53 protein-coding genes (2 of these 53 running past the window's edge) are annotated in these 57,671 nt (G+C 73.3%); 10 read left to right on the top strand and 43 right to left on the bottom strand.

Translation table 11 applies throughout. From position 1 onward, the window contains the following. The 6 genes from H7A69_RS00840 to H7A69_RS00815 all read right to left on the bottom strand — a co-directional run. Window positions 1-202 carry the beginning of a hypothetical protein gene (locus tag H7A69_RS00840; RefSeq protein WP_182045335.1) on the bottom strand. Its footprint begins 677 nt before the window's first position, so the window shows 202 of its 879 coding nt (coding positions 1-202); it begins with the start codon at window positions 200-202; the stop codon falls past the left edge of the window. Between the two features lie 20 nt (window positions 203-222). Beyond that, entirely contained in the window at window positions 223-666 is a 444-nt protein-coding gene (locus tag H7A69_RS00835; RefSeq protein WP_182045334.1) for a hypothetical protein, read from the bottom strand. 74 nt (window positions 667-740) lie between these two features. Then, window positions 741-2,747, bottom strand: coding sequence for a glycosyl hydrolase (locus H7A69_RS00830; RefSeq protein WP_182045333.1), 2,007 nt, complete (start codon window positions 2,745-2,747; stop codon window positions 741-743). 78 nt (window positions 2,748-2,825) lie between these two features. After that, window positions 2,826-3,566: an HlyD family efflux transporter periplasmic adaptor subunit gene (locus H7A69_RS00825; protein ID WP_069712756.1), complete on the bottom strand. Its 741-nt coding sequence runs from the start codon at window positions 3,564-3,566 to the stop codon at window positions 2,826-2,828. Next, window positions 3,563-5,572 carry a cellulose synthase catalytic subunit gene (locus H7A69_RS00820; RefSeq protein WP_259346012.1) on the bottom strand — a complete coding sequence of 670 codons (2,010 nt, stop codon included), beginning with the start codon at window positions 5,570-5,572 and terminating at the stop codon, window positions 3,563-3,565. The genes H7A69_RS00825 and H7A69_RS00820 overlap by 4 nt, the downstream gene beginning before the upstream one ends. A 388-nt stretch (window positions 5,573-5,960) precedes the next feature. After that, on the bottom strand, window positions 5,961-6,998 hold the full coding sequence (locus H7A69_RS00815) for an aldo/keto reductase (RefSeq protein ID WP_182045332.1): 1,038 nt from the start codon (window positions 6,996-6,998) through the stop codon (window positions 5,961-5,963). A 120-nt stretch (window positions 6,999-7,118) separates the two neighbouring features. On the opposite strand from H7A69_RS00815, the gene H7A69_RS00810 reads away from it, so the two are divergent. Then, a complete protein-coding gene (locus tag H7A69_RS00810) occupies window positions 7,119-7,664 on the top strand; it encodes a TetR/AcrR family transcriptional regulator (protein ID WP_182045331.1) in 546 nt (181 codons plus the stop codon). 6 nt (window positions 7,665-7,670) lie between these two features. Here H7A69_RS00810 and H7A69_RS00805 read toward each other — a convergent pair whose 3' ends face one another. Further along, window positions 7,671-8,591 (bottom strand): LysR family transcriptional regulator ArgP, encoded by a 921-nt coding sequence (locus H7A69_RS00805; protein WP_182045330.1) that lies wholly within the window; start codon window positions 8,589-8,591, stop codon window positions 7,671-7,673. A 70-nt stretch (window positions 8,592-8,661) separates the two neighbouring features. Between H7A69_RS00805 and H7A69_RS00800 the strand changes: the two genes are divergently transcribed. After that, window positions 8,662-9,411, top strand: coding sequence for a LysE/ArgO family amino acid transporter (locus H7A69_RS00800; RefSeq protein ID WP_259346011.1), 750 nt, complete (start codon window positions 8,662-8,664; stop codon window positions 9,409-9,411). Window positions 9,412-9,494: 83 nt separating this feature from the next. Here H7A69_RS00800 and H7A69_RS00795 read toward each other — a convergent pair whose 3' ends face one another. The 5 genes from H7A69_RS00795 to H7A69_RS00775 all read right to left on the bottom strand — a co-directional run bounded on the left by H7A69_RS00795 (window position 9,495) and on the right by H7A69_RS00775 (window position 15,207). Further along, window positions 9,495-10,970: an APC family permease gene (locus tag H7A69_RS00795; protein WP_182045328.1), complete on the bottom strand. Its 1,476-nt coding sequence runs from the start codon at window positions 10,968-10,970 to the stop codon at window positions 9,495-9,497. Between the two features lie 144 nt (window positions 10,971-11,114). Then, window positions 11,115-11,987, bottom strand: coding sequence for a hypothetical protein (locus H7A69_RS00790; protein WP_182045327.1), 873 nt, complete (start codon window positions 11,985-11,987; stop codon window positions 11,115-11,117). Window positions 11,988-12,021: 34 nt separating this feature from the next. Beyond that, entirely contained in the window at window positions 12,022-12,882 is an 861-nt protein-coding gene (locus tag H7A69_RS00785) for an alpha/beta fold hydrolase (protein ID WP_182045326.1), read from the bottom strand. Between the two features lie 160 nt (window positions 12,883-13,042). Beyond that, window positions 13,043-13,624, bottom strand: a complete 582-nt coding sequence (locus tag H7A69_RS00780; RefSeq protein ID WP_182045325.1) for a methylated-DNA--[protein]-cysteine S-methyltransferase — start codon at window positions 13,622-13,624, stop codon at window positions 13,043-13,045. Beyond that, window positions 13,621-15,207 carry a DNA-3-methyladenine glycosylase 2 family protein gene (locus H7A69_RS00775; protein WP_182045324.1) on the bottom strand — a complete coding sequence of 529 codons (1,587 nt, stop codon included), beginning with the start codon at window positions 15,205-15,207 and terminating at the stop codon, window positions 13,621-13,623. Before H7A69_RS00775 ends, H7A69_RS00780 begins: the two co-directional genes overlap by 4 nt. A gap of 226 nt (window positions 15,208-15,433) precedes the next feature. On the opposite strand from H7A69_RS00775, the gene H7A69_RS00770 reads away from it, so the two are divergent. Then, window positions 15,434-15,994, top strand: a complete 561-nt coding sequence (locus tag H7A69_RS00770; protein WP_259346010.1) for a molybdenum cofactor biosysynthesis protein — start codon at window positions 15,434-15,436, stop codon at window positions 15,992-15,994. 113 nt (window positions 15,995-16,107) lie between these two features. Here the strand turns inward: H7A69_RS00770 and H7A69_RS00765 are convergent, their stop codons facing one another. The 5 genes from H7A69_RS00765 to folE form a co-directional block, all read right to left on the bottom strand. Continuing rightward, window positions 16,108-16,653: a type 1 glutamine amidotransferase domain-containing protein gene (locus H7A69_RS00765; RefSeq protein ID WP_182045323.1), complete on the bottom strand. Its 546-nt coding sequence runs from the start codon at window positions 16,651-16,653 to the stop codon at window positions 16,108-16,110. A gap of 115 nt (window positions 16,654-16,768) precedes the next feature. After that, window positions 16,769-17,422 carry an HAD-IA family hydrolase gene (locus H7A69_RS00760; protein WP_182045322.1) on the bottom strand — a complete coding sequence of 218 codons (654 nt, stop codon included), beginning with the start codon at window positions 17,420-17,422 and terminating at the stop codon, window positions 16,769-16,771. Between the two features lie 122 nt (window positions 17,423-17,544). Continuing rightward, window positions 17,545-18,285 (bottom strand): pyrimidine reductase family protein, encoded by a 741-nt coding sequence (locus H7A69_RS00755; protein ID WP_182045321.1) that lies wholly within the window; start codon window positions 18,283-18,285, stop codon window positions 17,545-17,547. Then, window positions 18,282-19,214: a dihydropteroate synthase gene (gene folP / locus H7A69_RS00750; protein WP_182045320.1), complete on the bottom strand. Its 933-nt coding sequence runs from the start codon at window positions 19,212-19,214 to the stop codon at window positions 18,282-18,284. Before folP ends, H7A69_RS00755 begins: the two co-directional genes overlap by 4 nt. Continuing rightward, window positions 19,211-19,846 (bottom strand): GTP cyclohydrolase I, encoded by a 636-nt coding sequence (gene folE, locus H7A69_RS00745; protein ID WP_259346009.1) that lies wholly within the window; start codon window positions 19,844-19,846, stop codon window positions 19,211-19,213. Before folE ends, folP begins: the two co-directional genes overlap by 4 nt. A 152-nt stretch (window positions 19,847-19,998) precedes the next feature. On the opposite strand from folE, the gene H7A69_RS00740 reads away from it, so the two are divergent. Continuing rightward, window positions 19,999-21,471: an NCS2 family permease gene (locus tag H7A69_RS00740; protein ID WP_182045319.1), complete on the top strand. Its 1,473-nt coding sequence runs from the start codon at window positions 19,999-20,001 to the stop codon at window positions 21,469-21,471. 123 nt (window positions 21,472-21,594) lie between these two features. Here the strand turns inward: H7A69_RS00740 and H7A69_RS00735 are convergent, their stop codons facing one another. Genes H7A69_RS00735 through H7A69_RS00725 form a run of 3 tightly spaced genes read right to left on the bottom strand, consistent with a single transcriptional unit; the run spans window position 21,595 to window position 23,925 of the window. Then, window positions 21,595-22,059 (bottom strand): hypothetical protein, encoded by a 465-nt coding sequence (locus H7A69_RS00735; RefSeq protein ID WP_182045318.1) that lies wholly within the window; start codon window positions 22,057-22,059, stop codon window positions 21,595-21,597. Continuing rightward, entirely contained in the window at window positions 22,052-23,356 is a 1,305-nt protein-coding gene (locus H7A69_RS00730; RefSeq protein WP_182045317.1) for an MFS transporter, read from the bottom strand. Before H7A69_RS00730 ends, H7A69_RS00735 begins: the two co-directional genes overlap by 8 nt. After that, on the bottom strand, window positions 23,353-23,925 hold the full coding sequence (locus H7A69_RS00725; RefSeq protein ID WP_182045316.1) for an ArsR/SmtB family transcription factor: 573 nt from the start codon (window positions 23,923-23,925) through the stop codon (window positions 23,353-23,355). Before H7A69_RS00725 ends, H7A69_RS00730 begins: the two co-directional genes overlap by 4 nt. Before the next feature lie 97 nt (window positions 23,926-24,022). On the opposite strand from H7A69_RS00725, the gene H7A69_RS00720 reads away from it, so the two are divergent. Further along, complete coding sequence (locus H7A69_RS00720) at window positions 24,023-24,538, top strand: DUF1697 domain-containing protein (protein WP_182045315.1); 516 nt, start codon at window positions 24,023-24,025, stop codon at window positions 24,536-24,538. 16 nt (window positions 24,539-24,554) lie between these two features. Here H7A69_RS00720 and H7A69_RS00715 read toward each other — a convergent pair whose 3' ends face one another. From H7A69_RS00715 to H7A69_RS00705, 3 genes are all read right to left on the bottom strand, one after another. Further along, window positions 24,555-25,343 carry an SDR family NAD(P)-dependent oxidoreductase gene (locus H7A69_RS00715; protein WP_182045314.1) on the bottom strand — a complete coding sequence of 263 codons (789 nt, stop codon included), beginning with the start codon at window positions 25,341-25,343 and terminating at the stop codon, window positions 24,555-24,557. A 181-nt stretch (window positions 25,344-25,524) separates the two neighbouring features. Continuing rightward, complete coding sequence (locus H7A69_RS00710) at window positions 25,525-28,035, bottom strand: glycoside hydrolase family 65 protein (protein WP_182045313.1); 2,511 nt, start codon at window positions 28,033-28,035, stop codon at window positions 25,525-25,527. Window positions 28,036-28,075: 40 nt separating this feature from the next. Continuing rightward, a complete protein-coding gene (locus tag H7A69_RS00705) occupies window positions 28,076-28,825 on the bottom strand; it encodes an HAD family hydrolase (RefSeq protein ID WP_182045312.1) in 750 nt (249 codons plus the stop codon). 188 nt (window positions 28,826-29,013) lie between these two features. Between H7A69_RS00705 and H7A69_RS00700 the strand changes: the two genes are divergently transcribed. Next, on the top strand, window positions 29,014-30,360 hold the full coding sequence (locus tag H7A69_RS00700) for an APC family permease (RefSeq protein WP_182045311.1): 1,347 nt from the start codon (window positions 29,014-29,016) through the stop codon (window positions 30,358-30,360). Window positions 30,361-30,437: 77 nt separating this feature from the next. Here H7A69_RS00700 and H7A69_RS00695 read toward each other — a convergent pair whose 3' ends face one another. The 12 genes from H7A69_RS00695 to H7A69_RS00640 all read right to left on the bottom strand — a co-directional run bounded on the left by H7A69_RS00695 (window position 30,438) and on the right by H7A69_RS00640 (window position 43,920). After that, a complete protein-coding gene (locus H7A69_RS00695; RefSeq protein WP_182045310.1) occupies window positions 30,438-31,160 on the bottom strand; it encodes an alpha/beta hydrolase in 723 nt (240 codons plus the stop codon). Next, window positions 31,157-31,678 (bottom strand): GNAT family N-acetyltransferase, encoded by a 522-nt coding sequence (locus H7A69_RS00690; protein ID WP_182045309.1) that lies wholly within the window; start codon window positions 31,676-31,678, stop codon window positions 31,157-31,159. Before H7A69_RS00690 ends, H7A69_RS00695 begins: the two co-directional genes overlap by 4 nt. Before the next feature lie 18 nt (window positions 31,679-31,696). Then, entirely contained in the window at window positions 31,697-33,766 is a 2,070-nt protein-coding gene (locus H7A69_RS17590) for a glycosyltransferase family 39 protein (RefSeq protein WP_182045308.1), read from the bottom strand. A 55-nt stretch (window positions 33,767-33,821) separates the two neighbouring features. Then, window positions 33,822-34,292 carry a GNAT family N-acetyltransferase gene (locus H7A69_RS00680; protein ID WP_182045307.1) on the bottom strand — a complete coding sequence of 157 codons (471 nt, stop codon included), beginning with the start codon at window positions 34,290-34,292 and terminating at the stop codon, window positions 33,822-33,824. Then, the gene (locus tag H7A69_RS00675; RefSeq protein WP_182045306.1) at window positions 34,279-34,800 is read right to left on the bottom strand and encodes a helix-turn-helix domain-containing protein; all 522 of its coding nucleotides are present in this window, start codon (window positions 34,798-34,800) and stop codon (window positions 34,279-34,281) included. Before H7A69_RS00675 ends, H7A69_RS00680 begins: the two co-directional genes overlap by 14 nt. Before the next feature lie 81 nt (window positions 34,801-34,881). Further along, window positions 34,882-35,583, bottom strand: coding sequence for a response regulator (locus tag H7A69_RS00670; protein ID WP_182045305.1), 702 nt, complete (start codon window positions 35,581-35,583; stop codon window positions 34,882-34,884). Next, window positions 35,580-38,072, bottom strand: a complete 2,493-nt coding sequence (locus H7A69_RS00665; protein WP_182045304.1) for an ATP-binding protein — start codon at window positions 38,070-38,072, stop codon at window positions 35,580-35,582. The genes H7A69_RS00670 and H7A69_RS00665 overlap by 4 nt, the downstream gene beginning before the upstream one ends. A 156-nt stretch (window positions 38,073-38,228) precedes the next feature. Next, the gene (gene kdpC, locus H7A69_RS00660) at window positions 38,229-38,834 is read right to left on the bottom strand and encodes a potassium-transporting ATPase subunit KdpC (protein ID WP_182045303.1); all 606 of its coding nucleotides are present in this window, start codon (window positions 38,832-38,834) and stop codon (window positions 38,229-38,231) included. A gap of 3 nt (window positions 38,835-38,837) precedes the next feature. Beyond that, the gene (kdpB, locus tag H7A69_RS00655) at window positions 38,838-40,967 is read right to left on the bottom strand and encodes a potassium-transporting ATPase subunit KdpB (protein WP_182045302.1); all 2,130 of its coding nucleotides are present in this window, start codon (window positions 40,965-40,967) and stop codon (window positions 38,838-38,840) included. Beyond that, window positions 40,967-42,655 carry a potassium-transporting ATPase subunit KdpA gene (kdpA, locus tag H7A69_RS00650; protein ID WP_182045301.1) on the bottom strand — a complete coding sequence of 563 codons (1,689 nt, stop codon included), beginning with the start codon at window positions 42,653-42,655 and terminating at the stop codon, window positions 40,967-40,969. The genes kdpB and kdpA overlap by 1 nt, the downstream gene beginning before the upstream one ends. Beyond that, window positions 42,655-42,744: a potassium-transporting ATPase subunit F gene (locus H7A69_RS00645; protein WP_058729515.1), complete on the bottom strand. Its 90-nt coding sequence runs from the start codon at window positions 42,742-42,744 to the stop codon at window positions 42,655-42,657. Before H7A69_RS00645 ends, kdpA begins: the two co-directional genes overlap by 1 nt. Before the next feature lie 207 nt (window positions 42,745-42,951). Beyond that, a complete protein-coding gene (locus tag H7A69_RS00640) occupies window positions 42,952-43,920 on the bottom strand; it encodes a helix-turn-helix transcriptional regulator (protein ID WP_182045300.1) in 969 nt (322 codons plus the stop codon). A 62-nt stretch (window positions 43,921-43,982) separates the two neighbouring features. Between H7A69_RS00640 and H7A69_RS00635 the strand changes: the two genes are divergently transcribed. Beyond that, entirely contained in the window at window positions 43,983-44,402 is a 420-nt protein-coding gene (locus H7A69_RS00635) for a VOC family protein (protein ID WP_182045299.1), read from the top strand. Between the two features lie 9 nt (window positions 44,403-44,411). Here H7A69_RS00635 and H7A69_RS00630 read toward each other — a convergent pair whose 3' ends face one another. Then, entirely contained in the window at window positions 44,412-44,846 is a 435-nt protein-coding gene (locus H7A69_RS00630) for a hypothetical protein (RefSeq protein WP_182045298.1), read from the bottom strand. Window positions 44,847-44,863: 17 nt separating this feature from the next. Next, entirely contained in the window at window positions 44,864-45,727 is an 864-nt protein-coding gene (locus H7A69_RS00625) for a putative RNA methyltransferase (protein ID WP_182045297.1), read from the bottom strand. Window positions 45,728-45,810: 83 nt separating this feature from the next. On the opposite strand from H7A69_RS00625, the gene H7A69_RS00620 reads away from it, so the two are divergent. From H7A69_RS00620 to H7A69_RS00610, 3 genes are all read left to right on the top strand, one after another. Then, complete coding sequence (locus tag H7A69_RS00620; protein ID WP_259346008.1) at window positions 45,811-46,470, top strand: 4'-phosphopantetheinyl transferase; 660 nt, start codon at window positions 45,811-45,813, stop codon at window positions 46,468-46,470. Window positions 46,471-46,516: 46 nt separating this feature from the next. After that, complete coding sequence (car, locus tag H7A69_RS00615; protein WP_182045295.1) at window positions 46,517-49,876, top strand: carboxylic acid reductase; 3,360 nt, start codon at window positions 46,517-46,519, stop codon at window positions 49,874-49,876. Between the two features lie 126 nt (window positions 49,877-50,002). Beyond that, the gene (locus tag H7A69_RS00610) at window positions 50,003-50,941 is read left to right on the top strand and encodes an aldo/keto reductase family oxidoreductase (RefSeq protein WP_182045294.1); all 939 of its coding nucleotides are present in this window, start codon (window positions 50,003-50,005) and stop codon (window positions 50,939-50,941) included. A 162-nt stretch (window positions 50,942-51,103) separates the two neighbouring features. On the opposite strand, the gene H7A69_RS00605 is transcribed toward H7A69_RS00610, so the two are convergent. The 6 genes from H7A69_RS00605 to H7A69_RS00580 all read right to left on the bottom strand — a co-directional run. Then, on the bottom strand, window positions 51,104-51,304 hold the full coding sequence (locus H7A69_RS00605) for a hypothetical protein (protein ID WP_182045293.1): 201 nt from the start codon (window positions 51,302-51,304) through the stop codon (window positions 51,104-51,106). A 71-nt stretch (window positions 51,305-51,375) separates the two neighbouring features. Then, complete coding sequence (locus H7A69_RS00600) at window positions 51,376-51,618, bottom strand: hypothetical protein (protein WP_182045292.1); 243 nt, start codon at window positions 51,616-51,618, stop codon at window positions 51,376-51,378. Window positions 51,619-51,658: 40 nt separating this feature from the next. Further along, entirely contained in the window at window positions 51,659-54,787 is a 3,129-nt protein-coding gene (locus H7A69_RS00595) for a GH92 family glycosyl hydrolase (protein WP_259346007.1), read from the bottom strand. A 51-nt stretch (window positions 54,788-54,838) separates the two neighbouring features. Further along, window positions 54,839-56,536: a serine/threonine-protein kinase gene (locus H7A69_RS00590; protein ID WP_182045291.1), complete on the bottom strand. Its 1,698-nt coding sequence runs from the start codon at window positions 56,534-56,536 to the stop codon at window positions 54,839-54,841. Between the two features lie 93 nt (window positions 56,537-56,629). Continuing rightward, window positions 56,630-57,529 carry a phosphatase PAP2 family protein gene (locus tag H7A69_RS00585; RefSeq protein ID WP_182045290.1) on the bottom strand — a complete coding sequence of 300 codons (900 nt, stop codon included), beginning with the start codon at window positions 57,527-57,529 and terminating at the stop codon, window positions 56,630-56,632. 45 nt (window positions 57,530-57,574) lie between these two features. Beyond that, window positions 57,575-57,671, bottom strand: partial view of a bifunctional 3'-5' exonuclease/DNA polymerase gene (locus H7A69_RS00580; protein WP_182045289.1) — the 3' portion only. It continues 1,589 nt past the right edge of the window; only the last 97 of its 1,686 coding nucleotides appear in the window; the start codon falls outside the window, past its right edge; it ends in the stop codon at window positions 57,575-57,577.

The raw sequence follows: 57,671 nt of genomic DNA, 5'->3' as shown, positions 1-57,671 counted from the left end.
TGTCGGGATCGATCTCCTTGAAGACCCGCGTCCCCGTCGCGAACCGGTCGGCGTGCGCGAGGATGTCCTGCAGTCGTGCGTCGACGAGGATGCTCTCCGACGTCGCGAGGTCGGCTCCCTCGGCGACCAGCACGTCCTTGCGTGCCGAGAACACCGAGAGCAGGGCGACGAGCACCATCGCGATGCTGACGAGCGCTGCCACCAGGCAGGCCTGACTCCTGCTCACCGGCCGTAGTAGGTCCGCGCCTGACCGTTGCCGTTGCTCGGGGCGTTCGGGTTGAACGCCTTCCAGGGCGAGACCGCCTCGGTCCCGCCGGTGCCGTACTTCCGCCCGGACGTCGCGATCACACCGCTCGCCGGCCAGTAGTGTTCGAGCTGCGCCGTGGTGTAGTGGCGTACACCCGCCCAGGTCGTCCAGCCGTGCGCGCGCTTGTGCGACGTCCCGCCGATCGTGGTCGACTCGGCCGTCCCCCGGTGGTTCGGGCCCGCGCGCAGGTCCTCCCCGCCCAGCGATCGGCCCTCACCGGTGGTGCCGTCACGCTCGCTCCAGCCGCCGAGGATCCCCCGCTCTGCCGCGTCCGCCGGCGCGACCCCGATGACGACTCCCGCGACGATGCCGATGCCGCCGATGGCGGCGGAGATCTTCCGTGCAGTGTGCTTCCTCATGACCCCTCCAGTCCTGCCGGTGAAATGTGGAAGATCACCGGCAGGACCACTCTCGCAGAGGTGGGACGGGGTGTCTACCCCCGGGTCATGATCCAGGCCAGCAGGTACGACCGGGTGTTCGCCGAGTCGATCACCGCGTCCGGCAGCCGCTCCGCCGCCGTCAGCGCCGCCGCCGCCTCGGCCTTCCCGCCGAGCGCCCGGTACATGAGCAGGTAGTCCCCGAACTGCACGTCGTAGCGACCGTCCGGCACGGCCTCGTCGAGCACCCGCTGGATCTGCCGCTCCCCGCCGGCGCCGACGTACTCGCCGGCCATCGCGGGCATCGGGATCAGCTCGATGCCCGCCGGGGCCGCCGCCGCCGCGCTGAACCAGGTGGCGTGGTCGCGCTTGCCACCCCAGGTCAGCGAGACCACGCGGTGCGTGAACCCGGGGAACGCCGACAGGTCCGGGTCGAGCACGTCGCGCTGCGCGGAGGCCGCCTCGTTCGACAGCAGCCAGGTGCCGGTCGACTCGAGCGACGACGAGCCGGACACCGCACCCCAGCGGGCGACACCGTTCCAGGCCGAGACCGCCTCGGAGGACGACTCCTGGTTGTTGCCGTCGGCGAAGGGCGAGTACCCGGACGCCCACGAGTGCTGCGCGTACGGGTCGTAGACGCGGAGCGCCGGGAACGACTCGGTCGCGGTGGGCGAGGCGATGTCCGCGGCCACGAGGTCGGCGACGGTCCGCCACCGGGACACGAGCCCCTCGTCGCCGTCCGCCACCATCGCGGCCGCCGACAGCAGGTACCCGTAGTGGAAGTGGTGGTCGTTGAACTCGTCGGAGCCGAACGACGCCTGCTGCCCGACGAGACCGTGGACGGTCGGGTCGGCGAGGAAGCACCGCGCGGTGCGGTCCCCGCAGCCGGACGGGTCGAACCACTGGTCGAGCTCGCCGACGATCGAGGTCCGGAGTGCCGAGGCCTGGTCGTCGAGGCCGAGGGACACCGCCAGGCGGTACAGGGTCGCGACGCGGTACAGGTCCTTGCCGCCGCCGTAGGTGTCCGCGGCGTACGACGACGCATCGACCTCCGCGGCGTCCTCCCGGACCTGTGCCGCCAGGGTCTCGCGTTCGCCGGACGACAGCCCGGACAGGTCCAGCCGGTCCGAGGGCGTCACGGTGTCGACGGCGAAGCGGAGTGCCGTCCCCGTGCACACCGGCGCCGGGCCCATGAGCGTCGCGACCCGGAGTCCGGTGCACCGGAGGCCCGTCGTGCCCTGCCCCGGCTGCGGGACGAGCACGCCGGCGCCGCCGTCGAAGTCGTACGACAGCGTCGTGCGCTGCGACCCACCCGACGCGCGGCGTTCGAGGTTGGACCCGCCGAGCGGCCGGGCGGCGTCACGGAGCGTGGCGACCTGCGCAGCCGACGCGCCGTCGGGCGTCGGCAGCAGCACCACCGAGCCGCCCCGCCGCAGTGTGACGCCGGTGGTGTCGAGCGACCCGTCGCGGACGACGACCTGCCAGGTCCGGCCGCCGCCGGACAGCGTCGCCGTGGCGTCGCCCGTCGGGGTCATCGGCGAGGTGGCCGTGATCGTCTCGCCGCGGGCGGCCGTGTAGGTGACGAGGGGCGAGCCCTCGGCGACCACCGAGTGTCCGAGGACCGTGTCGCCGTCGCGGTGCTCGACGGTCACCGAGACCGCGTCGTACGCCGACACGAGCGTGCTCGTCGCACCGAGGTCGAACCCGACCTGCGGCACCGCGCCGGCGGCGATCGTCTTCTCGGTGGCCGTGACGTCCGGCAGCCCCGCGGCGAAGCCGCCGCCGGTGACCTGCCACGAGATCGGCGTGGGGAACACCGGCTGCGGGGCGTCGCCGAAGACGAGTCCCGAGAACCAGCGGTTGGTGGGCGGGGTCAGCCCGTCCGCCAGGCGCATCGCGCCGACCGTCGACGTCGCGACGTCGCCCAGGGCGGCGACCGCGCGCGCCTGGGCGACCCCGTCGGTCGCGGCGGCCGCGTCGGAGGCGGCGGCCGACGAGGTCGGGTGATCCGCGCCTCCCGGCCCGGTGCACGCACTGGCGAGCAGGGCGACGGCGGTCAGCACGGGGACGAGCAGGAGCGGACGGGAGGCGCGGCGAGCGCCCGCAGGGCGGCCTGCGGTCCGGTGGGGGCGACGCACCGGCTACAGCCCGATCTGCCGGGAGAAGTCGCGGACCATGTCCGAGACGCCGGCGAGCGCACCGTCGTCACGCAGGTGCAGCGTGGCGTCGACGGGGGTGCCGGGGCTCGTGATGCCGGAGGACGGCGAGGCGGACAGCTCGGGGCTCTGCACGTCGACGGTGGTCTTCGCCCGGCCGTCGTCGCTCGTCTCGACGCTGACGCTCTGCACCGTGCCGCGGACGGTGCGGTCGTCGGGCAGGCGCAGGTCGACCTGGGCACCGTTGCGGATGCGGCCGTAGTCGCGCGCGGTGACGGTGAAGGTCGAGGTGACGAAGAGGCTGTCCTCCTTGTGGATGGTGCCCAGCTCCGAGCCGGCCTGCACGTAGCCGCCGGTCTTCACGTCGACCTTCGCGACCGTGCCGGAGACCTCGGCCTTGAAGGTGATGAGGCCGTCCTCGCCGATGTCGTAGGCGCTCGTCTGCGTGTCCGCGCCGACGACGCCCTTCCGGATGTCCTGCGCGAGCTGCAGGCTCTGCACCTGCAGGAGCTTCGCGCCCTTCGTGACCGAGTCGCCCTCCTCGACGTACTCCTCGGTGACCGTTCCGCCGTAGTCGGTGCCCACGGCGTACTCCTGGGCGGCGATCGCGGCGGAGGTGCTCGCGACGGCGCTCTGGCGCTGGTTGAAGACGAGCGTGCAGGCGGCGACGATCACGAGCACGACCACGAGGCCGCCGAACAGTCGGAGTCGGTTGGTCCAGGTCATGCGCGGTGTCCGTCCTGCATCGCGACGCCGGCGATCGCGGCGCGCTGGGGTTCGAGGGTGTCGGGCCGGACGACGGTCGTCCGGACGGGGCTGGCCGGGGCCTGCGCCAGCGGGGTCGCCGGGCGGACCGCCTCGCCGGGGGTCTGCGCGCGGTCGGCGACGCGGTTCCGGGCCTGCTCGCGGAACGCCGCGACGATGAAGGCGGCGAAGACGAGCGTGTTCGTGATGTTCCAGGCGGTGGCGAGCGTCAGCTGCCCGTTGCCGAGGTCACGCCAGACGGCGACCACGCTCGTCAGCGTGAGGAAGACGAAGACGAGGACCTGCGGCACGATGAAGTTGAAGGGCGACGGGGTCCTGCCACGGCCGGCGCCGGTCACGTGCCACGCCTGCTCCTTGCCGCACAGCACGTTCCAGAGCGCGCTCGCGTAGATCGGGAACGACACCGCGGCGAGCAGGAGCGTCTCGTACCGGAAGGACCCGAGGGCGTAGAACGCGAGCAGGACCTGCGTGAAGTAGAAGCCGAGGTAGAACAGGACCCACTCGCCGGCGCCGATCGACAGGTTCATCGGGCGGAGGTCGAAGTAGATCTCGAGCGGCGGCACGAGGAGCAGCAGCCCGGGGACGATGCCCGTCAGGTAGAAGCTCGCGGTGACGAGGTACTGCAGGCGCTGGTCCATCGTCAGCCGGTGCTTCGGGTTGAACGGGAAGTGCGTGAGCAGGATCTCGAAGCCACCGGTCGCCCAGCGCAACTGCTGCTTGGTGAAGCCCTCGATCGTCTCCGGCGCGTCGCCGACGGCCAGGGTCATCGGGATGAAGACCGACTTCCAGCCGCGCTCGTGGAGCATCAGGCTGGTCCAGACGTCCTCGGACTTCGAGTCGGTGTGCATCCCGCCGATGTCGTCGATCGCACTGCGGCGGAAGATGACGTTCGTGCCGACGCAGAACGCGGCGTTGAAGCGGTTCCGGCCGGGCTGGATGAACTTGTAGAACACCGTCTGCATGTAGCCGGCGCCGCGGGAGACGAGGTTGTGCAGGTTGCCGTAGGTCTGCGGCGTCTGCACGAACGCGATCGAGTCGTCGGCGAAGAACGGGACGGTCTCGAACAGGAAGTCCGGTGCCGGCACGAAGTCGGCGTCGAACACCGCGTAGTAGTCGCCCTTCGCCAGCGTCAGGGCGTGGTTGATGTTGCCGGCCTTGGCCCCGTGCGAGGACAGGCGGCGGACGTACCGGGCGCCGAGCTCGGCGGCGAGCGCCTGCACCTCGTCGCTCCGGCCGTCGTCGAGCACCCACGTGCGGTGCTCGCCGCGCATCGCCACGGCGGCCTGCACGGTCGCGGCGATCTTCGACAGCTCCTCGCCGTACACCGTGATGAAGACGTCGACCTCGACCTGCTGCCCGCGGACGTGCATCGGCCAGCGGTGCGGCTGGTCGGCGAGCCCGTCGTGGCTGATCGCGTCGCGGTCGAACAGGGTGTCCTGCGTCTGGTGGAAGGCGAAGTCGCGGGGGTCGGCACCACCGGACAGGATCGTCCACATCGACAGCAGGGCCTGGCCGACGAGCACGCTCTCCGCCACGATCACGAGCCCGTAGGGCAGGAAGTCGCCGCGGTTCGCGGGGTCGAGCAGGAACACGGCGTACGCCATCACGCCGAGCGTGGCGACGAGCACGATGAGCACCATGACGGGGCTGTGCGCGCGGCTCTCGGAGCGCGGGCGCACGTTCGGCACCTGCACGGAGGCGCGGCGACGACGTGCTCGGTCGCGGTCGCGGGTGACGAGCTGCTGCGGGAGCGCCGTGCCGACGTCGCTGCCGGGCAGCAGGGCCGGGACGTCGGGTGACTGCGGCGGGACGCTGCGGCGGGCCGGCACCGGGGTCGGCGGCGCAACGGTGGCGGCGTGCTGGTCGGCGGCGTGCGTGCTGACGGCGTGCTTGCTGACGTCGTGCTTGCTGACGTCGTGCTTGCTGGCGTCCGCGCGCGAGCGACGGACGTCCGTGGGTGCGGACATGCGGGTCTCCAGTCGGGTCGGGAGAGACTCGCGGGCCGCGGGCAGGGACGCCGGTGGAACGCGAGACGGGCGTCGGCGGCTGTGGCGACATGGGTCGGACCCCGGAGGGTCGCATCCGGCGGGGCTTCGGGGCCCACGCCGGGGTCCGCGACCGAGGGTGCGGTCGCGGTGTTCGGTGTGTCGGAGCGGTCGTGCGTCGACGGCCCGTCGCCGTCGGTCGTCCCGAACACTACGAGCCGACCGACCGGCTCCGCGCCTGCCCCCGGAGAAGTCGGCACGGTCCCGCCGCTTCTTGCGGGATCCCGCAAGACGCAACGTCGGCGGCGCCTCGCAGCGGGATGGCGCTGCGAGGAACCGCCGACGTTGCGTTCTGCGGAGGGGGACGGGGTCAGACGGCGGCCGGGCGCTCGGCCAGCGGGCGACGGCGGAGCTCGGGGCGGAGGAGCGCCGGCGGCTCGTACTGCTGGTCGAGGCGGGAGACGTCGGCCCCGGGCGGGACGATCGCGTCGATCCGGTCGAGGACCTCGTCCGTCAGCGTGACGTCGGCGGCGGCGAGCAGGTCCTCGAGCTGGTCCATCGACCGCGGCCCGATGAGCGCGCTCGTCACGCCGGGGTGCGCGATCGCGAAGGACAGCGCGAGGTGCGTCATCGGGATGCCCGTGTCCGCGGACAGCGCGGCGACCTGCTCGACGGCCTCGATCCGCCGCTCGTCGCGGTTGTGCCGGAACATGCCGACCCGGGCCAGGTCGCTCTCCTGCCCGCGCCGGAAGCGCCCGGTCAGCATGCCGCCGGCGAGCGGGCTCCACACGAGGGTGCCCATGCCGTACCGCTGCGCGACCGGCAGGACCTCGCGCTCGATGCCGCGGTTGAGGATCGAGTAGGTCGGCTGTTCGGACCGGAAGCGCTCGAGTCCCCGACGCTCCGAGGTCCACTGCGCCTCGACCTGCATCGAGGCCGGGAAGTCCGACGAGCCGATCGCCCGCACCTTGCCGCTCCGGACCAGGTCCGTGAGCGCCGAGAGCGTCTCCTCGAGGTCGACCGTGTCGTCCGGCCGGTGTGCCTGGTAGAGGTCGATGTGGTCGGTCTGCAGCCGGCGGAGCGACTCCTCGACCGCGGTGGTGATCCACCGCCGGGAGTTCCCGCGCCGGTTCGGGTCGGTGCCCATCGGGCCGTTGAACTTCGTGGCGAGGACGACCTGGTCGCGGCGGCCCTTGATCGCCTTGCCGACCAGGACCTCGGAGCCGCCCTGCGAGTAGCGGTCGGCGGTGTCGATGAGGTTGATGCCGGCGTCGAGCGCGCGGTGGACGATGCGGACGGAGTCCTGCTCGTCGCCGTTGCCGATGCTCCCGTCGGTGCCGAGCATCATGGCGCCGAGCGCGAGGGGACTGACCTGGATGCCGGTCCGGCCGAGGGTGCGGTACTGCATGTGGTGCCTCCTGTCGGTGGCGTCCCGGGGCCCGTCGCGGTATCGTGGTCCGAAGCGGAACGCTCTTCCGGAAGGATACGGAACGGCTTTCCGTTTCCGCAACCCCCGATCGGAGGACCCGTGCGCGCCGACGCCCGCCGCAACCTGGACGCCCTGGTCGACGCCGCCCGCGAGGTCTTCGCCGACCAGGGGGTGGACGCCCCGGCGAAGGTCGTCGCCGATCGTGCCGGCGTCGGCGTCGGCACGCTGTACCGGCACTTCCCCCAGCGCTCGGACCTCGTCGTCGCGGTCTTCCGCCAGGCCGTCGAGGAGTGCGCGGACGCCGCCGACGAGCTCCGTGCCGCCCACGCGCCGGACGAGGCGCTCGCGCTCTGGCTCCGGCGCTTCACCGGGTTCGTCGCCACGAAGCGCGGGCTCGCCGCCGCGCTGCAGTCCGGCGACCCGGCCTTCGAGGGGCTGCACCCGTGGTTCATCGACCGACTCGGGGGCGCGCTCACCGAGCTGCTCGACGCCGCGTCGGCGGCGGGGAGCATCCGGAACGACCTCGATGCGGGGCAGCTGCTGCGTGCCGTCGCCGACCTCTGCCACGGGGCGCCGACGACCGAGCAGAGCCAGCACCTGGTCGGCCTGCTCGTCGACGGGCTCCGCTGGCGCGCGACCGCCTGATCCGCCTCAGGCCGGCGGGTGGAGCCGCTCGCGGGCGGTGGTGCGGACTGCGTCGGTGACCCGCTCGAGCAGGGGCGACGCCAGGTTCCACCGCTGCCACCACAGCGCCACGTCCGCACGACGGCCCGGCGTGAGCTCGACGAGCTCCCCGCTGCGCAGGCCCGCGAGGCACTGGGCCTCGGGCAGCATCCCCCAGCCGAAGCCGAGCGACACCGCGCGGGCGAAGTCGGCCGAGGTCGGGACGAAGTGCCGCGGACCGCGAGGAGCGTGGCCGAGCACCCGGCGGAGGTACCCCTGCTGCAGGTCGTCGTCGCGGTCGTAGTCGACGAGCGGGACCCGGTCGAGCCGGTCGGTCATCCGACGCTCGGTGTCGGCGCCGGCGAGGTAGCGGTCCACGAACGCCGGTGATGCGACGGCCCGGTACCGGTCGACGCCGAGCGGGACCGAGGAGCACCCCTGCACCGGGTCCGCCTCCGCCGTGACCGCGGCCATCACGGTGCCCGCCCGGAGGAGCTCCGCCGTGCGGTCCTGGTCCTCCCGGTGCAGGTCGAACACGACCTCGGTGTCGGCCCGCACGAGGGCGAGGGCGTCGAGGAACCACGTGCCGAGCGAGTCGGCGTTGACCGCGAGCGGGATCGACGGCACCGCCGGGCCGTCCGCGCCCCCGAAGGCTCCGAGCGCCCGGGCGGTCTCGTCGTCGAGCAGACGTGCCTGCCGTGCGTGCCGCAGGACGACCTCGCCGTCGGCGGTCGGCGCCACCGGGGTGGTGCGCTGGAGGAGGACCCGTCCGAGCTGCTGCTCCATCGCCTTGATGCGCTGCGAGACCGCCGAGGGGGTGATCGCGAGCGCCCGCGCCGCGGCGTCGAGGGTCCCGTGGTCAACCGCGGCCAGCAGGGTCTCGAGGTGGTCGCGCTGCAGACGGAGCATGCAGCGCAGCTTACGACGCTGCAGCGACGTGAGCTGGACTGCAGGTCGGGCCGTGCCTAGCGTCGAGTCCGTGACCGCACTGCTCCCCCTGCTCGCCGGACTCGGCACCGGCCTCGCCCTGATCGTCGCGATCGGCGTGCAGAACACGTACCTGCTCCGGCTGGCCGTGAGCGCGTCCGTCCGGGTCGTCACCGCCGCGGTCGTCGTGTGCGCGGTGTCGGACGCGGTCCTCATCGTCGCCGGGGTGCTCGGCGTCGGGGTCGTGGTCGAACGGTTCCCGGCGGCGCTCGTGGTGGTCCGGTTCGTCGGGGCGGCGTTCCTCGTGGTCTACGGCGTGCTCGCGGCCCGGCGGGCGCTGCGGCCGTCGGGCGACGTCATGCGGGTCGAGGAGGACGCCACGGACGACGGTGTGGTGGTGCCGGCCGGCGCCGCGTCGGCGGTGGGCGCACCCGGGCACGCGACCGACGGACCGGAGCCGGCGGGGCGGACGCGCGCCGTGCCTCCCGTCCGGTCGGCCGTACCGGTGCCGTCGCTGCGGACGGCCGTCCTGACCATGCTCGTGTTCACGTGGGCGAACCCGCACGTGTACCTCGACACCCTCGTGTTCCTCGGGTCGGTGGCGAACCAGCAGGGCCCCGAGGACCGCTGGTGGTGGACCGTCGGCGCGGTCGCGGCGAGCTGCGTGTGGTTCGGCGCGCTCGGGTACGGCGGCCGGCTGCTCCGACCGCTGTTCGCGCGGCCGACGACCTGGCGGGTCTTCGACGGCCTGGTCGCCGTCGTGATGCTCGGCTTCGGCGTCGCGCTCGCCGTCGGCGCGTAGCCGACGAACCACGGAACCGACGTGGAACCAGCCCCGGGAGCTGGTTCGACGTCGGTTCCGTGGTTCGGAGCAGCGAGCGGCCGCTACTGCAGGCCCTTGCCCACCCGGCTGTGCCGACGGCTGTAGCCGAAGTAGATCGCGAAGCCGATCGCCAGCCAGACGATGAACCGCAGCCAGGTCTCGACCTCGAGGTTGAGCATGAGCCAGAAGCAGAGCACGGCCGACAGGATCGGCAGCACCGGCACCCACGGCACCCGGAAGGCACGCGGAGCGTCGGGGCGGGTCCTCCGGAGGACGACGATGCCGATCGACACGAGCACGAACGCCGACAGCGTGCCGATGTTGATCATGCCCTCGAGCTTGTCGACCGCGGTGAACCCGGCGATGAACGCGACGACGACGCCCGCGACGACCTGCACCCGGACCGGGGTCTGCGTCTTCGGGTTCGTCTTCGAGAACCAGCGCGGCAGCAGGCCGTCGCGGCTCATCGAGAACACGATGCGGGACAGGCCGAGCAGCAGCACCATGACGACGGTGGTCAGGCCGATGAGCGAACCGATGGCGATGATGCCCGCGGCCCACGGCAGTCCGACGATGTCGAACGCCGAGGCGAGGGACGGCGCGTCCTCCTGGGCCAGGCGCTGGTAGGACACCATGCCGGTGATGACGATGCTGACACCGACGTAGAGCAGGGTCACGATGCCGAGGCCGATGAAGATGCCCCGCGGGAGCGTCTTCTGCGGGTTCTCGGTCTCCTCGGCGCTGGTCGCCACGACGTCGAAGCCGATGAACGCGAAGAACACGAGCGACGCTGCGGCGAGCAGACCGAAGACGCCGTACTGCGCGGGCGCCTGACCGGTGACGAAGGACACGAGCGACTGCGTCAGCACACCGCCCTCGGCGCCCTTGGACGGCTCGGCCGGCGGGACGAACGGGCTGAAGTTCGCGGCCTTGACGAAGAACGCGCCGGCGACGATCACGAAGACGACGATCGCGACCTTGATGACCGTGATGACGGCGGAGACGCGGGACGACAGGCGCGTCCCGAAGGCGAGCAGCACCGTGAAGACGCCGACGATGAGGACCGGCCCCCAGGTGAAGCCGATCGGGCCGAGCTGGATCGTCGACGGCAGGTCGATGCCGAACACCCCGAACGCGGTGCTCAGGTAGATGCCCCAGTACTTCGCGATGACGGCGCTCGCGGTGAGGGTCTCGAGGATGAGGTCCCAGCCGACGATCCAGGCGAGCAGCTCGCCCATGGTCGCGTACGTGAACGTGTACGCGGAGCCCGCGACCGGGATGGTCGAGGCGAACTCGGCGTAGCACATGATCGCCAGGCCGCACGTGACGGCCGCGAGCAGGAACGACAGGATGACGCTCGGCCCGGCGAAGTTCGCGGCGGCGTTCGCCCCGACCGAGAAGATGCCGGCGCCGACGGCGACCGCGATGCCCATCGCGGCGATGTCGAAGGTCTTCAGGGACCGCTTGAGGGAGCGGCCCTGCTCCTCGGAGTCGGCGAGGGAGGCCTCGATCGACTTGATGCGCAGGGGTGGTGCCATGGGGGATCCCGTCGTCGGCTGGCGGTGGACCCCGTGAGGGTACTGGTGTACCCCCCCGGCTCGCAAAGTGTGTGACCGGCGGCTCGACGGCCGGGAGGCCCGGTGCCGGCCCGGTAGGACGGCGCACCCGGACCGCGGTGCGGGTCAGACCCCGCGGCGCCAGTCCGCCAGGAAGCGTGCGCCCGCCTCGTCGTGGATCACGCCGTCGGGCGCCGTCAGCACCGGGTACGGCGTCGCGGGCACCCCGTCGGCAGGACGCACGTCGACGTGCGCGACGTCGTGCCCGTTCGCGTGCAGCCAGTCCGCCATCGCGTAGTCGCTCCGCGAGTCGCCGACGGTCCGCCAGGTCACGGGCAGCTCGCCGTCCTGCGCGAGCAGCTCGAGCGCGCGCTCGGCACCCATGTCCTTGCCCGACCGGTCCGACTCCACGTCGGTCGAGATGATCGTCGGGTCGACGCGCCACTGCACGGCGCCGTCGGCATCGGGCCGGACGTCGTCGAGCCGGCGGACGCCGAGGCCCCGTCGCTCGAGCGCCGCCATCGCCTTCGCGTCGAACTCGGCCTGGCGGGCGAGGTAGGCGGCGTTCGGGACCTCGACCAGCTGCTCGATCGACACCATCGCGTGCTTCGTCTCGTCGAAGAACACCAGGTCGGCGTACTCGGCACGGACGAGCTCGCGCATCTCGTCGGCGAAGTCCCGCGGCAGGGCGAGGTCCTCGGCGATCGCGAGGTCGCTCATCCCGCCCTCGTACTGCGGCCCGATCGAGCACCACACCGCGCCCTTCTCGCACACGGCGTGCACCCGACCGCCGGCAGCCAGACCGCCGTCGAGGAGCGGACCGACGACCTCCTGCCGGATGAACGCGTCGCTCCGGCCCGTGTTGAAGACGATCGGGACGCCCTCGGCGGCGAGCGCGACGAGGTCCGCCACGATCGAGGGGATCGCGATCGTCCGGGTCACCGGGCTCGCGATGGGTCCGTCGACGTCGAGCAGCAGGCCGAGGCGGGGAGCAGTCACGTCCTCATCCTCTCGCACGGACGACCGCCGGACCTCACTCGGCGGCGGGGACCTCGGCGAAGCGGTCCACGAGGTCGCGGAGCACACGCGCGTCGGGCACGTGCGCCTGCCCGGCGACGACGAGGTGGTGCGACCCCGGCAGCGCCTCGGCCAGGGCAGCGGCCGCACCGCGCATCCACTCGGGGTCGCCGTCGCCGGACGCGACGAGCACCGGCACCCCGATCGAGGCGACCACGCGCTCGGGCACGGACAGGCCGTTGAGCACGCGGACGTCGCGGGCCAGGACGTGCGCGTCGGCGAGGAGCGCCCGCCACAGCCCCGGCTTCAGCCGTGCGGCGGCGATGAACGGGATCGGGACGCCGAGCACGCGGGACAGGAACGCGCGGACCGCCTGTGGCCGACGTCCGGCGGCGACGTGTCCGTCGAGGAAGTCGGCGAACAGGACGTCGTCGCCGTGCGGGTCGACCGTGGCGCGGTACGGCGGCTCCCAGAGCACGGCCCGACCGAACGGCACGCCGGCCGCGAGACCGCGGAGCACCACGCCGGCGCCGACGCAGGAGCCGACGGCGTCGACCGGCCCGTCCACCGAGGCCACGACGGCCGCGAGGTCCTCGACCTCACGGTCGATCGACCAGGGCGCGGTGTCGCCGCTCGCACCACGACCGCGGCGGTCGTAGGTGACGACCCGGTACCCGTCCCGCAGTGCCGCGACGATCTTGTCGACCGCCGGGGTGCCGTGGTGGTCCCACGCGCCGCCGACCACCACGAGCGCCGGACCGGAACCGGTCTCGGAGACCGCGATGGGGGTCCCGTCGGCGGACACCACCGTGCGGTCGACGTGGTCGGGTGCCCCGCCGGAAGGGGGGTGCTGGTCGGGGTGCGTCGATCGGGGCATGGGTCCTCACGAGGTGGTGCGACGGCGCTGCGTCGGGTCCTCGGGACGGACCGTGCGGGTCGGTACCCCGAGCATGGCAGCCCGGGTCTCCCCCGTCACCACCCGCAATGAGGGGGAGCGCTCCAGCCCCGGACGGCCGGGTCGGGCCGCACGCACGGGGTCACACGAGTGCGGTGACGCCGACCGACTCCCGCTCGAGGAGCGAGCGCTTCACGTCGAGCCCCCAGGCGAAGCCGCCGAGGGTGCCGTCCGAGCGGAGCACGCGGTGGCACGGCACGAAGAGTGCGGGGGCGTTCCGTGCGCAGACGCTCGCCGCCGCCCGCACGGCGTCCGGCCGGGCCATCGCGGCCGCGAGTTCGGTGTACGTCAGGACGGTGCCCGCCGGGACCGCGCGGAGCTGCCGCCAGCCCTCCGTGAAGAGCTCCGTACCGTGCTGCCGGACCGGCACCTGCATCGCGTGCTCGACCTCGCCCGCGTAGTAGGCGTCGACCGCCTCGGCCGCGGCCACCCGCCCCTCGGTGACCCGCTCCGGCCGGTGCCGCACGGCCAACCGCCCGAGCAGCCGCGCGGGGTCGTCCGTCCACCCGGAGGCGAGCACGCGCCCCTCGCCGTCCTCGAGCACCGAGAACGGCCCGTCGGGGGTGTCCAGCGTCTGCAGGGTCGCCGTGTCGGTCCCGGCCGGCCGTGCCGTCGCGCGCTGCGTCGTCGTCCTCGTCGTCGTCGTCGTCCTCGTTGCGGTCATCGTTCGTCCTCCTGGTGGTTCGTCGTGGCTGCCGCCGCCTCGGCCGTCGCGCTCGCGCGGTCGACGATCGGACGCCAGCAGTGCATCGTCAGGTAGCTCCGCCACGGCGCCACCTGCTCCGACCGTAGGGAGAGCTCGCGCACGCCATCGGGCAGCCCGAGTTCCTGTGCACCGTTCCGTACCGCGAGGTCGCTGTGCAGGAAGACGTCGGGGTGGTGCCGCACCCGCAGGGCCACGTAGTCGGCGGTCCAGGGTCCGATGCCCTTCACCGCGAGGAGCCCGGCGCGCAGGTCCGCGAGCGACTGTCCGCCGTCGACGACGAGCGACCCGTCGGCGAGCGCTCCCGCGACGCGCAGGATCGTGTCGACGCGGGCGGCCGGGCCGCGGAGGACCTCGTGCCCGCGGTCCGCGATCACCGTGGCGGTCGGGAAGAGCAGGCCGCCCTCGGCCATGCCCGGGTCCACCGCGTCGCCCAGCGCCGCCACGAGCCGGGTCTGCGCGGTCCGGGCGGCGGCGACGGAGACCTGTTGGCCGATGAGGGTGCGGACGACGACCTCGTGCGCGTCGACCGCGCCCGGCAGCCGGATGCCCGGGACGCGGGCGACGGCCGGGGCGAGGACGGGATCGGTGCCGAGGACGGCGTCCACCGCGACGGGATCGGCGTCGAGGTCGAACAGGGCCCGCACCCGCGCCACCAGCGTCGGGAGGTCGGAGAGCGTGGTGAGCCGGACGCGGAGGGCGAGTCCGGGGCGCCCCGCGCCCGAGCCGGCCGTGCCGGGGACGGGGGCCGAGGCGGTGAAGCGGGCCGGGCCTCCCGGCAGGGCGAGCAGGCGACCGTACGCGGTGACCCGCCCCGTCGCGTCGCGGTCGACGTGCTCGAGCCCGGGCAGGGCGTGGAGCGCGTGCCAGTCGAGCAGGCCCTGCAGGTCGAACGGCGGACGGGCGGGCAGGTGGACGTGCAGCCAGCCGTCGTCGGCGGCTGTCGGCGCTGCCGTCCGTCGGGCACGGAGCTCGGTGGGGGTGAGGGCGAAGACCTCGCGCACCGTGTCGTTGAACTGGCGGACGCTGGTGAACCCCGCGGCGAAGGCGACGTCGGCGACGGGCAGGTCGGACGAGGTCAGGAGCGTGCGCGCCGTCTGGGCGCGGTGGGCGCGGCTGAGGGCCTTCGGTCCGGCACCGAGCTCCTCGGTCAGGATTCGCCCCAGCTGCCGCTCGGAGTAGCCGACGCGTGCGGCGAGGCCGGGCACACCCTCCCGCTCGACGACCCCGTCGAGGACGAGTCGGACGGCGCGGCCGGCGACGTCCTCGCGGAGGTCCCACTCGGGGCTGCCGGGCGACGCCTCGGGCAGGCAGCGCTTGCACGCGCGGAACCCGGCGAGGTGGGCGGCGGCGCTCGTCCGGTAGAACGTCACGCCCTCGGTCCGCGGGGTGCGGGCGGGGCAGCTCGGGCGGCAGTAGATGCCGGTGGAGTGCACGGCGGTGACGAACTGCCCGTCGAAGCGGGCGTCCCGCGAGGCGACGGCGCGGTACCGCTCGGCGTGGAGCGCGGCGCGGTGGGCCTCTGGCGGTGCGGGGTCGGTCACGCGGCCAGCCTGGCACGGGCGACCGACAGGCACTGGCGGGAATCGGACACGGCAGCGGCGGGCGGGGGCGTCGAGACGCCGCCGTGGCACCGAGACACCGTCACAGCGTCGAGACGCCGCGGGATCCGGCGGCGCCTCGCGCCGGCCGGGGCGTCTCACGACAGGGGACCTGCCCGGGGCGGGTGACGAGCGGGGTCGGCCGGGAGGCGCGACTACCGTGGGCACCGTGACCTCCGTCGACGACGTGGCCGGGCCCGCCGACCTGCCGTACCGCACCGACGTCGAGGTGGTGGCGCTGCTCGTGTCCCCGCGGCACCGCTACGAGGGGCGGCCGGCGGACGGGGCGCTCCCCGCGGACGGGCCGGAGCTGCGCGACCGGGTCGCGGTGCGGGCCGGCCTCGGCATCGTCGGCGACCGGTACTTCGCCGCCCGGGCGCACGTGCACGCCACGGTCACCGTGATCGGTGTGGAGGGCCTCGAGGACGTCGGGCGCGCGCTCGGCACGACGGTCGACCCCGCTGCGACCCGGCGCAACGTGGTCCTCCGCGGCGCCGACGTCGAGGCGCTCCGGGGCGAGCCGTTCTCACTGCAGGTGCCCGGCGAGGAGCCCGTGCTGTTCCGGGGGTACCGCCCGGCGAACCCGTGCGCGTGGATGGACCACGAGGTGGCTCCCGGCGCCTTCCGGGCGATGCGCGGGCGGGGCGGTGTGCGCTGCGACCCCGAGTCCGACGGCGTGCTCGCCCTCGGTCCCGCGGTCCTGCGGACGGCGCGGCCGGTCGCCCGCTGAGCCCCGCCCCGCTTCCGCTCGCGGTCCCGCGAAACGCAACGTGGGCGGTTCCTCGCAGCGTCATTCCGCTGCGAGGAACCGCCCACGTTGCGTGTTGCGGAGGGGTCGGTGCGTCAGGCGGTGAGCGCCTGCTCGATCGCGTCGACGAAGGCCGGCAGGTCGTCGGGGTTGCGCGAGGTGATCAGGCCGCCGTCGACCTGGACCTCCTGGTCGACCCACTCGGCACCGGCGTTGCGGACGTCGGTCTGCAGCGAGGGGAACGAGGTGATGGTCTTGCCCTGCAGGACACCGGCCTCGATGAGGGTCCACGGGCCGTGGCAGATCGCCGCGACGGGCTTGCCGGCCTCGGCGAACGCCTTGACGAGCGCGACCGCGTCGGAGTCCTGGCGGATGGTGTCTGCGTTGATCGTGCCACCGGGGACCACGAGCGCATCGTAGTCACCAGCGCCGTCGACACTGCCGATGGTGGTGTCGACGGACACCGACTTGCCCGGGTCCTTGTCGCCGACGAGGGTCTCGATCGAGCCGGACTCCTGACCGGCGACCGTCACGTCCGCGCCGCGCTCACGGAGTTGGTCGGTGGGGACGACGATCTCGTCCTGCTCCACGCCGTAGTTCGTCGCGATGACGAGGATCTTCTTGCCGTCGAGGGCTGCCATGGTCGCTCCTTCTCCGGGCCGGGATCGTCCGGCCGCACCAGCGGTCGAGGGTTCCGACCGCGGGCTCCACGGTCGTCGGGTGCGGCTGGAGGTGTTCGCAGTCCGGAGCCGGCGTTCAGCCCCGGATGCGGAAAGCGGACCCTTCGCGCGTGACCTCGAGTCCGTCGTACCCCGCGATGCGCGGCAGCCCCGCGGTGACCGGCGCCTCGAGCGTCCCGACGACGACGGTGGTCGCGCCGGACGCGACGGCGGCCTCCACCCCGGCGGGGGCGTCCTCGAACGCCAGGCAGCGGTCGGCCGGGACACCGAGCAGGGCGGCGCCCCGCAGGTACCCCTCGGGGTGCGGCTTGCTGCGCTCGGCGTCCTCCGACGGCACGAGGGCCTCGGGGACGGGCACGCCGGCGGCGATCATGCGCTTCACCGCGAGCTCCCGGGGGGCGCTGGTCACCAGCGCGACGGGCACGCCGGCGTCGACCAGGCGCTGCACGAACGCCCCGGCGCCCGGCACCTCGACGATCCCCTCGGTGTAGTCGATCTCGGCGGCGATCATCGTCTCGACGATCACGCGCTGCTCGTCGGGCGTCAGGTGCGGCAGGAAGCGCTGCACGGTGTCGATCGTCTGGCGGCCGTGCGAGAAGCCGAGGATCTCGGCCGGGTCGATGCCGTGCTCGGCGCCGAAGCGGCTCCACGCGGCCTCGACCACGGTGGTCGAGTCGACGAGCGTCCCGTCCATGTCGAACAGGACCCCGGACACCACGACGTCGATCACACGCCCGACCCTAGCCGCCGCGAGACTCGGCCAGGCGGACAAGACTCGGGCCGCGCGCCGCGAGTCTCGTCCGCCACGCCGAGGCTCGGCCACGCGAGCCGCACCAGCACGCGCGCCGGCACCTACCGCGCACGCACCCACCGCGTCAGGAGCACCCCGCCGTCGCCGAGCAGCACGTGCACCGGCCGCATCCGCCGGAGCTCCGGCGACGAGCCCGTCGCGATCCGTGGTCCCTCGCCGCCCTCGAGCGACGGGTCGATCGTCAGCGTCAGCTCGTCGACCGCGTCCGCCGCGACGAGCGCCCCCAGGAACGACGGCCCGCCCTCGCAGTGGATCCGGTCGAGGCCCCGAGCAGCCAGGGCGTCCCGCACCGCACCCACATCGACAGCGGCGGGACCGCACTCCACCACGTCGGCGACCGACGCCAGGGCCCGTCCGGACGACGACGCGGCCCCGTCCGCCGAGGTCAGCACGACCGGCCGCACCGGCGCCTCGGTGAACACCCGCGAGGACGCGTCCAGCGACCCGGAGTTCGTGACGATCGCGAACACCGGGTGGTCCGGCATGCCGTGCTCCCGACGCCACGCGACGTCCTCGTCGCGCAGCACCATCGGCCCGTACTCCTCGTCGCGCACGGTGCCCGCGGCGACGAGCACCACGTCGGCCACGCGGCGGAGCAGGTCGAACACGCGCAGGTCGTCGTCGCCGCCGAGCGATGCGGTGCGACCCGACGCCGAGGCCGAGCCGTCGAGCGTGGCCACGAAGTTCACGCGCAGCCAGGGGCCGTCCGGCACGCCGTCCGTGTAGTGGTCGAGCAGGTCGTCGTCGGACAGGTCCGCGATCGACGGGGGCAGGACGGTCACGTGTTGTGCCTCGCTTCCAGGGGCTCGCGCCAGCCGAGGACGGCCTCGACCATGCGCATCGCGTCGACGCTCTCGACGACGTCGTGCATCCGCACGATCCGGGCCCCCAGCATCGCGCTGACGGTGGCGGCGGCCAACGACCCGGGCAGCCGCGAACCACGGGGGCGCCCGAGGGACTCCCCCACGAAGTCCTTGTTCGACACCGCGGCGAGCACCGGGTAGCCGAGCGCAACGACCTCGGGCAGCCGCCGGGTCAGCTCGAGCGTGTGCACGGTGTTCTTGTTGAGGTCGTGCCCGGGGTCGACCACGATCCGCGACTCCGGGATGCCCGCGGCGAGCGCCCGGTCCACCCGCTCGCGCAGGAAGTCCACGACCGAGCCGGTCACGTCGTCGTACGTCGGGGGCGTCGGCAGCTCCTGGCGCGGTGGCGCGGTCGAGTGCGTGATGACGATGGTCGCGTCGGAGTCCGCGACCACGGACGCCATCCGCGGGTCGGACAGGCCGGTGGTGTCGTTGACGACGCTGGCGCCGGCGGCGATCGTCACCGCCGCGACCTCGGGCCGGAACGTGTCGACCGAGATCACGACGTCGGACTGCTCGGCGAGCTGTGACACGACCGGCAGGACCCGGTCGATCTCGTCCTCGGCGGACAGCTCCGGGCCGGGCGCGAACTTCACCCCGCCGATGTCGACCCAGTCCGCGCCCTGTTCGGCTGCGCGGACGGCGGCCTCGACGGCGCGGTCGAGCGCGAAGGTGGCGCCCTCGTCGTGGAACGAGTCCGGTGTGCGGTTCACGATCGCCATCACGGCGATGCGGTGGTCGAAGTCGAAGGTGCGCCGCCCGATCGTGCGGACCGGGTCGCGCAGGTCCGGCACCACCCAGCCCGGTCGGTCGGCCGGGAGGCTCGGGGTGCGCTGCTCGCTCGTCACGCGTCCGCCCCGTGGTCGGCTGCGTGGTCGTGCCCCGCACCGGCGGCAGCGCCGACACCCGCCCCGATCAGGGCGATCGCCTCGGCCCGCCCCGCCGCGTCCGCGAGGATCCCGGTCGCTGCCACGGTGACCGTCGACGACCCCGACTGCCGCTCGCCGCGGGCGGTCACGCACTGGTGGGTGGCGTCGAGCACGACGAGGACCCCGGCGGCGTCGAGCCCCTCCGCCACGGCCTCGGCGACCTGCTCCCCCAGGCGCTCCTGCAGCTGCGGCCGCGAGGCGACGGCGTCGAGCACGCGCGACAGCGTCCCGAGCCCGATGAGCTGCTGCCCGGGCGCGTACGCCAGGTGCGCGACACCGGTGAAGGGCAGCAGGTGGTGCTCGCACATCGAGCGGAACCGCACGTCGCGGACGACGACGAGCTGACCGCGCTCCCCGTCCTCCGAGTGCACCGCCCCGGACCGGGCGATCGCGGTCGCGTCGACCCCGATGCCGGCGAAGAACTCGACGTAGGAGTCCGCGACCCGGGCCGGCGTGCGCTCGAGCTCGGGGCGGTCCGGGTCCTCACCGACGGCGAGGAGGAGTTCGCGCACGGCGGCTTCGATGCGCACGCGGTCCAGGCGTTCGTTCACGCGACCATCCAACACCGTCGGTCTGGCCGCAGAGCGCGACCACCTGCCGGAGGTGCCGTGGTCCAGCCGGGTGGGCCGCGCCTCCCGGCCGGACGGGTGACCGACGTACCAGGGCGACGCGCCGCGCTCCCAGCGTTCTGTAAACTCCTTCGGTGAGCGCCCAGCAGACCGACACCCCGCCCCGCAACCGCTTCGCATCCGGCCTCGACCGCTTCTTCTCCATCACGCAGCGCGGATCGAGCATCCCCCGCGAGGTCCGTGGTGGCCTCGTCTCCTTCGTGACGATGGCGTACATCGTCATCCTCAACCCGCTCATCCTCGGCGGGTTCAGCCAGGACCAGGCGCCGCAGGACGTCCTCGGCGGCTGGCTGCAGAACGCGCAGGTCGCCGCCGCGACCGGTCTCGTCGCCGGCGTGATGACGATCGCGATGGGCCTCATCGCGAACCTGCCGTTCGGCATCGCCGCTGGCCTCGGGATCAACTCGTTCCTCGCCGTGAGCGTCGTCCACCAGGTGACGTGGGCCGAGGCGATGGGACTCGTCGTCATCAACGGCGTCGTCATCGTGGTCCTGGCGCTGACCGGCATCCGGACGATGATCTTCACGGCCGTGCCCGCGCAGCTCAAGGCCGCCATCACGGTCGGCATCGGTCTGTTCATCGCCTTCATCGGGCTCGTCGACTCCGGCTTCGTGCGGACCACGAAGAACGCCTCGCCGCCGCTGCAGCTCGGCGAGGACGGCTCGATCGCGGCGCTGCCGACCATCGTGTTCCTGATCGGCCTGGTCGTCATCGGGACGCTCATGGCGCGCCGGGTGAAGGGCGCGCTGCTCATCGGCATCGTCGGCACGACGATCGTCGCGATCATCCTGCAGGCGATCTTCAAGGTGCCCACCTCGGTCGACTCCCCCACCGGCTGGAACCTCAACGCCCCGGGGCTGCCGAGCGCGTTCTTCGCGGTCCCCGACCTGTCGCTCGTCGGGCACGCGGACGTCTTCGGCGCGTTCACCCGGATCGGTCCGATCGCCGCGTCGATGCTCGTCTTCACGCTCGTCTTCACGAACTTCTTCGACGCCATGGGCACGATGACCGGTCTCGCGAAGGCCGCCGGTGTCGCGAAGCCCGACGGCACGTTCCCGCGGCTGAAGTCGGCGCTCGTCGTCGAGGGTGCCGGTGCGATCGCCGGCGGCGGTGCCTCGGTGTCGTCGAACACGGTCTTCATCGACTCGGCGTCCGGCATCGGCGAGGGCGCCCGCACGGGCATGGCCTCGGTCGTCACCGGACTGCTGTTCCTGGCGTCGATGTTCCTCACGCCGCTGACGCAGGTCGTCCCGCTCGAGGTCGCGGCCGCCGGGCTCGTCGTCGTCGGTGCGCTCATGGTGGCGCAGGTGAAGGACATCGACTGGACGGACTTCGGCGCAGCACTGCCGGCGTTCCTGACGATCGTCGTGATGCCGCTGACCTACTCGATCGCGAACGGCATCGGCGCCGGCTTCATCAGCTGGGTGCTCATCAAGCTGCTGTCCGGCCGCGGCCGCGAGGTCTCGTGGCTCCTGTACGTCGTCGCCGCCGGCTTCCTGCTGTACTTCGCGCGCGGGCCCCTGGAGGCGCTGCTCGGCGTCGGGTAGGCACGCGCCTGCCGAGACACCCCTGCATCCGCGAGACGCCCCCGAATCCGGGGGCGTCTCGTGTGCAAGGGGGCGTCTCGCATGCAACGGGGCGTCCTGCCGCCCCGGCCGGGAGGCACGGCGTCAGTCCGACACGTCCGCCGGCTTGGCCTCGTGGCGACGACGGCCCGGGGTGCGCCGGTCCTCCTTCATGCTCGCCTCGAACAGGTGGCGCTTCCCGCCCACGAGCTGGTCGCGGGCGGTCTGCTCGAGCTCCTTCGCGAGGGCGTAGTAGTTGTCGTCGTAGTCCTCGACGATCTGGAACGTCCACCGCCCGTCGATCACGTTGCGCCCCACCAGCTCGGTGTCGATCCGCTCCGCGAGCTCGGTGTGGCCGGCCTTCCGGAGCTGCTCGACGGCGTCGCCGAGGTTCAGGTCGGCGGTGCCGGTGAGCCGGTGGAACCCGTAGAGGAGCCCGCGCGCGTGCTCGAGCACCTCGAGCGCGGCCGACAGCGTGCCGAGGGCCTCGACGGTCGCCTCGGACACCCCCTCGGGCACCACGTGTGCGTCGTCGGGACCCTGGCCGTCGTCGTGTCGCTCGTCAGTCATGCCCCTCGTCTACCGGAGCGTTCCTCGACCCGCTCCGAGCGAGTGCGGGTCCCGGTTCCCCGGCCGACGCGACCCGCGGCCGCTCCATCAGCCGCCAGCTCCCACCGAGCAACGGCGACAGCGTCACCACCGTGTAGACGACGGCGACCACACCGAACGTCGTCGTCACCCCGATGCCGTCCGCCGCGATGCCGCCGAACAGTCCGCCGAGCGGGATCCCCGCCCACGAGCCCGCCGACAACAGCCCGAAGACCCGCGCGCGCATCGCCGCCGGGATCCGCTCCAGCTCCACGGCACCGAGGATCGGGTTGAGCGCGCCCGCTGCGAGCCCGGACACCACGCACGCGCCGAGCACCCAGGGCAGCCCGAGCCCGAGCGCGGGCACGACGAGCGACGGCCCACCAGCGAGGGCGAAGCAGACCACGAAGGTGATCCGTCTCGGGACCCGGTGCGCCACGTACCCGAAGACGAGGGACCCGAGGAATGCGGCACCACCGAAGGTCCCGCTGACGATGCCGAGCGACTGCGCGCCGTCGAGCAACCGGTCCGCGTACAACGGCAGCAGGGCCGTGGACCGCGCCGCGTCGAGCAGGTTCGTGACGAGCACGAGCGCGATGACCAGCCGGAACAGGGGGTCGCGCGCGCAGAAGCGCAGCCCGGCACCGAGGTCCCGCCAGTACCCGGCCGAGGGCTCGACCGGAGTGTCCTCCGTCGCCGGCGCGACCGTGGCACCGCGCAGGGTGAGCACCGCGAGCAGCGCCGCAGCGGTGAACACCGCGGCCGTCACCGCGAGGGCCGGCAGCGGTCCGACCGCCCCGACGAGGAGCCCTGCGGCCGGGGCGCCCAGCAGCACCGAGAAGCGCACCGACGCCTCGAAGTGTCCGACCGCCCGCTCGAGCGGGATCCCGGCCGCATCGGCCAGGCCGGGCAGCAGGACCCGGCGGCCGGACTCCCCCGGGGTGTCGAAGAGCCCGCCGAGGAACACGAGCGCGAGCAGCGCCCAGCTCGGCAGACCGACGGTCCACGCCAGGAGCGGGATCGCGACGAGCGTCACCGCGCTGACGAGGTCCGATGCGACGCTCGACCGCACGAACCCGAAGCGCTCGACGAGGACGCCGCCGAACGCGCCCCCGAGCACGATGGGGACGGTGGCCGCGAACGCTGCGATCCCGACGTCGGTCGCCGACCCGCCGCGGGACAGCACGACGAAGGGCACGGCGATGGTCGTCGCGACGTTGCCCGTCCGCGACACCACCTGGACCGCCAGGAGCGACCGCAGTCGCCAGTGCGCGTTCACGGTCGGGCCGAACGGTAGCTCTGCACGACGGCGGTGACGCGCTCGGACCCGTCGCCCGGCTCGTGGTCGGCGCTGACCGTCTCCCACCGGTCGAGCACGCCCTGCAGTTCCGCGCCGAGGGCCCGCAGCTCGTCGACCGTCAGGCGGAGGGCACGGTCGCTGCTGTTCGAGGCCGCGACCCACTCCCGCCCGAGCGCCGGCACGGCGTCGATGAACGCCGTGTACTCCGCGGCGTACGCCTGCGCGACGGTGTGGTCGAGTGCGGTCGCGGCGAGCATCCGGTCCGGGTCGTCGAACGCGTCGGCGAGGTTCCAGGACGTGTGCTGCGCGACCGCCCGCCACCACCGCTCGCGACGGTCGGTGCCGATCTCCGGGGCGGGCTCGATGAAGCCCGCCTCCGCCAGCCGCCGGCAGTGGTAGCTGATCGTCCCCGGCGCCTCGTCGACCTGGTCGCCGAGCATCGCGGCCGTCTGCGGCCCACCCGTCCGGAGGAGACCCACGAGCCGCAGCCGGGTCGGGTGGGCGAGCGCGCGCATCTGCGCCGCGTCGTCGAATCGCTGCACGTCCATGCCTCGACCGTAGATGCACAAGACGCGTTGCGCAACAATGCTTGTGGATTTGTCTGGAGGCTCGCCCTGCGTCACCGACGCGCGCTACGGTTCCGACATGGCCGGGTGGATCGCGCTGCTGCGCGGGGCGAACGTGAACGGGATCACGATCCGGAGCGCGGACCTGGCGGCACTGTTCCGCGGTCTCGGGTACGGGGACGTCCGGACGGTGCTCGCGTCCGGCAACGTGGTGTTCACGGCCGACGGCGACGCCGCGAGCATCAAGGGTGCGATCGAGCAGGGCCTGGGTGACCGCTTCGGGTACGACGCGTGGATCGTCCTCGTCCCGCACGGGGCCCTGGCCGCCGTGGTCGACGCCTTCCCGTTCCCGTCGCACGCCGACCGCCACGACTACGTCGTGTTCGGGTCCGACGACACCGTCCTGGACGACCTGGTGGCCGACCTCGCGCTCGACGACTCGGTCGAGCGGGTCGCCCGCGGGGACGGGGTCGTGTACTGGTCGTGCCCGAAGGGCTCGAGCACCGACACCGTCTTCGCGAGACGGGCCGCCGCGGCGCGCTTCAAGCGCACGACGACGACCCGCAACACGAACACCCTCCGCAGGCTCCTGTGAGCCGGGGGGCGCGACCTCAGGACTGCGCGGGCTGCCCGTTGCTCGCGGTGGTGCCGCCGTCGACCGGCAGGACCGCGCCCGTGATGTAGCTCGCCGCGTCGCTGGCGAGGAAGAGGACCGCCGCGGCGACCTCCTCCGAGCGCCCGCCCCGGCCGAGCGACACCCGCTCGGCGAAGGCGTGCTGCAGTTCCTCGTCCTCGGCCTGCTGCTGCGTCATGTCGGTCCAGATCAGCCCGGGAGCGACCGCGTTCACCCGCACGCCGAACTGCCCGTTGTCGAGAGCGGCGGCCTTCGTGAAGTTCGTCACGCCGCCCTTCGCCGCGTTGTACGGGCTCATCCGCCAGTCGGCGTCCATCCCGGAGACCGACGAGGTGTTCACGACGGAGCCCTTGGTCTCGCGGAGGAACGGCAGCGTCGCCCGCGTGCCGAAGAACACGCTCGACAGGTCGGTGTCGATGACGCGACGCCACTCGTCGGGCTCGATGTCGGTGATGTCACCGGAGGTGAAGGTCCCGGCGTTGTTCACGAGCACGTCGATCCGGTCCCACCGGTCGACGGCGTCCGAGACGATCGTCTCCCACGCTGCCGGGTCGGCGACGTCGGCCTGCAGCGCGACCGCACGACCGGTCGGCAGGCTGTCCGCGACGGCCCGGACCTTCTCCTCGACGCTGTCGACGAGCAGCACGTCGGCGCCCTCGTCCACGAAGGCGCGGGCCGTGGCCTCGCCGATCCCCGATCCCGCTCCGGTCACGATCGCGACCTTGCCTGCGAAGCGCTCGTCCTTGGGTGTCTCCTCTCGTTGCACGGTGTGTACCGCAGGAGACGCCGTCGGCCCGGGGGCACGGGAGACCACGGTGCCCGGTGCTGGCTGGACGCGCGTGGAGGCGGAGGGGGCACGCGACCCGCACCGGCCGGGAGGCGCGGTGCGGGTCCGACCCGCACCGCGCCTCCCGGCCGGCGTCACCCCGCGGGCCGTCGTCAGGGCGTCAGGCCGTCGTCTCGTCGACGTCGAAGTCCCGGTCGAGGGAGATCATCGGGATCGACGCGGTGATCACCGACCCGTCCGCCCGCAGCGTGCCCTGGATGTCGCTCGTGGTCGGGGCGTGCCCGGTCATGCGCGGACCGTGGTGCGGCATCGGCACGACGGTGGGTGCACCGGCGGTGATGTCCCACTGCTGGTTGTGCACCCACGCCGAGAAGCCCTCGCCGGTCTCGACCGTGAAGGTCATCGTGTCCTCCTCGAGGTCGACGCGGACACGCGAGCCGTGCACCTGGATCCGGTACGTCAGGCGTTCCCAGTCCATCGGTAGCCGCGGGTTGAACGTCATGCGGCCGCCGTGGTCGCGCATGCCGCCGAAGCCGTTGACGAGCGCTCCCCAGATGCCGCCGGTCGACGCGATGTGCACACCGTCCGAGGTGTTGCCGTGCAGGTCCGCCAGGTCGACGTAGAGCGCGGTGAGGAAGTACTGCGCCGCCAGGTCGTGGTAGCCGACCTCGGCCGCCATGATCGACTGCACGACGGCGGAGAGCGTCGAGTCTCCCGTCGTGAGCGCGTCGTAGTAGTCGAAGTCGCGGCGCTTCTCGGCCGCCGTGAACTCGTGCCCCTGGAGGAACAGCGCGAGCACGACGTCCGCCTGCTTGAGCACCTGGAACCGGTAGATGACCAGCGGGTGGTAGTGCAGCAGCAGCGGGCGCTTCGAGTCCGGCGTGTTCTCGAGGTCCCAGAGCTCCTTGTCGAGGAACTGGGCGTCCTGCGGGTGGATGCCGCGGTGCGGGTCGAAGGGGATCTCCATCGACTCGGCGGCGTGCTCCCAGTCGGTCACCTCGGCGTCGTCGAGCCCGGTGCGCCGGACCATCCGGCCGTACTCCTCCGGGTCGTCGACGGCGAGCTGCCGCGTGGCGTTGACCGCGAACCACAGGTTCGCCCGCGCCATCACGTTCGTGTAGAGGTTGTCGTCGACGACCGTCGTGTACTCGTCCGGGCCGGTGACACCGTCGATGTGGAACTTCTTGTCGCCGTTCGACCGCCAGAAGCCCAGGTCCGACCAGAGCCGCGCGGTCTCGACCAGGATGTCGATCGCGCCGCGCTTCAGGAAGTCGGTGTCCCCGGACGCGCGGACGTACTGCATGAGCGCATGGGCGATGTCCGCGTCGATGTGGTACTGCGCGGTGCCGGCTGCGTAGTACGCGCTCGACTCCTCGCCGTTGATCGTCCGCCACGGGAAGAGCGCACCGCGCTGGTTCAGCTCGCGCGCCCGCGACCGTGCCGAGTCGAGCATGTTGTAGCGGAAGCGCAGGGCGTTCCGGGCGACGATCGGCGCCGTGTACGACAGGAACGGCAGGACGTAGATCTCCATGTCCCAGAAGTAGTGGCCGCCGTAGCCGGAGCCGGTGACGCCCTTCGCGGCGATGCCGTGCCCGTCGGTGCGGGCGGTCGCCTGGGCGAGCATGAAGAGGTTCCAGCGCACGGCCTGCTGGATCGCCGGCTGCCCCGGGATCTCGACGTCGCTGCGGACCCAGTAGTCGTCCATCCACGCGCGCTGCTTCGCGAACGTCTCCTCCACCGTCTCGGCGCGGGCGCGGTCGAGCGTGCGGTCGCAGCGGTCGGCGAGCTCGCGGGCCGGCACGCCGCGGGACGTGTGGTACACCATGTGCTTCACGAGCCGGATCGGGACGCCGCGACGGGCCTGGATCCGGTAGACGTGCTTCGCGAGGTCGTCGTCGATCGACGAGGCCTCGTCCCAGTGGTTCTCGGTCTCCAGGTGGTGCTCCACGCCGACGCAGATCGTCATGCCGGAGCTCGACGCCTGGTAGCCGAGCAGGGAACGCCCACCGGTGCTGCGCTTGAGCTTGGGGTCGAGCACGCGCTCGGTGAACGCCTCGGCCTTGCGCGGGTCGAAGGCGTTCGCCGCGGCACGCATGCCTGCGTGGTACTCGTCCTGCACGTCCTGGCGGTTCAGGATCTGGCTGGACAGCAGGATCGAGGCGTCCCCGTCGAGCACGGTCACCTCGTAGTCGATGACGGCGAGGTGCCGGTCGGTGAAGGACACCAGACGGCGCGCTCGGATGAGCACCCGCTTGCCGGACGGCGTCGACCACTCGGTCTCGCGGTAGAGGTACCCGCCGCGGAACTCGAGGCGCCGTGTGTGGCGCAGGATGTCCGCCTCGGCCAGGACGAGGGGCTCGTCGTCGACGTAGAGCCGGATCACCTTGGCGTCCGGCGCGTTGATGATGGTCTGCCCGGTCTTCGCGAAGCCGAAGGCGTCCTCGGCGTGCCGGATCGGCCAGGTCTCGTGGAAGCCGTTGACGTACGTGCCGTACTGCACGCCGCCACGGCCCTCGTCGAGGTTGCCGCGCAGGCCGAGGTACCCGTTGCCGACGGCGAAGTTCGTCTCCGCGACGCCCTGCTCGTCCGGCGTGTACTCGGTCTCGACGAGTGCCCACTCGTCGACCGGGTAGCGGACGCGGTCGAGGGGGTCCGAGGTGATGGGGTTCATGCGGTTCTCTCCGTGGGGAGGGGTGGGTGTCTCGGGGAGGTCAGGCCGGGAGCTGGTCGACGAGGTCGGCGAGGTCGCGCACGACGACGTCGGCACCGTGCTCGCGCAGGGCGTCGGCACCGGCGCCGCGGTCGACGCCGACGACGAGCCCGAAGGCACCGTTCCGACCGGCTTCGACCCCGCTCGTGGCGTCCTCGACCACGACGCACTCCGCCGGGGTCAGGTCGAACCGGGCGGCGGCGTCGAGGTAGGTGTCCGGCGCGGGCTTGCCGGCCAGGCCGTCCTGCCGCGCGACGAGCCCGTCGACGACCACGGGGAAGCGGTCGAGGATGCCCGCGGTGCGGAGCACCTGCGTGGCGTTCGCGGAGCTCGACACGACGGCGACCCGCATGCCGGCGTCGATCGCCGCCGTCAGGAACCGCAGCGAGCCCGGGTACGGCTCGACGCCGTGCTCGGTCAGCTCGGCGGTGAACTCGGCGTTCTTCCGGTTGCCGAGCGCGCAGACGGTGTCGCTGCCCGGGGCGTCGTCGGGCGTGCCCTGCGGCAGGTCGATGCCGCGCGCCTCGAGCAGTGAGCGGACGCCGTCGTACCGCGGCTTGCCGTCGATGTGGTCGAAGTAGTCCTGCTCCGTGTACGGGGCGACGCCGTGCTCGGCCAGGAACGGCGTGAAGAGGCGGCTCCACGCGCGCATGTGGACGTCCGCCGTCGGGGTGAGGACCCCGTCGAGGTCGAACAGGAGCGCTCGCGTGTCGGCGAGTCGCGCTGGGGTGTGCCGGTCCGGCGTCGTCATCGGGGTTCCTCTGCTCGCGGTGGTCGGTTCGGCTCCGGTCGAGTCTAGGACCGCTCCAGCGCGGACGCCCAGGCTCGCCGGGCACCCGTGGAGAATCGTCCACCCGGGAGCCGACCGCGCACGGTGGACCTTCCGGGAGGGCCTGCACCACCACCCGCGGAGCGTCGACCGCGACGGAAGGCACCACCATGAGCACCACCACGATGCACGAGCCCTCCGGCTCGAAGCTCAAGCGGGCGATCACCGGCCCGCTCCTGTTCCTCTTCATCCTCGGCGACGTGCTCGGCGCCGGCATCTACGCCCTGATGGGCACCCTGTCGAAGGACGTCGGCGGGGCGCTCTGGGCACCGCTGGTCCTCGCGCTGCTGCTGGCCCTGCTCACCGCCGGTTCCTACGCCGAGCTCGTGACGAAGTACCCGAAGGCCGGCGGCGCCGCGGTGTTCGCCGAGCGGGCCTACAAGACGCCGATCGTGTCGTTCCTGGTCGGCTTCAGCATGCTGGCCGCCGGCGTGACGAGCGCCGCGGGCCTGTCGCTGGCCTTCGCGGGCGACTACCTCGGCACCTTCGTGGACCTGCCGCCGGTCCCCACCGCGATCGTGTTCCTGGCGCTCGTCGCGTGCCTGAACGCCCGCGGGATCTCGGACTCGCTGCGGAGCAACGTCGTCATGACGATCATCGAGGTGTCCGGTCTCGTGATCGTCATCGTGGTCGTCGCGGTGATGCTCGGCGGCGGTGGCGGCGACGTCTCGCGCATCGGCGCCTTCCCCGCCGAGGCGAACCCCGCGCTGGCCACCCTGAGCGCCGCGATCGTCGCCTACTACTCGTTCGTCGGCTTCGAGACCTCGGCGAACATCGCCGAGGAGGTCCGCGACGTCCGCCGCGTCTACCCCCGCGCGCTGTTCGGGTCCCTCGCCACCGCCGGTGTCGTCTACGTGCTCGTCGCCCTCGCGAGCTCGATCGCCCTGCCGGCGTCGGAGCTGTCCGGGTCGAGCGGTCCGCTCCTGGCCGTGGTGTCGGCCACCGGCATCCCGGTCCCCGACTGGGTATTCAGCCTCATCGCCCTGGTCGCCGTGGCGAACGGCGCGCTCCTCACCATGATCATGGCGAGCCGGGTGACCTACGGCATGGCCGAGCAGCGGTTGCTGCCCGCCCTGCTCGCGAAGTTCCTGCCGAACCGGAGGACCCCGTGGGTCGCCATCGTCGCGACCACGGTCGTCGCGATGGCCCTCACCCTGGTCGGGGACGTCGGCACGCTCGCCGAGACCGTGGTGCTCCTCCTGCTCTTCGTGTTCATCAGCACGAACGTCGCCGTGCTGGTGCTGCGGAAGGACAGGGTCGAGCACGACCACTTCCGGGTGTGGACGTGGGTGCCGGTGCTCGGCGTCGCGTCCTGCGTCCTGCTGCTGACGCAGCAGAGCGGGCAGGTCTGGCTGTACGCGGCACTGCTGCTCGCCGTCGGCGTGGTGCTGTACTTCATCGCCCGGGCGACGGGTCGCCGCAGCGGTCGCGACCACGAGGCGGGCCGCATCCACTGAGCGGTCGCGGGACCACCTGACGGACGGGAGGCGCGGTGCCGGCTGGCACCGGGCCTCCAGTCCGTCAGGTGGTCGCGTCAGCGGAGCGTGCGTACCCAGTCCTCGATCGCCGCGCTGATCTGCTGGCGAGCGTCCTCGCGCGAGATCGTCGCCGTCCGGTCGCCCGGCTGGTCGCCGTACGCACCGAAGTCGGCGTGGTTCGCCCCCTCGATCTCGACCATCCGCGCGGTGGACGGGAGCTCGTCACGTGCGGCGGCGACCTTCTCCGGCGTCGACAGGCCGTCACGGGAGCCGGAGACGCTGAGGACCTGGACGTACGAGCGGGCGATGTCGTTCGCGCAGTAGCTGCCGAGCAGCAGGAGCCCGTCGGCGTCCTGGGCGAGCTGGCACGCGCGGACCCCGCCGAGCGAGTGCCCGCCGACGGCCCAGGTCGCCACATCGGGGGCGTGCGCCTCGAACGTCGCCAGCGGCCGGGTGTCGAAGAACGCGAGGTTGAGCGTCGGCTTCGTGATGACGACGGTCGTGCCGCTCGCGACCACCTGCCGGAACGTCGCCAGGTACGCGTAGGGGTCGACCTTCGCACCGGGGATGAACACGATCCCGGTGCCGTCGGCGGTCCCGGTCGGGGTCATCACGACGCTGTCGTCGGCGTCACGGACGGCCACGCGGTCGTCGCGCCAGACCTGCAGCGCGGCGCTCCGGGTGCCCTGCATGACGATGTTCGCGTACACGAGGAACACGACCGCGAGCAGCACCACGACGGCGACGACCCAGGCGGTCCAGCGGAGTGCACGGTTCACGGTCGGTCCTCCGACGCACCGCGGCCGGTGAGGGTGAGGTCACGCCGCATCACGGTCTCGCGGCGGCCGTCCGGCAGCAGGTCGCCGGGCTCGTCCGTCGCCGTGAAGCCCGTCCGCTCGTAGGTCCGGCGAGCACGGTCGTTGTCGGGCATCACGGACAGCAGGAGGTCGGTCGCACCCTGCTCGGCCGCCCAGCCGGCGATCGCCTCGATGAGCACGCCGGCGACCCCTCGCCCGCGCGCTGCCGGCTCGACCCACATCGAGATGAGCTCGACGCGGCTGGGGTCGTCGGCGTCGGGCACCCCGGAGGCCGTGCCGACGGGGCGGTCGTCCTCGACGGCGAGCAGGTCGAGCGCCCCCGGCAGCGACAGGCGCGTGCGCCAGCGGTGCTCGGGGGCGTCCTGCCAGTCGGCGAGCCGGGAGCCGAAGGCCTCGGGCGCATCGGCGAGGGCCGTCAACCGGACCGGGCGCCAGGCGGCCCAGTCGTCCCCGGTCAGTCGGCGCAGCTCGATCGTCACGGATCGACGGTACCGGTGTCAGGAGGTGGTCGTCAGGTCGTACATCGTGACGCCGTCGACCGTCGTTGCCTCGAAGTTGGCGGCGACCCACTCGGCGATCTGCTCGGCTGCGTCGCTCCCGCTGCTTCTGCCGGCACCCGACTGCGAGCCACCGATGAACCAGTGGATCTCCCCCGCGGCGACCAGTGCCCGGAAGGCCGCCAGGGTCGGGGCCGGGTCGGTGCCGTTGTAGCCGCCGATCGCCATCACCGGATCGCCGGTGGCGAGCTGGTACGTGGCGGCGCTGTTCGAGCCGACGGTCGCCGCAGCCCACGTGAAGGCATCGGCGTCCGTGGTGAGCGCGGCCACGACCTGGTCCGGGACCTCGGTGGAACCCCCGAGGAGGTTCATGCCGCCACCGCCACCGCCGGCAGCCGGTCCGACGCCTCGGCCGTTCGTCGCCTGGCCGGGTGCACCCTGCCCACCGGGACCCGCCTGCCCTGCCTGTCCGCCGGGCCCGCCCTGCCCGCCGGGACCGCCCTGGCCGCCCTGACCACCGGGCATGCCACCGCGACCGCCGCCGGACCCACTCGTCGTGACGCTCGGGCCGGCCGTCGGCAGCGCCCCCGTGTGTCCGACCGTGGTGGTCTGCACCGAGAACGCCGTGGGCCCGAGCAGCGCCGCGACGAGCACCGCGGCCACCGTTGCCCCGGACAGCCCCCGGCCACGCGGCGGCAGCAGGACGAGCACCGCTCCGACGATCGTCGCCACCAGGACGACCCAGCGGATCCACGGCTGCCACGACGATGCCTGGGACAGCAGCGCGAACGACCACCCACCGGAGAGCGCGACGACCCCGGCGGTGACGATGCGCCAGGCGAGCACCTCGCGTCGTTGCCAGAGGAGCCCGGCGCCGATGCCGACCAGCCCGGCGACGTAGGGCGCGAGCGCCACCGTGTAGTACGGGTGGAAGATCCCGCCCATGAAGCTGAACACCAGGCCGGTGACGAGCAGCGAGCCGCCGAGCACCAGGACCGTGGCCAGCCGCGGGTCACGCCGCCGACGGACCCCGACGGCGACGAGCGCCACGACGAGCAGCACGAGCGCGGTCGGCAGCAGCCACGTCACCTGCGTGCCGAACTCCGAGCCGAACAGCCGCGTCAGCCCGGTCGAACCCCACGACCCCGCGCCGGTCGTCCCGCCGGGCACCACACTGCCGGTCTCGTCGCCGGTGACCCGACCGAGGCCGTTGTAGCCGAAGGTGAGCTCCAGGAAGCTGTTCGTCTGCGAACCGCCGACGTACGGCCGCGCCGAGGCCGGCACGAGCTCGACGATCGCGACCCACCACCCGGCGGAGACCACCACGGCGAGCGCCGCGGCGAGCAGGTGCCCGACCCGTCGGAGCACCGGTCGGGGCGACGCGACGAGGTACACGCCGACCAGGGGCGGCAGCACGAGGAACGCCTGCAGCTGCTTCGTCAGGAAGCCGAGCCCGACGAGCACCCCCGCCCAGACGACCCAGCGCATCCGACCGGACTCGATGCCGCGGAGCGTCAGGGCGATCGCGCCGACCGTCAGCAGGACGAGGAGCGCGTCCGGGTTGTCGTAGCGGAACATCAGGGTCGCCACCGGGGTGGTCGCGAGGACCGCACCGGCGACGAGCGCGGCTCCGGCGGAGAAGCGCCGCCGGACGATCCGGTACAGGACCGCCACCGACGCCACGCCCATGACCGCCTGCGGCACGAGGATCGACCACGAGTTCAGCCCGAACAGCCGGACGGAGATGCCGATCACCCAGAGGAACGCGGGCGGCTTGTCGACCGTGATGGCGTTCGCGGCGTCGGACGAGCCGTAGAAGAACGCCTCCCAGCTCTGGCTGCCCGCCTGCACGGCCGCGGAGTAGAAGGCGTTGGCCCACCCGTTGACGCCGAGGTTCACGACGTACAGCACGCCGGTCACCAGCAGCAGGCCGAGGAACGCGGGGCGCTCCCACCGCGCGGCGTCCGCACGACCGCGGACCAGCCCCGCCAGGCGCTCGCGGAGGGCACGTGGCCCCGGGGTCGGTGGCGGCAGGAGGCGCGGGCGCTCGGCGGGGATCGTCTCGGTCATGCCCCGAGCGTGCGACCCCCACGTGCGCGGATCGTCGGCGCAGCCTTGGACGGCCCTAAGGGACGAGCGACCGGCTCCAGGCGACCTCGCGCGCGAGCTGGCCGGTGGAGCGGAACAGCTCGACCTGGGCCGTCCCGGCGAGGACCGTCGCGAGCTCCTGCCGGTCCGCGGCGACGAAGCCGAGACCCTGCCAGAAGGGGCCGGACCGCCGGCTGAACAGCCAGGCCCGCCGTGCGCCAGCAGCCGACGCCTCGGTCATCGCGAACCGGGCGAGCGCCGCCCCGCGGCCCGAGCCGCGCAGCGTCGGTCCGACGGCCACGCTGCGGAGGAGGGCGTGCCTCCCGTCCGGCCCGGTCTCGTAGCCCGTGGTGCCGACGACGGTGCCGGCCGCATCACGGACCGTCCAGAGACGGACGCCCGGATCGGACAGGCCCGCGACCGTCAGGTCGCACGCCGACAGGAAGGCGTGCACCTCGTCGACGTCCTCCGGCCCGACGCGGACCGGCGTCGGCTCAGCGAGCCGCACGGACCGGCGCGCCGGACGCGTGCGACAGCGGCCAGCGGCGGTCGAGCCGCGGGCCCATCACGGTGTCGAGCAGGAACCGACCGACCGGGTACCGGACGGCCCAGTAGGCCCCCACGAGCAGGAACACCAGCGCCGACCACACGTGCAGGACGAGGAGCACCACGGTGACGATGCCGAACAGCACACCGAGGGCCGTGGACATCGACCAGAAGCCGGCGACGAACCGGTCGCGCGCCGCCTGGTCGGACGCTGCGGCCGCCGCCGCTGCCTCCGTCCGCTCGTCGAGACCGCGGACCCCAGCGTCGAGCGCGGCACCGTCCTCCGCCGCGAAGAGCTCGCGCACCGGCACGTCCAGCGCCCGGGCGATCGCCGACAGCGTCTCGAGGCTCGCCTCGTTGCCCCGCTCGAGCCGTTGCACGGTCCGGACGGCGATCCCGCTCGTCTCGGCCAGTCGTTCCTGGGTCCAGCCCCGCTCGCGTCGGAGGGTGGCGATCCGCATCTCGTTCATGGTGCCGAGCCTAGGAACGCCAGGCACGACAGCACCACGACACGGACACGACAGGCTCCCGACACCTCCCCGACAGCAGGCTCACGCGCCGTTCGGGGCGAACCGGTACCCCATCCCCGACTCGGTCACCAGGTACCGCGGGTGCGACGGTTCCGGCTCGAGCTTCCGTCGCAGCTGCGCCATGTACAGCCGGAGGTACCCGGAGTCGTTGCCGTGCGTCGGGCCCCACACCTCGGTGAGGAGCATCTCGCGCGTCATGAGCCGCCCCGGGTTCGTCACGAGGACCTCGAGCAGTCGCCACTCCGTCGGGGTGAGCCGGATCGCGGGCCCGGTCGGCGGCGTGACCTGCTTCGCGACGAGGTCCACCACGAGGTCCCCGATCGTGACGGTCGGGGTCGCGCCGGCGGTGGCCGCCGCGGTCGCCTGCCGTCGCCCGAGGGCCCGGAGCCGGGCGAGCAGCTCGTCCATCTGGAAGGGCTTGGTCACGTAGTCGTCGGCACCGGCGTCGAGCGCGTCGACCTTGTCCGACGAGTCGGTCCGGCCGGAGAGCACGAGCACCGGCACCTGCGACCAGGCGCGGATGCCCTCGAGCACCCCGATCCCGTCGAGCCGGGGCATGCCGAGGTCGAGCAGCACGATGTCGGGCCGCTCCGTGATCACGGCGTCGATGGCGGCCCGGCCGTCCCGCGCGGTCGCGACGTCGTACCCTCGGGCGGACAGCGTGACGGAGAGCGCCCGGACGAGCTGCGCGTCGTCGTCGGCGATGAGGACCTTCGTGCTCACTTGACATCCACTCCCAGGTGTCCGGCGATCGGCAACCGCACGACGACGGTCAGGCCGCCGCCCGGGGTGTCGTCGACCTCGATCGTGCCGCCCATGCCCTCGGTGAACCCGCGCGCCAGGGCGAGTCCCAGGCCGAGGCCGGTGTCGTTGTCGGTGTCCCCGAGTCGCTGGAACGGCTGGAACACATCGCCCCGCCGGTCCTCCGGGATGCCGGGCCCGTGGTCGGCGACGCGGAGCTCCACACCGCCGCCGAAGGCGCTCGCGGCGACGCGGACCCGGGTGCCCTCGGGGGCGTAACGGCTCGCGTTGGCGAGCAGGTTCACCACCACGCGCTGCAGCAGGCCGGGGTCAGCGAGGACGGGCGGCAGGTCCCCGGGCAGGTCGAGGTCCACGTCGTCCGGGCCGAGCTCGAGCTCGTCGAGCGCGGGGGCGACGACCGTCTCGAGCGCGGTCGGCAGCGGGGTCACGGCGAGCACCCCGGCCTGCACGCGGCTGACGTCGAGCAGGTCGGCCAGCAGCACCGCCAGCTGACGGAGGCTCTCGTCGGCGGTGGTGAGCAGCGCCTCCCGGTCGGCGGCCGACAGCTGGATGTCGGCGGCGTGCAGCGTCTGCACGGCGGCCGAGGCGGCCGCGATCGGCCGCCGCACGTCGTGCCCGACGGCCGCGAGGATCGCGCTGCGGACGCGGTCCGCGGCCGCGATGCGCTCCGCGTCGACCGCGGTGCGGGTGAGCCGACGGTGCTCGACGGCGGCGTCGAGCTGCTGCTCGACGACGCGCAGCAACCGGCGCTGGGTCGGGTCGTCGGGCGCGCCCGCGAACTCCAGGACGGCGCCGGACGGGAGGCCCGTGGTGGCGTCCGGCTCCCCCGCGAACGTCCCCGACGTGGCCGGGACCTCGTCGCCCTGCCGGATCCGCACGCCGGTGAACCCGAAGGCCTCGCGCGTGCGGTCGAGCAGCGCCTGCAGGGCGTCGTCGCCGCGCAGGACGCTGCCGGCGATGCCGACGAGGAGCCCCGACTCGGCCGCCGCCCGACGTGCCGTTCGGCTGCGGCGGGCGGACCGGTCGACCACGAAGCTGACGAGGACGGCGCTGATCACGTACATCACGAGGGCCACGAGGTGCCACGGCTGCTGGACGGTGACCATGTAGAGGGGTTGCACGAAGAAGTAATCGAGGCTCAGCCCGGACAGCACCGCCGTGAAGACCGCCGGCCACATCCCGCCCGTGAGCGCGACGACGAGCACGAGCAGCTGGTACGCGAGCACGTCGACCGTGATGGCGTCCGGGTCGTTGCCGAAGGACAGCAGCCAGGTCAGGAGCGGACCGAGCACGAGCGACACGGCGAACGCCGCCACGATCCGCCCTCGGGACAGGCTGCCGCCGAGCTTCGGCAGCGCGAACCCGCCGCCGGCCCGCTCGTGCGTGACGACGTGGACGTCGATGTCGCCGGACTCGCGGACGACCGTGTTGCCGATCCCGGGCCCGGTCATCGCCGCGGCCAGACGGCTCCGACGACTGACGCCGATGACGATCTGCGTGGCGTCGACCGACCGCGCGAAGCGCACGAGCGTCGACGGCACGTCGTCGCCGACCACCTGGTGGTAGGTGCCGCCGAGCTGCTCGAGCAGGGTGCGCTGCTTGCCGAGGGCCCCGGGGTGCCGTTCGCGCAGCCCGTCGTTCGTCGTGACGTGGACCGCGGCGAGCTCGCCGCCGGCGCTCCGTGCGGCGATGCGGGCACCGCGGCGCAGGAGCGTCTCGCCCTCCGGACCGCCGGTGAGCGCGACGAGGACCCGTTCGCGGGTCTCCCAGCGGTGGTCGATGCCGTGCTCGGCGCGGTAGGCCTTCAGGGCGTCGTCGACCTCGTCGGCGAGCCAGAGCAGGGCGATCTCGCGCAGGGCGGTGAGGTTGCCGAGGCGGAAGTAGTTCGACAGCGCGGCGTCGATGCGGGCGGCCGGGTAGACGAGGCCGTCGGAGAGTCGTTCGCGCAGGGACGCCGGGGACAGGTCGACGACCTCGATCTGGTCGGCGGCGCGCACCACGGCGTCCGGCACGGTCTCCCGCTGCACGGTGCCGGTGATCTCGCGGACGACGTCGCCGAGGGACTGCATGTGCTGGATGTTCACGGTCGAGATGACGCTGATGCCGGCCGCGAGGAGCGCCTCGACGTCCTGCCAGCGCTTCTCGTTCGGGCTGCCGGGCGCGTTCGTGTGGGCGAGTTCGTCGACCAGGGCCACGTCGGGCGCCCGGGCGACCACGGCGTCGAGGTCCATGTCGTCGAGGGCCACCCCGCGGTGCTCGACGACCCGACGGGGGACGACCTCCAGGCCGTCGACGAGCGCGGCCGTGGCGGCACGGTCGTGGGTCTCGACGACGGCGACCACGACGTCGCGGCCCTCGGACCGGAGCCGGTGGCCCTCCTCGAGCATCGTGAACGTCTTGCCGACGCCGGGGGCCGCGCCGAGCAGGACCCGCAGTTTGCCTCGCTTCACGGGCTCATCCTCTCGCTGTTCGCTGCTGGTGCGGTGGTGGGTGGCCGGGGTCGTCCGTGGTGCGGGGCGGCCTCGCACAACCGGAAGCACGTCGCGCCACGCGGTTCCGTGGTTCGAGGTGCTTCCGGTTGTGCGCGCTGCTCCGGCGCCCCGCGCTCAGCGTGCGGCGGCCAGCGCCAGGTTCAGCTCGAGGACGTTCACGACCGGTTCGCCGAGGAACCCGAGCTGGCGCGACTCGGTGTGCTCGTCGACGAGTCTCCGGACCGCCGACTCCGACAGCCCGCGGACCTCGGCGACGCGGGACACCTGCTGCCGCGCGTACTCCGGGCTGATGTCCGGGTCGAGACCGGAACCGGACGCCGTGACCGCGTCCGCGGGGACGTCCGCGGCGGACACCCCGTCGGCCTCCGCCACGGCGGCCCGACGCTCCTCGATGGACTTCACCAGGTCGGGGTTGTTCGGTCCGAGGTTCGAGCCGGACGAGGCGTTCGCGTCGTAGCCCTTCTCGCCGGCGGCACTCGGACGCGACTGGAACCACCGCGCGGACGACGACCCGTCGAACGACTGCCCGATGAGGGACGAGCCCACGACCTTCCCGGAAGAGTCGGTCACCATCGAGCCGTTCGCCTGGTCGTGGAAGGCGGCCTGCCCGACGCCCCACACCGCGAGCGGGTAGGCGACGCCGAGGACGACGGTGGACAGCAGGGTGAGACGGATCGCCACACCGGTGGAACGGAAGAAGGAACGGGAGGAGGAAGCCATGGTTCAGAACCCCGGGATGAGACCGACCACGAGGTCGATCAGCTTGATGCCGATGAAGGGGACGATGACGCCGCCGAGCCCGTAGACGAGCAGGTTGCGTCCGAGGACGGACGACGCCGAGGCCGCCCGGTAGCGCACGCCCCGCAGCGAGAGCGGGATGAGCGCCACGATGACGAGGGCGTTGAAGACGACGGCCGACAGGATGGCCGACGCCGGGCTGTGCAGCCCCATGACGTTGAGCGCCGCGAGGCCGGGGAACGCCAGCTGGAACATCGCCGGGATGATCGCGAAGTACTTCGCGATGTCGTTGGCGATCGAGAACGTGGTGAGCGCCCCGCGGGTGATGAGCAGCTGCTTCCCGATCCGGACGACGTCGATGAGCTTCGTCGGATCGGAGTCGAGGTCGACCATGTTGCCGGCCTCCTTCGCAGCGGTCGTGCCGGTGTTCATCGCCACGCCGACGTCCGCCTGCGCCAGGGCCGGGGCGTCGTTCGTGCCGTCGCCGGTCATCGCGACGAGGTTGCCGCCCTCCTGCTCCCGCTTGATGAGCGCGAGCTTGTCCTCCGGTGTGGCCTCGGCGAGGAAGTCGTCGACCCCGGCCTCGGCGGCGATCGCCTTCGCGGTGCGCGGGTTGTCGCCGGTGATCATCACCGTGCGGATGCCCATGCTCCGGAGCTCGGCGAACCGGGCGGCCATGCCCTCCTTCACGACGTCCTTGAGGTGCACGACGCCGAGCAGCGCGACCGACCCGTCGGGCGAGCGGCGTCCGACGACGAGCGGCGTCCCGCCCTGGTCGGAGACCTCGGCGACGGTGGCGTCGATCGACGCGACGACCGCGGCGTCGGCGGGACCGGCCCAGGCGAGCACGGCCGCTGCTGCGCCCTTGCGGATCTGCGACCCGTCGGCCAGGTCGAGCCCGGACATGCGGGTCTGCGCGGTGAACGGCACCTCGACGGCCCCGGCGGGCAGGCCCGTGGCGGCTCCGGCGGCGAGCGCGAGGTCGACGATCGAGCGGCCCTCGGGCGTGCCGTCCGCGGCGCTGGACAGCGCGGCGGCGGCCGTGAGGTCGGCCTCGGTCACCCCGGGCACCGGCACGAAGCGGGAGGCCCGGCGGTTGCCGTACGTGATCGTGCCGGTCTTGTCGAGGAGCAGCGTCGTGATGTCGCCGGCGGCCTCGACCGCCCGGCCGGACATCGCCAGGACGTTGTGCTGCACGAGGCGGTCCATGCCGGCGATGCCGATCGCGGAGAGCAACGCCCCGATGGTCGTCGGGATGAGGCAGACGAGCAGGGCGATGAGCACCGGCACGCTGACCGTCGCACCGACCAGGCCGGCGATGGGCTGCATGGTCAGGCAGACGATCACGAACACGATCGACAGCGAGGCGAGCAGGATGTTCAGCGCGATCTCGTTCGGCGTCTTCTGCCGGGCCGCACCCTCGACGAGCCGGATCATCCGGTCGATGAAGGTCTCGCCGGGCGTCGACGTGATCCGCACGACGATCCGGTCGGACAGCACGCGGGTCCCGCCGGTGACGGCGCTCCGGTCACCGCCGGACTCGCGGATGACGGGAGCGGACTCACCGGTGACCGCCGACTCGTCGACGCTCGCGATGCCCTCGACGACGTCGCCGTCGCCGGGGATCACCTCGCCCGCCACAACGACCACGACGTCGCCCTTGGCCAGGTCGACCGAGGCGATGTCCTCGGTCTCGTTCGTCAGCGCGGCGGCGTCGGCGGCGTCCCAGCGCAGGACGCGTCGTGCCGAGGTCGTGAAGCGGGTCTTGCGGAGCGTGTCGGCCTGGGCCTTGCCCCGCCCCTCGGCGACCGCCTCGGCCAGGTTCGCGAAGACGACGGTGAGCCAGAGCCACACCGCGATCGCGGCGGTGAACACGGACGGTTCGACGAAGGCGGTGACGGTGGTGAGCGCGGCGCCGACCTCGACGATGAACATGACGGGGTTCCGCCACATCAGGCGCGGGTCGAGCTTGCGCAGGGCGCCCGGCAGACCGGCCGCCAGCTGGCGGGGTCCGAACGCGGACGAGCGGGTGACCGGCCGGGAGGCGCTGCTCGCCTCCGCCTCGGCGGTCGCGGTGGACGGGGTGGTCGGGGTGGACACGGGTTCGGTTCCCATCAGGAGAGGGCCTCCGCGAGCGGGCCCAGGGCGAGCACGGGGAAGTAGGTGAGTGCGGTGACGATCACGGCGACCGCACCGAGCAGGCCGATGAACAGCGGCCGGTGCGTGGGCAGCGTGCCGACGGTCGCCGGCACCTTGTCCTGCGCCGCGAGCGACCCGGCGAGCGCCAGGACGAGCGCGATCGGGACGAAGCGGCCGAGCAGCATCACGACGCCGAGCGCGGAGTTCATCCACGTCGTGTTCGCGGTCAGACCGCCGAACGCCGAGCCGTTGTTGTTCGCGCCCGAGGTGAAGGCGTAGAGCAGCTCGGAGAGCCCGTGGTTGCCCGGGTTGAAGATGCTCGTGCCGAGGACCTGCTCGCGGACGCCCGGGATCACCAGGGACAGTCCCGTGCCGAGCAGCACCAGGGTCGGCGTGACGAGGATGTACAGCGCGGCGAAGGTCATCTCGCGGGCGCGGATCTTCTTGCCGAGGTACTCCGGCGTCCGGCCGACCAGGAGCCCACCGATGAACACCGTGATGACGGCGAGCACGAGCATGCCGTAGAGACCGGACCCGACACCGCCGGGGCTGATCTCGCCGAGCATCATGTTGACGAGCGCCATCATGCCGCCGATCGGCGTGAAGCTGTCGAACATGCCGTTCACCGCACCGGTGGAGGTGGCGGTCGACGTCGTGCCGAACAGGGTCGTGCCGAGGATGCCGAAGCGCACCTCCTTGCCCTCCATCGCGGCACCGGCCGCCTGGGTGGCGCTGCCGCCGCCCGCGAGCTCGGCGATCGACATCACCGAGAGCGACACGAGGAAGATCGCGCCCATCACGGCGAGGATCGCGTACCCCTGGCGGTCGTCCCCGACGAGGCGTCCGAAGGTCCGGGGCAGCGAGAACGGGATGACGAGCATGAGGAAGACCTCGACGAGGTTCGTCCACGCCTGCGGGTTCTCGAACGGGTGCGCCGAGTTGGCGTTGAAGTAGCCGCCACCGTTCGTGCCGAGCTCCTTGATCGCCTCCTGCGACGCGACGAAGCCGTCGGGGATGTGCTGGGTGCCGCCCGCGAGCGTCGTGACGTCCACCCCGCCGCCCCACGACTGCACGACGCCGCCGGCGACCAGCACGATCGCGAAGACGAAGGCGCCCGGGAGCAGGAGCCGACCGGTGCCGCGGACGACGTCGACCCAGACGTTGCCGAGCGTGCCCGACCTCCGGCGTGCGAACCCGCGCACGAGGGCGACGGCGACGGCGAGACCGACCGCGGCGGACAGGAAGTTCTGCACCGCCAGGCCCGCCATCTGCACGGTGTAGCCGACGGTGGCCTCGGGCGAGTACGACTGCCAGTTCGTGTTCGCCACGAAGGACGCCGCGGTGTTGAACGCGAGCGCCGGTCCGACGTTCGGCAGCCCGAGGTCACCGGGCAGCACGACCTGGATGCGCTGCAGCAGGTACACGAGCAGGACCCCGACGGCGCTGAAGAGCAGCACGCCGCGCAGGTACGCGGGCCAGGACTGCTCGGCGTCCGGGTCGACACCGATCACCCGGTACACACCGCGCTCCAGGCGGGCGTGCTTCGTCGGGGTGTACACGCGGGCCATCCAGTCGCCGAGCGGTCGGTACGCGACGACGAGGAGCAGGACGAGCGTGGCGACCTGGGCGATGCCGGCCCAGGTGTCGGCAGCGGAGCCCGCCATCAGAAGCGCTCCGGATGGACCAGTGCCCACACCAGGTAGACGACCGATGCGATGCCGAGGACGGCGGCGGCGATGGTGACGACGATCACAGTCGCTCCACCCCCTTGGCGATGAGTGCCACCACACCGAACACGGCGAGGACACCGGCGACGACGAAGACGTCGAACACGAGGGACTCCGTAACTTGCTGCGGGCCCGACGCCGGGCGGCGCGGACCGCACCACGTGTGGTGCGGAACCGATGCTGGATCCGACGCCGCGCCTCCAGGCCGCTCCTAACGGGATCCTCACGCCCTTCTAGCGGACGCTTGCGCCGTCCTGACGCCCCGCTGCCGCCCGGAGGCGATCCGCGAGTTCCGCGACCGCCCGCCGCAGTTCCTCCGGCCCCTCGACCCGGAACGCCACCGCCGACGCGGCGAACGCGGCGGCCAGGCCCTCCCACGACCAGGACCCCCTGGTGACCCGGCACCGTCCGTCGTCGAGCGGCTCGACCACGGCGTCGTCGGGCAGGTACGGGGCCAGCCGTGCGGCGTCCTCCGCCGTGACGACGACGGACCCCGTGCACGGCCACGCATCGTCGCGCTCGGAACCCTTGAAGCGTGCGGACACGAACGCGGCGGGGTCCCCTCCGGGGACGGGACGCGGGACGAAGGCCAGCCGGGTGCGCATCCGCGGTGCCATCCGGTCCACGCGGTGGGTCCGCCAGTCGTCGTGCTCCGGGTCCCACGACAGCAGGTACCACCGGCCGTTCCGGGCGACGACCGCGTGCGGCTCCACCCGGTGCTGGGTGTCCCGCTCGCCGTACCCGAAGCGCAGGACCTCGTGCCGGTGCACCGCCTCGCTGACGGCGACGAGCACGTCCGGGTCCACGCGCGGGCCACCGGGCGCCGTCACCGCGTCGACCAGGTCGACGCGGTGACGCAGGCGTTCGGGCATGACCTGGCGCACGGTCGCGAGCGCCCGCACGGAGGCCTCGGCGATGTCCGCACCGGACGCCGGCGCCACCGCGAGCGCGAGGGCGATCGCGACCGCCTGCTCGTCGTCGAACAGCAGGGGCGGCAGGTCGGACCCCGCTGCCAGGCGGTAGCCGCCCGCCGGGCCGCGGACGGACTCGACCCGGTAGCCGAGTTCGCGGAGCCGGTCCACGTCGCGCCGCAGGGTCCGGGGGCTGACGACCAGGCGCTCGGCGAGCTCGTCCCCCGACCACTCGCGGTGCACCTGCAGCAGGGAGAGCAGGGCGAGCATGCGGGAGGACGGGTCGGCCATGTCTCCCATCCTCGTCCGAGAAGCGGCCACGATCTGACCGCAATGCCGGTCACACTCGTCCCATGAGCATCGAGACCACGACCCACATCAACTTCGACGGACGGGCCCGCGAGGCCCTCGACTTCTGGGCGGCAGCCTTCGGCGGCACCGTGCAGGCGACCACCTACGGTCAGATGGGTGCCTCGCAGGACCCCGCCTGGGCCGACCGGATCGTCTTCGGACAGGTCACCACCGAGGCCGGCTTCCGCATCATGGCGTTCGACGTCTGGCCGGACCAGCCGTACGACCAGGGGGCGAACGCGTTCTACGTCTTCGTGCACGGCGACGACGCCGACGAGGTCACGCGGTACTGGGAGGCACTGTCCGAGGGCGCCGAGGTCCGGCAGCCGCTCGCTCCCTCGCCGTGGGCGCCGCTCGCCGGGCAGCTGCGCGACCGCTTCGGTGTCGTGTGGCAGCTCGACGTCGCGTCCGAGGCCAGCTGACGGCCGTCGTCAGTCGGCGGCCCGGACCGTGAAGGAACCGAACGCCGCCGCGCAGCTCCCGGAGGTGTCCGAGCAGGGTGTGGAGTCCCAGTCGTCGATGCCGAACACGGCGTCGCCGACCGGGAAGTCCCGCGGCAGCGTCACCGACGCCGACCACGATCCGTCGAACGACTCCGCGCTGCGGAAGGCGACCTCGGGCCCGTCCGCCTGCGGGACGGTGGCGACGACGTGCCACCCACCGTCGGGCACCGGGGCGTCGCAGCGGTCCGCGGAGCGGAGCGTCACGGTGGCCCCCGGCTGCCCGGTGCCCGGGGAGACGGTCAGGAGCGGGACGCACCAGTCGCGTCCCGCTTCCCCGTTCGAGGACGACGTGCACGCCGACAGCCCCACACCGATCCCGAGCGCCAGCACGCCCGCGACGACCCCCGCGACCCGGAACCCCATGGGCAGACCCTAGGGAGTCAGCGCACCGGCGTCCAGGTGCTCACCGTGACGGCCGCGGTGACGGTCGTCGGCGCGAAGGTGCGTCCGGGGTCGACGTGGTGGTGGCTCGGGCCCATGTGGACGACGTCGTGCACGTCGTCGGCGGACAGCTCCATCGTCCACGTGCGGTCCTCGGAGGACCGGAGCGCGAACGACGGCGTCAGCGAGTCGTGCAGGCGCCGCTCCTTCTCCGGGTCGACCGCGATGGTCGCCTCCGCGAGCTCCGCCAGGTGGCCGGTCCGCGGGGTCACCACCGCCAGCACCCCCTCCGGGTGCAGCACCCGCGCGTACTCGCGCTGGTTGCGGGGCGCGAAGACGTCCAGCACGACGGCGGCTGCGTCGTCGACGACCGGGAGGCGCTCGGTCACGTCCCCGACGACCGCTCCCGCCCGCTCGTGGACGCGTGCCGCCCGTCGGATCGCGACCGCGGACAGGTCCAGCGCGACCCCGAGACGGGCGGCGACGGCGTCTGTCGGGGCCGGGTCGGGCCTCCCGTCCGGCCTGCCGTTCGGTCTGCCGTCCAGGGCGTGTGCGAGGTAGGTGCCCGGGCCGGACCCAACGTCGAGGACGACCCCGGGCGCGGTCGCGTCGGCGACCACCGCCGCGAGCGCCCGCTCGACGGGCGCGTAGTGCCCGCGGCCGAGGAACCGGATGCGCGCGTCGACCATCGCCGGGGTGTCCGCGGTGAGGGCACGGCGCTTCGCGGGCAGGAGCGTCAGGTGACCCTGCTTCGCCTCGTCGAACCGGTGGCCGGTCGCGCAGCCGACCGTGCCCGCGGCGACGCGACCGAGCGGCTCGGCGCAGACGGGGCAGGCGAGCACGGGGAGCAGGTCGTCGCGCACCGACCCAGCGTACGGGCGTCGGGGCGGTGGACCGTCGGCGCCTCGTTCGGGGGACTCGGAGGGAACCGGCGTCTGATTGCAATGTGCAACTTCGACGGCGGTCCCCCTGGTCGGCGCTCCTGCCCGCCTCGGTCGTCGTCGCGACGGCCGCACACGACCTGGACGGCCCCCTCACCGACGAGGAGGACGCCGCCGTCGCCACGGCACTGCCGGCACGCCGCGCGGAGTTCGTCACCGGCCGGGTGCTCGCGCGCCGCGCCCTCGCTGCGATCGGCGTGACGTCCGGGTCCGTCGCCGTCGCCCGGAGTGGCGCGCCGGTGTGGCCCGAGGGCGTCGTCGGCACGATCACGCACTGCTCCGGGCTCCGCGCGTGCGCGGTCGGGCTGCAGGACCAGCACACCGCCGTCGGCATCGACGCGACGCCGGCTGCACCGTTGCCCGCCGGGGTGCTGGCACGCATCGCCGACCCGGCGAGCGCGCCCGTCGCGGCCGGTCTCGCCGCCCTGCGGCGGATCGGGGTTGAGAGTCCGGACAGCGTGCTGCTGGCCGCGTCCGAGGCGGTCGCGAAGGCACGGACGACGGCGCACGGCGGCTGGTTCGGCATCGACGGCGCGGAGATCGACCTGCGGCCGGACGGCTCGTTCGGGGCCGTCGCCCGACGGGGACCCGCGTTCACCGCGGTCGGACGCTGGGAAGTGGACCGGGGGACGGCGCTGGCGGGCACCACGCTCGCCGAGCGCTGACGTGGGGGCGCGGGGGCGCACCCGTGACGAGGAAGGGACGAGGACGATGGACCAGGGACACGACGAGCAGGACGAGGACACGTCGATCGCGGCGGTGTTCGCACGGCACGCGGAGCGCCCGGCGCTCCGGCAGCGGACGGGGACGGCCGTGACCGACACGAGCTACCGCGAGCTCTGGGACCGGGCGGGTGCGCTCGCGGCGGTGCTCGCCGAGACCGTCTCGCCCGGGGACCGGGTGGCGGCACTGGGTGCGGTGAGCGCGGACGGCGTGACGCTCGACCTGGCCTGCTCGATCCTCGGGGCGGTGAGCGTCCCGCTCCAGGCGAGCGCACCGGTCGCGGCGCTCCGCGCGATCGTCGACGAGACCACCCCGGTGTGGCTCGCGGTGTCGGCCGAGCAGGCGGCGACGGCGCGGGCGGTCGTCGAGGCGTCGGACACCGGCGTCCGCACGCTGCTGCTCGACGGCGTGGACACCGGGCACGTCGAGGACGACGCGACCCCCGCGGTCCCGACCCTCGACGAGCTCGTGGCCCGGGGCGCCGACCTGCCTCGTCCGACGACGTGGCGTCCCGCGGCCGGGGAGGACCCGCTCGCGCTGCTGCTCTACACGTCGGGCAGCACCGGGACCCCGAAGGGCGCGATGTACACGCACCGGATGGTGGAGCGGCTCTGGCACGCCCTCCGGCCCGACCACCCCGAGGCCGAGGTCGTCGGGTACGCCTACCTGCCGACGAGCCACCTCACCGGACGGGCCGCACTGCTGGCGACGCTCGGCCGCGGGGGCACGGTCGCCCTCGCCACCTCGACCGACCTGTCGACGCTGTTCGAGGACCTGCGGGTGTTCGCACCGACCGAGCTCGTCCTCGTGCCCCGCGTCGCCGAGATGATCCGGCAGGAGGGCGACCGCGAGGAGCAGCGACGCCTCGCAGCGGACACCGACGCCGCCGCGGGCACCGACGCCGCCGCGGTCCATGCCGCCGTGCAGGCGGACCTGCGGGTCCGGGCCCTGGGCGGCCGCGTGCGCCAGGCGGTCTGCGCGAGCGCGCCGCTGACCCCGGAGCTCCGCGCCTGGGTCGAGGGCTGCCTCGGCACCCCACTGCACGACCTGTACGGCTCGACCGAGGCGGGCAGCATCCTGCGGGACGGCGTCGTCCAGCAGCCGCCGGTCACCGAGCACAAGCTCGTCGACGTGCCGGAGCTCGGCTACCGCGTCACCGACCGTCCCCACCCCCGGGGCGAACTGCTCGTGAAGAGCACGGCCGTGATCCCCGGGTACTTCCACCGTCCGGACGTCACCGCGGCCGTCTTCGACGAGGACGGCTTCTACCGGACCGGCGACGTGATGGCGCAGACCGGACCGGACACCTACGAGTACCTCGACCGACGCAACAACGTCATCAAGCTCTCGCAGGGCGAGTTCGTCGCGGTCTCCGCGCTCGAGGCGACGTTCGGCGGGACGCCCGGGGTCCGGCAGGTCGCCCTGCACGGGGACAGCCGCCACGCGTTCCTGCTCGCCGTCGTCGTCCCCACGGACCCTGGGGCCTCGGAGCGCGACGTCCTCGCCGCCCTGCAGCGCACCGCCCGCGAGCACGGCCTCGCCCCGTACGAGGTCCCCCGCGCCGTGGTCGTCGAGCCGGAGCCGTTCACGGTCGAGAACGGGATGCTCTCGGACGCCCGCAAGCTCCTGCGTCCCCGCCTCACCACCCGCTACGGTGACCGGTTCGCAGCGGTGTACGACGCCGTCGCCGAACAGCAGAGCGGCACCCTCGTCGCGGCACTGCGCGAGCACGTCGAGGACGAGACGACCGTCGACACGGTGGTCCGCGCCGCCCGCGAGTTCCTCGGCGCCGAGGTCTCGACGGAGACCGCCGCAGCCGCCCGCTTCTCCGACCTCGGCGGCGACTCGCTGTCCGCACTGACGTTCTCCGGGATCCTCGAGGACGTCTTCGACGCCGAGGTGCCCGTCGGCGTCATCACCGACCCGACCAACGACCTGGCCGCCGTGGCCGCCTTCGTCGAGCGCTCCGCCGCGGACGACCGGCCCACCGTCACCCGCGTGCACGGTGCCGACCCGACGGTGCTGCGGGCGGAGGACCTGCGCCTCGACCGGCTGCTCGGCACGGTGCCGGACCCGGTGGACCGGGCCGCGTGCGACGCCGGTGTCCGGACGGTCGTGCTGACCGGGGCGAACGGCTACCTCGGCCGCTTCACCGTCCTCGACTGGCTCGAGCGTCTCGCCCCCGTCGGCGGCACGCTCGTCTGCGTCGTGCGCGGTGCCGACGACGTCGACGCGCGCCGGCGCCTGGACGCCGCGTTCGCCGCCGACCCGGCCTTCGCCGCCCGCGTCGCCGAGCTGGACGACGCGCTCGAGGTCATCGCCGGCGACGTCAGCGAGCCGCGGTTCGGGCTCGACGAGGGGCGCTGGCGGGGCCTCGCCGCCCGGTTGGACCTCGTCGCGCACGCGGCCGCCCTCGTGAACCACGTGCTGCCGTACGCCGCCCTGTTCGGCCCGAACGTCGTCGGGACCGCCGAGGCGATCCGCCTGGCGATCGCCGCCGGCAGCGTCCCGGTCACGTTCGTGTCGAGCGTCGCGGTCGCCGGCGGAGCCCGTCCGAGCGCCACCGAGGTCGCCGACCCGGACGCACCGGCCGCCCTCGACGAGCGCGCCGACGTCCGCACCACGATCCCGCAGTGGACGCTCGGCGACGAGTACGCGAACGGGTACGGCGCGAGCAAGTGGGCGAGCGAGGTGCTGCTCCACGAGGCGCACGACCACCACGGCGTCCCGGTCGCGGTGTTCCGCTCCGACATGGTGCTGGCGCACCCCCGCTGGCGCGGCCAGGTCAACCTGCCGGACGTCTTCACCCGCCTGGTCTGGAGCGTGCTCGCCACGGGCCTCGCCCCGGCGTCCTTCGTCCGTCGCGACCCGGACGGCGGTGTGCAGCGGTCGCACTACGACGGGTTGCCCGCGGACTTCACGGCCGCGGCCCTCGACGCGATCGGTGCGTCGGTGACGGAGGGGTTCCACACGTACAACGTCGTGAACCCGCACGACGACGGCGTCTCGCTCGACACCTTCGTCGACTGGCTGGTCGAGGACGGCCACGACGTCGAGCGCGTGACCGACCACGGCGAGTGGGTCGAGCGGTTCCGCTCGGCGCTCGAGGCGATGCCCGACGAGGACCGCGCCCGTTCGGTCCTGCCGCTCCTGCACGCGTTCGCCCTCCCCGAGGAGCCGCACGCCGGTTCCGCGATCCCCGCGGACGCGTTCTCCGCCGCGGTCCGGCGGGTCCGTCCGCTCGGGTCGCCGGACGTGCCGTCCCTCGACCACGCGCTGATCACGAAGGTCGCCGACGACCTCGCCTTCCTGGGGCTGCTCCCGCCGGCGCGCGTCAGCGCGCCCTGACGGGCGGTCGGACCGCCGGACGGGAGGCACGGTGCCGGCCCGCACCGTGCCTCCCGTCCGCAGACCGTCGCGACCGGCCCCGTCAGGGCCTGTCTGACCGGGACCGCCGCTGGCAGGATCGATCGGGTGAAGACACTGGAGTTGCCACAGACCGACCTCACCGCGTCCGACGTCGTCGTCGGCCTCATGCGGATCAACGACATGAGCGACGAGGACATCCGCGCGCTGTACTCGGCGTCACGGGACGCGGGCGTCACCATGTTCGACCACGCGGCCGTCTACGGCGTCTGGCACGGGTGCGAGCAGCGCTTCGGCGAGGCCGTCACCCTGTCGTCGTCCGAGCGCGCCGACATCCAGCTGCAGACCAAGGTCGGCATCCGGCCGACCCCGAACGGCGCGTACTTCGACTTCTCGTACGAGCACATCATCGAGTCCGTGCAGGAGTCGCTCGAGGCGCTGCGCACCGACTACGTCGACGTCCTGCTCCTGCACCGCCCCGACGCCCTGGTCGAGCCGGAGGAGGTCGCGAAGGCCTTCGACGAGCTCCACGCCGCCGGCAAGGTGCACCACTTCGGCGTCTCGAACCACACTCCCGGCCAGGTCGAGCTGCTCAAGCAGCACGTCCGGCAGCCCCTCGCGTTCAACCAGGTGCAGCTGAGCATCACGCACGCGAACGTCATCGCGCAGGGCGTCGTGGCGAACATGGGCGCCCTCGACCAGTCGGTCGACCGCGACAACGACATCCTCAACCACGCCCGGATGAACGGCATCACCCTGCAGGCCTGGTCGCCGTTCCAGAAGGGCTTCTTCGACGGCGTCTTCCTCGGCGACCGCGAGCAGTACGCCGAGCTGAACGACGTCCTCGAGGAGGTCGCCGCGGCACACGGGGTCACCCCGACCGGCATCGCGGTGGCGTGGATCACCCGGCACCCGGCGCACTTCCAGGTGGTGCTCGGCACGACGAACCCGCAGCGCGTCCGGGACTCGGCCGCGGGGTCGGACGTCGTGCTCTCGCGCGAGGAGTGGTACCGGATCTTCACGGCCGCGGGGCACACCGTCCCCTGACCGGCCGCCGCAGCCCGGCCGTTGCCGGGCACGCCCCGCACAACCGGAGGCACCTCGCGCCGCGCGATCACGTGGCGCGAGGTGCCTCCGGTTGTGCACCGGCACGTCGCGCCACGAGATGGCTCCGGGCGCGGCTCCGGCTCCGGCTCTGGCTCCGTGCCGCTAGTCGGCCGTTGGCGCGCTCGGCACGTGCACGTCCGTGGGCGACACCCGCGCCGGGTCGGCCGAGGCGCCACCGACGACGTCGAACGAGATGCCGAGCTCGGCGGCGGTCTCCTCGTCGAGTTCGAGCCCGTCCTGGCTGACCTGGTCCTCTGGGATGGCACGACCCTTCGACGGGTCCCACGAGTTCGCGAACGACATGCGGACGAGCATGCCGCCCGCGGCTGGCAGCGAGGTGGCAGTGCGCCCGGGGTGGCAGTGCGCCCGAGGTGTCAGAGGTCCTCGGGGTGCAGCCGGTCGCCGGCCTCGGGCCGACGGAACACCGGACCGCCGCCGGCCTCGTCCTCGTCCTCGTGGGAGACCGGCGAGACGGCGGGGTCGGCGGAGTCGGGCCCGACGTCGGCGCCGCGGTCCTCCTCGACCTCGACCTCCGTCTCGGTCTCGTCCCGGTCCGGCACCGTCCCGTCCACGGGGAGGTCGGCGCCGGGCTGCTGCGGATCGAACGGTGTGCTCATCGACATGACCGGAGCATGCTCCCGGCGGGTGAACGCGGGGTCAACCCTGTCCGTCCGCCGCGATCAGCTCGAGCTGCGTGAGCGGGATCGACGACTCCGCGGTGAACGAGAACGCGTCCCCCCGCGCCACGGACCGGAACACCCGGGTCTGCCCCGCGTGCTCGAAGACCGCGTCCTGCACGACCGACTCCCGGTCCCCGAGCGTCGTCCGCCACGAGTACGTCCCCGGCTCGGCGACCGTGACCGTCACGAGCGACGCGTCGGCGCCCGGCGTCGACACCGACAGCGTCTCGCCGGGTGACAGCACGCGCACCGTCCTGCCGGTGTCGTCGGTCAGGGGCGAGGCACCGACGGGCAGCAGGTCGACGGGGACGTCGCGGTACCCGTGCACCTCGGACGCGGAGACCGGCCGGGTGTCGGACGCCCACCCGGTCGGTTCCTCGGACAGCGTGAACACGATGCGGGACGCGGCGACGACGACCTCGTGCGGGATGCTCACCGACGTCCAGGGCGAGCCGTCGACCGTCACCGACGCGACGTACGCACCCGTGGAACCGTCGGCGACCTCGATGACGGTGGGCGCGCCTCCCGGCTGCTGCAGCACCGTCCGCCGGACCGACGGCGGCACGAGCACGTACGTGCCGGTCGACGGCGCCAGCGGGTACAGGCCGATCGTCGCGAAGACGTACCAGGCGCTCATCTCGCCGTTGTCCTCGTCGCCCGGGTACCCCTGCCCGAGGTCGGAGCCGACGAACAGCCGTTCGAGGCACTCCCGGGCGATCCGGTGTGCGTCGTCGTGCCGTCCCGAGAACATCGGGAAGAACGGGATGTGGTGCGCGGGCTGGTTCGACAGCCCGAGCATGCCCATCCGGACGTCCCGAGCCTCGGTCATCTCGTGGATGGCGAAGCCGTACGAGCCGGACCGGTCGGTCGCGCCGGTCTCGGGCGTCGCGAAGAAGGCCTCGAGTGCGGCGTCGAAGCGGGCCGGGCCGCCGTGCAGGTCGACGATGCCGGCACCGTCGTGCGGCGCCGTGAACGCGGTCCCCCACGCGTTCGTCTCGGTGTAGTCGTCGCCCCAGTCGCGCGGGTCGAACGCGGCGCCGCCCCGCCAGGACCCGTCCGGCTCGCGTCCGATGAAGAAGCCGCGCTCGCGGTCGAAGACGTTCCGGTACTGCAGGGAGCGGCGGGCGAACCACTCCGCCTCGGCCTCGTACCGGCTGAGGTCCTCCGGCGTGGTGGCGCGCGAGGCGAGCAGGCCCGCCATCACCGCGATCCCCCAGTCGTTGATCGCCGCGTCGAGGGTCCAGCTCATCCCCTCGGAGGTCGCGGTGTCGACGTGGCCGCGGAAGGCGGCCGGGAGGCTCCCCTTCCGTCCGACACGCTCGTCCCGCGGCGGGACGGTCGCGTTCCGCACCGCGCTCCGGTACGCCTCCGCCAGGTCGAAGCCCGGCACGCCCTTCACCGCGAGGTCCGCGAAGACCGTGTCGCTCGTGGTGCCGGTCATCACGTCCTCGGCACCGGGGGCGCTCCACCGGGGCGTCCACCCGCCGTCGTGGAAGTGCTCGACGAAGCCCTGCGCGAGGGCGCCCGCCGTGTCCGGGGTGAGGAGCGCGAGCAGCGGCCAGGCGGTCCGGTAGGTGTCCCAGAACCCGTTCGTCGTCGTGAAGGGTCCCTCGACGGCCTCGGGCCCGGGCTCGTCGCGGATCGGGTCGACGAGCACCGACCCGTACGGGGAGCGGTGCCGCGGGACGCCGTCGCGAGCGGTCTCGCCGGCGTGGTTCGGGTACAGGAAGAGCCGGTACAACCCGGAGTACAGGCTCGTGAGCTGGTCGGGGGTCGCCCCCTCGACGGTGCACGTGGCGAGCGCCGCCGTCCACTCCTGTTCGGCGTGCGCGAGCACCGCGTCGACGGATCCGGCGGCCGCCGCGTTCGCCCGGGCGTCCTCGACCGAGACGGTCGAGATCCCGACGACCACGTCGGCGGCGCCGGCGGTGCTGATCCAGCCGCCGAGCACGTCGCCGTCCACCGTGGTGTGGTCGGCGGTCGCGCCGCCGACGCGCACGTGCAGGTGGTGCGGCGGGGTGCCCGGGCGGTCGTCGAGCACGCACTCGACGACCGCGGTGCCGTCCTCGAGCGACACGGTGACGTCGGCGGCACGGCCGTGGTGGTCGAGCACGACGGAACGCGTACCGGTGAACCGGAAGCCGAGCGCGAAGTCGTGCGCCGTCATCGTCGCCGTGACGCCCCGGTCGAGGGCGACCCGGTACCGGTGCGGGCCGTCCTCTTCCTCGTCGTGGTCGAAGCCGAGCGCCCGGGCCACCCGGTCGGTGTCCGGGACGTCGAGCGGCGAGGGCATCACCTGGAAGACCCCGCGGTCCCCCATCCAGGGCGAGGGGATGTGGCTCGTGGCGAAGGCCTGCAGCGCGGGACGCACGCGGCCGTCCTCGGTGACGACGCTGTGCTCGTGGTACGCGTACGGCCACCGGTTGCTCGACGCGTCGGTCATCGGCAGGCCGAACACCCCGCCGTGCGGCAGTCCGACGAGCGGGGCGGTGTTGCCGCGGGAGAACCGGGACGAGGCCTGCGTGCCGCGGGTCGTGCGGACGTGCTCGAGCGGGGTGTCGGGGACCGGTCGGGCCGGGGCGATCCGGACGTCGTCGAGCCAGCCGCGCAGGGCGGGCCGCGCGTCGTCGTCGGACGGGGGCGGCGTGGCTGAGCCGAGCCGTGCCTCCAGGCGGTCGACGACCCGTCCCGCGAACGGCGTGAGGTCGACCGCACGACGGTTCCACTGGTCCACCCACTGGGTGCGTGCCGCGGCCTGCGCGTCCGACGTCAGGGCGGTGCCGTACTGGTCCGTCGCGGTGCCGCCGACGCGCGAGCCGTCCGTGAACACGACGTCGACCACGAAGGCGGTGGCGTCCCAGAAGTGTGCGAGGTCGGCCTCGTCCGGTTCGTCGCGCCCCGCGGGCAGGGTGCGCTCGGGGAACCAGACCCACGACAGCTCGTCGCCCACCGCGACGGTCCGTCCGGCGAGCTCCGGGACGACGGCCACGACCTCGTCCGCACCGTCGGGTCGTTCGACCAGCCAGCCCTCGGCCGAGGTCCAGCCGACGCCGTTCCGGGCCGCCACGGCCGTCGTCGGGCCACCGCTCCGTCGCAGTTCACGCACCCGGCAACCCTATTTGCTCCACCGTGTCGACGAAAGCCTGACCGAGCCGCGTCAGCCCTTGCCGTGTCCCTTGCCCGGGCCCTCCGTCAGCGACCCCACGGTGGTGTCGACCGTCGTGTCGGCCGCCCCGGTGCCGTCGCCCTTGTCCTTGCCCTTGCCGCTGTTGCTCCCCGGCCCGTTGCCGTTGCCGTTGTTCCCGGTCCCGCCCTGCGGTCCCTGCACGGGGTTCGACGCCGGACCGCCCGGCTGCGGGCCGACCGTCGGGTCGTCCACGGGCTGGCTGGGCTGCTGCTCGGGCTCGCTCGGCTCCTGCGACGGCTCGCTCGGCTGCTGCTCCGGCTCGCTGGGCTCCTGCGACGGCTCGCTGGGCTGCTGCTCCGGCTGACTCGGCTGCTGCTCCGGCTCGCTCGACTGGTCGGACGGGGTCGAGGACTGCCCGGACTCGGTCGGAGCGGGGGTGGTGTCGTCCCCGCCGCGGTTGAGGGCGGCCAGCGCGACGCCGATCCCGGCGAGCACGAGGAGCACGACGACGACCGCGGCGATGATCGGCCCGCGGCGCCGCTTCGACCCGTCGTCGGCGGTGGCCGCGGTCCGGCCGGGTCCACCCGTACCGCCCGCAGCCGCAGCCGCACCGCCCGCAACCGCACCGCCAGCGGCGGCACCAGCGGCCGCGCCGCGCTGGGTGCCGAGCACCGTCGTCGCGACGTCGTCGTGCCCCGACGGGCGAGGGGTGGGTGTCGTCCGGTCGTACGCCCGCGTGGCGTCGTCCGGACTGCCCGCCGCAGCTGCGGTGGGCATCGCCCGGGTCGCCTCGTCGGCGGATGCGGCGGCCGCGGCGGCTGCACCACCGGCGCCGAGTGCGGCACCGCCGACCGCCGCCGCGCCCGCCGCCGCGGGGGTGAGGGCTCCGGGGGCGCCGGGCAGCAGCTGCGTGGCCGGCGCGCTCCCGTCGCGCTCGAGGGCCCGCAGACGCCGTGCCGCCTCGGCCGCGGTCGGCCGCTCGGCGGGGTCCTGCGCCGTCATGACGTGCAGGAGCGTGCGCCAGGCGGTGGGCAGGTGCTGGTCGATGACCGGACCGCGGGTGAGCCGCGCGGTGGCCGACTCGACGGCGGTGCCGGGGAAGGGCCGCTCACCGGTCAGGCTCTGCAGGAGCATGAGCCCGAGGGCGTAGACGTCGGCCTGGCCGGTGATCTCGCGCCCGAGCACCTGCTCGGGGGCGATGTACGCGGCGGTGCCGATGACGGTGCCGGTCCCGGTGACGCGGGCGGCGTCGCGGAGCAGGGCGATGCCGAAGTCCGCGAGCTTGACGTGCTCGCCGTCGCTCTCCAGGAGCACGTTCGCCGGCTTGACGTCGCGGTGCACGATGCCCTGCGCGTGCACCGCCGCCAGGCCCTCGGCGACCTGCGCACCGACCCGGGCCGTGGTCGTCGTGTCGAGGGGTCCCTCGCGCAACCGGGTGTCGAGGTCGCTGCCGGGGACGAGCTCCATGACGAGGTACGAGTCGCCGTCGACGTCGTCGAGTGCGGCGTCGTAGAGGGTCACGAGCGAGGGGCTGCGGAGCGCGGCGAGGGTCTGGATCTCGGCCTCGGCACGGGCGCGCTCCCCGTGGTCGACCGCGCCGATGCGGAAGACCTTGACGGCGACCTCGCGGCCGAGCTGCTCGTCGACGGCGCGGTACACGGACGCCATGCCCCCGTGCCCGAGCGTGCCGGTGACGCGGTACCTGCCGCCGAAGACCCGATCTGCCATGCCGGGCAACCTACCGTGAGGACCTGACCGGGCATGCCGCCGCGGTGTGCCTGCCCGCTCCCCGACGACGTCGGTGCGGGTGCGCTCCCGCGTTCAGCGGACCGTCCCGTCCGACCGGTCCGCTGCACCACGGGTGGACGGCCGCGTGTGCTGCTTGACGGGCTCGGCACCGCGGTGCAGCGCCGTCAGGTACAGCCGGTGTGCGGTGACCACGAGCGCGAGCCACGCCAGCCCGAGGGCCCACGCCGCCAGGACGTCCGTCGTCCAGTGGTGTCCGAGGAACACCCGCGAGACGCCGATCGACAGCACGAAGAGCGTGCCGACGACGATGGTCCACACCCGGGTCACCGTGCGCGACTGCCGCAGGATGAGCAGGTACACGATCGTGCCGACCACCACGGTCGCGTTGAGCGTGTGGCCCGACGGGAACGAGGGCGAGTGCTCGTACGGCGGCACCGCGTCGGACAGCGGGGGCCGGGCGCGACCGATCAGGTCCTTGCCCGCGATCGTCATGAGGAGCGAGCCGCCGCTCGCCGCGACGAGCAGCACCAGGGGCGTCCACGCGCGCCGCTGCACGGTGAAGCCGACGAGGAAGCAGACGGCGACGATCGGCATCCCGATCGTGCCGGCGATGTCGGTCCACCACGTGACCGCCTGGTCCGCGAACGGCGAGCGCAGCGTGAGCATCCAGTCGAGCACGGGCCGGTCGAGCACGGCGACGTCGTCGCCCTCGCGGACGGCGTCGTACACGCCGGAAGCGGCCCAGGTCGCGACGACGGCGATGCCCATCCCGACCAGGAGCGTCAGGACGAGGACCGGCAGGGCGCCGTAGCGGCGGCCGAGCGCAGCCCAGGCCTCGGCGGTGGCGTGACCGGCCCGCGACCGCCACGAGGTCAGGTCGACCTCGCCGAGGTGCCGGTCCCCGGCGACCGCGGAGCGCTCGGCCCGGGTCACCTGCTGCGCGGCGGTGTCGTCGTGGTGGTGTGGCTCCATCGACCCACCCTGCCCGGACCCGGCTGCGAGCACGTGCGTGCGCGCTCAGTCCTTCGCGGCCCCGTAGTCCCGCACCGTGGAGACCGACAGCGGGAACACCACGGGGAAGTCCCGGAAGAGCAGCCGCCCGGCGTCCACCGCC

It is taken from the genome of Curtobacterium sp. ME26, from assembly GCF_903970945.1.
Classification (GTDB): domain Bacteria; phylum Actinomycetota; class Actinomycetes; order Actinomycetales; family Microbacteriaceae; genus Curtobacterium; species Curtobacterium citri.
This window is presented reverse-complemented; position numbering and strand designations above follow the sequence as displayed.

Coding starts and splice junctions, on each gene's coding strand:
- H7A69_RS00815 (WP_182045332.1), bottom strand. CDS start 6,998: ATGCAGTACCGCACCCTCGGCCGGACCGGCATCCAGGTCAGTCCCCTC.
- H7A69_RS00725 (WP_182045316.1), bottom strand. CDS start 23,925: ATGGACGTGCAGCGATTCGACGACGCGGCGCAGATGCGCGCGCTCGCC.
- kdpC (WP_182045303.1), bottom strand. CDS start 38,834: ATGGCTTCCTCCTCCCGTTCCTTCTTCCGTTCCACCGGTGTGGCGATC.
- H7A69_RS00585 (WP_182045290.1), bottom strand. CDS start 57,529: ATGGAGCCACACCACCACGACGACACCGCCGCGCAGCAGGTGACCCGG.
- H7A69_RS00795 (WP_182045328.1), bottom strand. CDS start 10,970: ATGGCACCACCCCTGCGCATCAAGTCGATCGAGGCCTCCCTCGCCGAC.
- H7A69_RS17590 (WP_182045308.1), bottom strand. CDS start 33,766: ATGACCGAGACGATCCCCGCCGAGCGCCCGCGCCTCCTGCCGCCACCG.
- H7A69_RS00675 (WP_182045306.1), bottom strand. CDS start 34,800: ATGAACGAGATGCGGATCGCCACCCTCCGACGCGAGCGGGGCTGGACC.
- H7A69_RS00780 (WP_182045325.1), bottom strand. CDS start 13,624: ATGACCGCAACGAGGACGACGACGACGACGAGGACGACGACGCAGCGC.
- H7A69_RS00735 (WP_182045318.1), bottom strand. CDS start 22,059: ATGACTGACGAGCGACACGACGACGGCCAGGGTCCCGACGACGCACAC.
- H7A69_RS00635 (WP_182045299.1), top strand. CDS start 43,983: ATGAGCATCGAGACCACGACCCACATCAACTTCGACGGACGGGCCCGC.
- H7A69_RS00785 (WP_182045326.1), bottom strand. CDS start 12,882: ATGCCCCGATCGACGCACCCCGACCAGCACCCCCCTTCCGGCGGGGCA.
- H7A69_RS00590 (WP_182045291.1), bottom strand. CDS start 56,536: ATGGCAGATCGGGTCTTCGGCGGCAGGTACCGCGTCACCGGCACGCTC.
- car (WP_182045295.1), top strand. CDS start 46,517: ATGGACCAGGGACACGACGAGCAGGACGAGGACACGTCGATCGCGGCG.
- H7A69_RS00630 (WP_182045298.1), bottom strand. CDS start 44,846: ATGGGGTTCCGGGTCGCGGGGGTCGTCGCGGGCGTGCTGGCGCTCGGG.
- kdpB (WP_182045302.1), bottom strand. CDS start 40,967: ATGGGAACCGAACCCGTGTCCACCCCGACCACCCCGTCCACCGCGACC.
- H7A69_RS00820 (WP_259346012.1), bottom strand. CDS start 5,572: ATGTCCGCACCCACGGACGTCCGTCGCTCGCGCGCGGACGCCAGCAAG.
- H7A69_RS00605 (WP_182045293.1), bottom strand. CDS start 51,304: ATGTCGTTCGCGAACTCGTGGGACCCGTCGAAGGGTCGTGCCATCCCA.
- H7A69_RS00705 (WP_182045312.1), bottom strand. CDS start 28,825: ATGACGACGCCGGACCGGCACACCCCAGCGCGACTCGCCGACACGCGA.
- H7A69_RS00710 (WP_182045313.1), bottom strand. CDS start 28,035: ATGAACCCCATCACCTCGGACCCCCTCGACCGCGTCCGCTACCCGGTC.
- H7A69_RS00600 (WP_182045292.1), bottom strand. CDS start 51,618: ATGAGCACACCGTTCGATCCGCAGCAGCCCGGCGCCGACCTCCCCGTG.
- H7A69_RS00720 (WP_182045315.1), top strand. CDS start 24,023: ATGGCCGGGTGGATCGCGCTGCTGCGCGGGGCGAACGTGAACGGGATC.
- H7A69_RS00835 (WP_182045334.1), bottom strand. CDS start 666: ATGAGGAAGCACACTGCACGGAAGATCTCCGCCGCCATCGGCGGCATC.
- kdpA (WP_182045301.1), bottom strand. CDS start 42,655: ATGGCGGGCTCCGCTGCCGACACCTGGGCCGGCATCGCCCAGGTCGCC.
- H7A69_RS00765 (WP_182045323.1), bottom strand. CDS start 16,653: ATGGCAGCCCTCGACGGCAAGAAGATCCTCGTCATCGCGACGAACTAC.
- H7A69_RS00805 (WP_182045330.1), bottom strand. CDS start 8,591: ATGCTCCGTCTGCAGCGCGACCACCTCGAGACCCTGCTGGCCGCGGTT.
- H7A69_RS00700 (WP_182045311.1), top strand. CDS start 29,014: ATGAGCACCACCACGATGCACGAGCCCTCCGGCTCGAAGCTCAAGCGG.
- H7A69_RS00640 (WP_182045300.1), bottom strand. CDS start 43,920: ATGGCCGACCCGTCCTCCCGCATGCTCGCCCTGCTCTCCCTGCTGCAG.
- H7A69_RS00825 (WP_069712756.1), bottom strand. CDS start 3,566: ATGACCTGGACCAACCGACTCCGACTGTTCGGCGGCCTCGTGGTCGTG.